Genomic DNA, 55,262 nt, shown 5'->3' on the forward strand with positions numbered 1-55,262 from the left:
AGACCGGGCACCGACGTCTCACCCATCGCGTTCGTGTGGATGCCCGACGCGCTGTGACCGCTGCAGAAGCCGATTTCCGAAATGTGCATCTCCACCATCTGCTTGCGGTAATCGTTGCCGCGATTCTCGTGGAAGCGACCGCGGCTGGGCCGCTCGTTGGTATGCAGGATGGTTTCGATCTCCTGGATCGTTTCTTCCGCCAGGTGGTCGAGCTTAAGGAAGACCGGGCCGTTGCCGCCTTCGAGTTCGTTGTAGAACTCCATCATCATCTGGCCGCTCCAGTAGTCGCATTCGATGAAGCGCTCGCCCTTGGAGTTGGCGGTGAAGCCGCCGAAGGGGCCGGTCACGTAGGCGCAGGCCGGTCCGTTGTAGTCCTTGATCAGGGGATTGATCTGGAAGCACTCGAGATTGGCCAGATCGGCGCCGGCGTGGTAAGCCATCGCATGGCCGTCACCGCAGTTGGTCGGGTTTTCGTAGGTGCCCATCAGATAACCCGATGCCGGCAGGCCGATGCGCCCGGCCGCACCGGTACACAGCACCGCCGCCTTCGTGCGGATGACATAGGTGTCGGCGGTACGACAGTCGAAGCCCATGACGGCCACCACTTCCCCGTCCGCGCCGGTCAGCACGCGCGTCACGACCACCCGGTTGGTCACCTCGACACGCGCCTTCTTCAACTGGCGGTAGAGGATCTTCTTCATGTGATGCCCCTCGGGCATCGGCAGCACGTAACTGCCGAGGTGATGCACCTTGCGCACCGCGTAGTCGCCGGTTTCGTCCTTCTCGAACTTGACGCCCCACTGATCGAGCTGGTTGATCATGTCGAAGCTGTTCGCGGCGTAGGCCATCACCGCTTCCTGATCGACGATGCCGTCATTGGCGATGGTGATTTCCTTGACGTACTGCTCGGGCGTCGCGTGGCCCGGAATGACCGCGTTGTTCAGGCCGTCCATGCCCATCGAGATCGCGCCGCTGCGCTTCACGTTGGCCTTGTCGACCAGCAGCACGCGCAGCTTCGGGTTCTTCTCCTTCGCCTTCACCGCGGCCATCGGGCCGCCTGTCCCGCCGCCGATGACGACGAGATCGAATTCCAGGTCAATGCGCTTCATGTTCTCTCCTTGATTGGGGCTGCACTGTCACGCTTCGGCGCGCAGCTGCGAACGAAGAATTCCTGCGTTGCTTTCCAGTGGTGGATCAACTTCGGTCGATGCGCAGGCGGTACTGGAAGGCGTCGCCGCGGTAATAGAGAAATTCGAAATCGATGGGCCGGTCGTCGGCCCAGGTCAGTCGCTCTATGCGCAGCAACGGCGAGGCCTCGGCGATGTCGAGATGGCGGGCAAGCGACTCGTCGGACGAGATCGCCTCGATCTGCACGTCGGCGTGCGTGAGGTTGCGGCCGAGGTCGTTTTCGAGAATGACGAAGATGTCGCGGGTGGCCAGGTCTTCCTGGGTGAGCCGCTCGCCGATGTCCGGCGGGAAGTAGCTCACGTCGACCGAGATCGGTTCGCGGTTCAGGTAGCGCAGACGCTGGATTTCGAACACCGGCGCCTCCGCCTTGAGCTGCAGCCGCTGTGCCACGAGGGCGCTCGCGGGGACCTGTCTGGCGCTGAGCAGCAGGGAGTAGGTTTCGTAGCCGGAAGTGGACATCGCCTCGCCGAATCCCTGCAGCCGCGACAGACTCTGGAAGGCCTTGGGCTTGGCGACGAAGCTGCCCTTGCCCATCACCTTGAAGATGAGCCCTTCCTTCTGCAGGTCGCCCAATGCCTGCCGGATCGTGATGCGGCTGACGGCGAATGCCGAAATCATCTGGCTCTCGGACGGCATCTGCGAATGCGGCGGATAGCTGCCGTCGAGAATGCGCCGGCGCAGGATTTCGCGGATCTGCGTGTACAGCGGCATCTGCGATACCGGTGACAACGCATCCGCGACCTTGGCGGCGCCCGGGGGCGCGATCTGCTTGCGGTGGGGTGCCATGTTCGATCTCCTGTTCGGGAACCTGTTATGACGGGTCATGTCATGCAAGGTCAGTGCCAATCTTTCCGCCTCGCACCACATATCTATAAACCTTTGATTTGAATCAACTTTTCAGACTTGAAAGCACATCTCCCGCAGTGATGCACGCACCGGTTTGCTGCACCGCGACAGGCGCTTGCACCAAAGCGGTCGCGTGCGACGGCCAGGCCGCGACCGCACCGGTGGCCATCAGCAGGCACAGCACGACGCGACGGAAATGTCGCGGGTCCAGACCTCGATAAAGGCGCTCGCCGAGCAGGCCGCCGCCATGAAAAAGGGGCGCCAGCAGCAGCCCCTGCAGCAGCAGCGACAGGCCGAACAAGCCCGACAGCACGATGGCAATCAGTGCCAGCGGATACAGGCATCCGAAGTAGACGAGGAAGCTGGCTCGCGCGCGATGACTGTCGGTTTCCACGCCCAGCAGGTAGAGGATGGCCGGCGGTCCGCCGACACCGCCGAAGCCGGTGAGCAACCCGCTGAACAGTCCCGCTCCGATGGAACCGGCATGACTGGGGCCGCGCACCAGGCGTACGCCGGTCAGCAAGACCGCTGCGCTGGCAATGACCGCAAAGCCGATCACCTGCCCGAACAGTCGCGCCGGCAGCACGCTCACCAGCCACAGACCGAGCGGAATGCCGAAGCACGCGGCGCCGAGCATGGGCAGCAGCACGCGGTGATCGACCATCCGGCGTACCGACGGCGCCAGTGCGTGAGTCAGCGGCAGCGCGTTCAGCAAGGTGACGATGCACAGCGTGTCGCGCGCCGACGCCACCGTGGACAGCAGGGGCGCCATCAGCAGCGCCGCGCCGAAGCCGGTCATGCCACGCAGCACGCCGCCTGCGACCACTGCGCCGGCAATCACCGCCCAGCTCGCGATGTCGCGGTCCGGCCACAGCGTGTTCAGCAGCGAAGCATCCAATCGGTTCTCCCGGGCGGGACAGGCGGCGCGCATTCCGCGTCGGTGCGACGCCAAACCTGTCATGACAGGTCATGTCAAGCAAAAGCCGGGCCGGTGATCCGGCGAACCACCCCTCCACCGCAAGGCCTTGCCAGCCGTGCCTTCGCCTTATCTGCCCGGACTTGCCCTGCGACGCCGGCATGGACCGCAGCGGTGCGTCGGCACGATCTGCGCTCTGCTTTCGTGCATTCATGACAGCGCCCCGAGGCTGACCAGGCCGAAGCCGGCAAGCAACAGCCATATCCAGAGCAGCGCAGCGAGCGCCCACACCCGCCAGCCCGCTAGCGCCATGTCGGCCAACCGGGTGTTGGCACCGAGCGCCGCCAGACCGACCGCCAGCAGCGCCTGCGCCGCTTCGGCACCCAGGGCGTGCAGCCACGCCGGCAGCAGACCGGACGCATTGAGCGCCATTGTTGCGATGAAGCCGTACAGGAAAAGCGGAACGCCCGGGCTGCACGAGCCCGTCGTGCCGCCATTGCGCCATCGGGCAGCGATCAGCATGACGACCGGCGCCAGCAACATCACGCGCATCATTTTCTCGACCAGCGCACTGGCCGCAGCCTCCGGCCCGGCCGCCGCAGCGCCGGCCACGACATGGCCGAGTTCGTGCACCGTCAGCCCCACCCACAGGCCGAAGGACAGATCGCTCAAGCCCGTCAGGGGATGGAGAATGGGCAGCAGATACATGCCCAGCGTGCCGAACACCACCACCGCCAGCACCGCCGCGGACACATGGCGCGCCCGGGCACCGATCACGCTGTCGGCGGCCGCAACCGCCGCGGCACCGCAGATCGCGCTGCCGCAGCCGACCAGCACGGCCACTTCGGGGTCGAGTCCGAGACGACGCCCAAGTGCCAGCGCCAGCCCGAGGGTGCTGAGCACAACGACCACCGCCATCAGCAGACCGCTCCAGCCCACCCGGCCCAGTTCGTCGATGCCGATGCGCAGTCCGTACAAGGCGATGCCGGCGCGCATCAGGGTGCCGCGCGCCAGACGGAATCCTTCGGCGCCGCGCGACGGCAGCGAAGGCCACAGATTGCCAATCACGATGCCCAGGGAGACCGCCAGGGGCAGCCAGCCGAAACCGTATGCCGACACACCGGGCAGGCCGGAAAGGGCCGCCGCTGCACCGGCAACCGCGACCGACGCAGCAAGACCGGTCGGCAGGCTGGGCGGTGTGAGGGCAGTCGTCGTATTCATGGGCGGGTCGCGGGCTGCAGAAAGTGAATGCAGCGTACGCGGCGAGCCATTCATTCTTCTATATCATGCAAATCACTGTTCGATTACCTTGGGTAATGCATGAACCTGCATCTTCTGCGCATCTACGTGAAGGTCGTCGAAGTTCAGAGCTTCTCCCGCGCGGCCGAAGGGCTGAACATCACGCAGCCTGCGGTATCGAAGGCGGTGCGTGAGCTCGAATCGCAGCTCGAAACCGTGCTGCTCGACCGCCGTGGCAAAACATTCAAGCCAAGCGAGTCGGGCCGCGCGCTGTACGAATACGGGCGCAGCATCCTGGCGCTCGAACGGGAGGCGACCGAAACCATCCGCGCCTACAGTTCGCTCGAACGCGGGCGGCTGACCATAGGCGCCAGCACCACCATCGCCACCTACTGGCTGCCGCCCTTCCTGGTCGATTTCCACGCCCGCCATCCGCAGGTCGAACTGCAGGTGATCAGCGGCAACACGCGGCAGATCGCCGATCTGTTGCTGGAGTGCCGGATCGACGTGGCACTGGTCGAAGGCGATGTGGACGATGCGCGACTGAACCGCCGCGTCTGGCGCCGCGACGAAATGGTGATCATCGCGCCGCGCGATGCCGAGTTGCCGACCGGCGGCGCCCTGCGGCCGGCCGATCTGGCCGATCACAGCTGGATCGTGCGTGAACGCGGCTCCGGCAGTCGCGCCGCCACCGACCGTGTGCTCGATGAAATGGGGCTGACGCCGGCACGCACGATAGAGGTGGGCAGCAATGAGGCGATCGTGCAGACCGTGGCGGCGGGACGCGGTCTGGGCATGGTGCCGCGCATCTGTGCGCGCGACCAGCTGGCACTGGGCCGCATACGCCGTCTGCACCCGGGCGGGGCCGCGATACAGCGCACGCTCTACCGCATCCGCCTGCCCGAACGCCCGATCAGCCCGGCCGCCCTCGCCTTCGAAGCCTTGTTGGCGAACGCGCAAGCGACGGCCGACGATGCGTCCAGGTAGGAGCCTGCCCTGCAGGCGATCAGCCGTGCATCAGGTGCCTGCGAAGGTCATCAGCTCCCGCCACCACCACCCTGCTCCGCCGATATCCACCGGAACGAAAAAGCCGGCTCACGGCCGGCTCCTTCATGGTTCCGGGCGCGGCGCTCAGCCCACCCACACCCGCGCATTCCTGAACATGCGCATCCAGGGGCTGTCTTCGCCCCAGTGCTCCGGGTGCCAGCTCATCTGAACGGTGCGGAACACGCGTTCCGGGTGCGGCATCAGGATGGTGGCTCGGCCGTCATCCGTGGTGACCGACGTGATGCCGTCGGGCGAGCCGTTCGGGTTGCGCGGATAGCGCGTCGCGACCTTGCCGTCGTGATCGATGTAGCGCATCGCGACCCGGGCCAGCGACTGCGCTTGCAGGTCGTCGAACACTGCGCGCCCTTCGCCGTGCGACACCACGATGGGCAGCTTCGAGCCGGACATGCCGCGGAAGAAAATGGAAGGCGACTCGACCAGTTCGACCATCGTGAAGCGCGCCTCGAACTGCTCCGAGCGGTTGCGCTCGAAGCGCGGCCAGTGTGCCGCGCCCGGAATGATGTCGCGCAACTGGCTCATCATCTGGCAGCCGTTGCACACGCCCAGTGCAAACGTGTCTTCGCGGTTGAAATACTCGGCGAAGGCGTCGCGCAGCTGTGCATTGAACAGGATGGACTTGGCCCAGCCGGCGCCGGCGCCCAGCACGTCGCCGTATGAAAAACCACCGCAGGCGGCCAGACCCTTGAAGTCGGCCAGTTTCACGCGTCCCGCCATCAGGTCGGACATGTGCACGTCGTGCGCTTCGAAGCCGGCGCGGTCGAAGGCGGCCGCCATTTCGACCTGGCCGTTCACGCCCTGCTCGCGCAGGATGGCAATCCTCGGCCGCTTTCCGCTGCTCACAAAGGGCGCTGCAATATCTTCCTGCGGATCGAAGGTCAGCGCAGCGAACAGGCCGGTGTCATCCTTGTCGTCGAGCAGCGCGAACGCCTCTTCGGCGCAACTCGCGTCGTCGCGCAGTGCGGCGATGCGGTGGCTGACTTCGCTCCACGCCTTCAGCAGATCGCTGCGCGCTTCGCTGAAGATGACCTTGGCGTTGTGCCACAGACGGATTTCGTCGCGGTCATTCGGGCTGCCGATGCCGTGCGTGACGCCGGACAGTCCGGCTTCGCGCAGCACATCCATCACTTTCGAACGCTCCGCGACGCGGATCTGGATCACCGCGCCCAGTTCTTCCGCGAACAGCGCCGAGAAGGTGCGGTCATTGAAGCGGCCGCGCACGGCGTCCGGTTTCTTGGCCAGCGAATCGACGTCGACCAGCAGCGGGTCGTAGGCCAGCGTGTCGAGGTTGATCGACAGGCCGACCCGCGATGCAAACGCCATTTCGCACAGGGTGGCGAACAGGCCGCCGTCCGAGCGGTCGTGATACGCCAGCAGATAGCCTTCGTCGCGCAGGCGGTTGATCGCCGGCAGGAAGCGGCCCAGCAGCACCGCGTCGGCGTCCGGGGCGTGTTCGCCCACCACGCCATAGGCCTGGGCAAACGCCGAGCCGCCGAGGCGGTTCTTCATCTGGCCGAGATCGAGCAACAGCAGTTCGGTGTCGACTTCGGGGTCGATCAGCAGCTGCGGTGTGACTGTCTTGCGCACGTCACCGACCGGCGCAAACGCGGTGATGACCAGCGACAGCGGTGACACCACCTCCTTCTGCTTCGCCTCATCCCCCTCACCTGCGGTCCAGCGCGTCTTCATCGACAGGCTGTCCTTGCCGACCGGAATCGACAGGCCGAGTCCGGGGCAGAAATCCATCGCCACGGCCTTCACCGTGTCGAACAGCGCGGCGTCTTCGCCCTTGTGACCGGCCGCGGCCATCCAGTTGGCCGACAGCTTGATGCGGTCGAAGCTGCGCACGTCGGCGGCGACAAGATTGGTGATCGCCTCGCCGATCGCCATGCGGCCGGAAGCCGGGCCGCTCAGCAGCGCCACCGGCGTGCGTTCGCCCATCGCGAACGCTTCGCCCTGGTAGCCGCTGAACCCTGCGCTGGTCACGGCCACATCGGCCACCGGCATCTGCCAGGGGCCGACGAACTGGTCGCGCGCCGTCAGGCCGCCGACCGATCGGTCGCCGATGGTGATCAGGAAGGACTTGCTGGCGACCGACGGCATGCTCAGCACGCGGTAGGCGGTGTCCTTCAGGTCATAGCCGGCGACGTCCATCGGCGGCGCGAAGGCCGGGCGGCGCTGCACGGTACGGTGCATCTTCGGCGGCTTGCCGAGCAGCACGTCCATCGACATGTCGACCGGCTTCGTACCGAAGTGCGGATCTTCGACCGTGAGCTGACCGTCCGGCGTCGCCTCGCCGAGCACGGCATACGGGCAGCGCTCGCGCTCGCACAGCGCACGGAAGTCATCAACGCGTTCGGGCGCGATCGCCAGCACGTAACGCTCCTGCGATTCGTTGCACCACAGCTCGGCCGGACTCATGCCCGATTCTTCGCTCAGGATGGCGCGCAGATCGAACCACGCGCCGTGACCGGCACCGTGGGCCAGTTCGGGCAGTGCGTTCGACAGACCGCCGGCGCCGACATCGTGCACCGCAAGAATGGGGTTGTCGTCCTGCATCTGCCAGCAGCGGTCGATCACTTCCTGCGCGCGGCGCTCGATTTCCGGGTTGCCCCGCTGCACCGACGCAAAGTCGAGGTCGGCGGTGTTGGTGCCGGTGGTCATGCTCGACGCCGCGCCGCCACCCAGTCCGATCAGCATGGCCGGGCCGCCCAGCACGATCAGTTTTGTACCGGCCGGAAACACGATCTTCAGCGCGTCGCGCGCGCTGATGTTGCCGATGCCGCCGGCGATCATGATCGGCTTGTGATAACCCCGCATCTCGCCCATGAAGGACAGTTCGAAGGTGCGGAAGTAGCCGGCGAGATTGGGCCGGCCGAATTCGTTGTTGAATGCAGCCGCACCCAGCGGACCGTCGATCATGATCTGCAGCGCGGAGGCGATGCGCTCGGGCTTGCCGTAAAGCTCGCCGTCGACCCGCTCCCACGGCTGCTCGAAGCCCGGAATGTTGAGGTTGGAAACGGAAAATCCGGCCAGCCCCGCCTTGGGCTTTGCACCCCGGCCGGTCGCGCCCTCGTCGCGGATTTCGCCGCCGGCGCCGGTCGCAGCGCCGGCAAATGGTGAAATCGCGGTCGGATGGTTGTGCGTCTCGACCTTGGCCAGGAAGTGCATCGACTCGGCATGCCAGCCCCAGCGGCCGTCGCGGTCCGGGTAGAAGCGGTCGACCGGCGCAGTCGTTGCGCCTTCAATCACCGCCGCATTGTCCGAATACGCCACCACGGTATGCTGCGGGGTCGCGCGGTGGGTTTCGCGGATCATGCCGAACAGGCTCAGTTCCTGCGTCGCGTAGTCGATGTTCCAGCTCGCGTTGAATATCTTGTGCCGGCAGTGCTCCGAATTGGCCTGCGCGAACATCATCAGTTCGACGTCGGTAGGGTCGCGGCCGAGCTTCGAATACGCCGCGAAAAGATAGTCGATCTCGTCGTCGGACAGCGCCAGACCGAGTGCGCTGTTGGCGTGCACCAGCGAGGCGCGGCCCTGCTCCTTGTCACCGTCTCCGAGCGCCACGCTGACCAGAGGACGCGGCGGCACATGGCTGAACAGCGCATCGGCGTCGTCAAGACTGCCCAGCACCGATTCGGTCATGCGGTCGTGCAGCTTCGCCGACAGCGCCGCGCGCTCGGTCGCGTCGAGCGACGCCGCGCCCAGCAGGCCGCGTGACAGCTCGATTTCGTACAGCACACCGCGCTCGATGCGCAGCACGCTGGTCAGGCCGCAATTGCGCGCGATGTCGGTTGCCTTCGACGACCAGGGCGAAATGGTGCCCAGCCGTGGCGTCACCAGCAGCGCAACCGCAGCCGGCGTGACCGCCGGTTCGGCGGCCAGCAGCGCGTGCAGCTGCGCCAACTCGCCAGCGCCCGGTGCTGCGCTGCATTCGACGAAGAAGTGCTGCGTCGCGCGCATTTCGCGCACCTTGCCGACCGTCGCGCGACAGTCGTCGGCCAGGCGTGCCAGACGCGCCTCGGAAAAGGCAGGGGTACCGCGGAGCTTCAGAATGAGGGTCATGAGGGGAAACTGGAGGAAAGGACGCCGGACACCGCCACGCGGATCCGAATTCGCAATTATATATAGGGGGCACCGATCACCGCAGTCGGATCGTTGCGCCGGCGTTTTGTTCGCAGTTCGCGCGAGGCGCAGTCAGCGTGCCCTTGCGGACGGCCCGCGGGCCGTTACCGCCCAGGGCGCAGGGTTGCCGCGGAGCCTGTGGGGCTGTTCCTGTGGGAACGACGTCCTCGCACGCCCCCGGCGCAACATCGGCCCCCCGCCCGGGCTTGATGTTTGTATGCTCCATGGCATCTGAAGCTGCGGGCTGCAGACTGCAGTCCGGATCGACGATTTTCACAAGGAATGAACATGCATCCCGACGCCCCCGACGCGACAGGTGGCGACGTCATCGAAGTCACCCTGACCAATTTCCAGCGCGATGTGATCGACATGTCACAGCGCATGCCGGTGCTGGTCGATTTCTGGGCGCCCTGGTGTCAGCCCTGTCAGGCGCTGACGCCGCGGCTCGAAGCGCTGGCCGCCAGCTACGCCGGCCGGGTGCGCCTGGCCAGGATCAACTCGGACGACAACCCCGAACTGGCGCGCCGCTTCGGCGTACGTGGCATTCCGAATGTGAAAGCCTTCGTCGGCGGCGTGATGGTGGATGAATTCACCGGCGTGCTGCCGGATCGCGAACTGCGCGAATTCGTCGACGCCCTGCTGCCGTCGCCGGCAGAACCGACCTGCGATGAAGCGCGCGCCGCGCTGCTGCGCGGTGATGCTGATGCCGCGCTGGCGCTGAACGAGGCCGCGCTCGGCCTCGATCCGCTGTTCGAACCGGCCATGCTCGGCCGGGTCGAGGCGCTGATTGCGCAGGCCCGGCTCGACGAAGCCCAGGCTGCACTCGACGCGCTGCCGGAAGACATGACGGACCGCGCCCGCATCGGCACGCTGTACGCGCGCATCGCGGTCGCGCGACGCCAGCCCGGAGATGCCGACCACGACTACGCGGCGCGCATCGCGCGCAATCCGGACGATCTGGCTGCACGCCTCGAATGGTCGGCACTGCACGCAGCGGAAGAAGACTGGGAGGGCGCGATGAAGCAGGCGCTCGAAGTGGTCAGACGCGACCGCGATTTCGGCGACGATGCCGGCCGGCGCACGCTGATCGATCTGTTCGACCTGCTCGGCAGCGACCACCCGCTGGTGCGCCACTATCGCCGCGAACTGGCGGCCGTGCTGAACAAGTGATGCCGGACGGCGCTTGCATCCGCTGCTTCGCCCCGGTGGCCGATCCGGCCACCGCGCGCGTCCTCATCCTGGGCTCGATGCCCGGAGCGGCATCGCTGGACGCCAACCAGTACTACGCGCATCCGCGCAACCAGTTCTGGTCCATCATGGGCACGCTCGTCGGTGCTCACCCCGCACTGCCCTACGCCGAACGGCTGGCCGTGCTGACCCGCGCCGGCCTCGCGCTGTGGGACGTGTTGTCGAGCTGCGAGCGGCGCGGCAGCCTCGATTCGGCGATCGATCTGCGCTCGGCCCAGGCGAACGACTTCGTTACGTTTCTCGCGTGCCACGCCGGCATCCGTCGCGTGCTGTTCAATGGCGCGCTGGCCGAAACCTGCTTCCGGCGCGACGTGATGCCGCACATTCGCCCGGTCGAAATGCTCAGACTGCCATCAACCAGCCCGGCCCACGCCGGCCTGTCGGCAACCGACAAGCTGCTTGTCTGGCGGACCGCCCTGCAACCCTCGGCCATGGACGTGGTCTGAGCGGCCTTGAATTCTATGGATACGACTACATGACTTTCCTGCTGTTCGGCCTCGGCCTTGTCGCGTTGATCGCAGGCGCCGAGCTGCTGGTGCGCGGCGCCTCGAAACTGGCGCTGTCCTTCGGCCTTTCGCCGCTGGTGGTCGGGCTCACCATCGTCGCCTTCGGCACCAGTTCGCCGGAACTGGCGGTGTCGGTGCAGTCGGCCTGGAACGGCAAGACCGACATGGCGGTCGCCAATGTTGTCGGCAGCAACATCTTCAACGTGCTGTTCATCCTCGGTCTGTCGGCGATGATCACGCCGCTGCTGGTCGACAAGCAGCTCATCCGCCAGGAAGTGCCGATCATGATCGGCGTATCACTGCTGTTCGCCGCACTGACGCTGGATGGCGGCGTATCGTTTTTTGACGGCGCGATTTTCGTCGCGCTGATGATTGGCTACACCACCTTCCTGATCGTGCAGAGCCGCCGCCAGACCAAGGCGCAGCATGACGCACTCGACGACGAATACGCGGAAAGCATGGGTGAGAGCGCAACCGGCTGGGACTCGAAGCTGCCGGTGCAGATCGTACTCATTCTGGCCGGCCTGGGCCTGCTGGTACTCGGCTCAAACCTGCTGGTCGAAGCGGCCATCGTGTTCGCGCGTTACCTGGGCCTGAGCGAAGCGGTGATCGGCCTGACCATTGTCGCTGCCGGCACCTCGCTGCCCGAGGTCGCCGCGTCGGTCACGGCGGCGCTGCGCGGCCAGCGCGACATCGCGGTGGGCAATGTTGTCGGCAGCAATACCTTCAACATCCTGGGCGCGCTCGGCGTGTCGGCGATGGTGGCACCGAGTGCGCTTACGCTGCCGCCTTCGATGCTGGCTTTCGACATCCCGGTGATGACCGCTGTCGCCATCGCCTGCCTGCCCATCTTCATGACCGGCAACCTGATCGCGCGCTGGGAAGGGGGGGTGTTCTTCGCCTACTACATCGCCTATACGCTATACGTCATCATGGCCGCCAAGGACCACGACGCGCTCGGCGACTACGCCTTCGTGATGCAGACCATCGCCCTGCCACTGACCGCCATCACGCTGGCCATCATCGTCGTGCGGCACGCCCGGAGGCGCAGACCGGCGACATAGCGAGACGTCAGGACGTCGTACCGTGAACGAAAAAAAGGGAAGCAAGCTTCCCTTTTTTTGTCATGCTGGAGCGGGAAACGAGACTCGAACTCGCGACCTCAACCTTGGCAAGGTTGCGCTCTACCAACTGAGCTATTCCCGCGCTGCGGGTGACCCGGGCGGGTCGTCCGACTGATGTACTGGAGGCGAGGGTCGGAATCGAACCGGCGTCCACGGCTTTGCAGGCCGCTGCATGACCACTCTGCCACCTCGCCGGTGGTGCAGCCCGTCCGAAGGGCTGCAAACAGAAAGGGGAAGACAAACTTCCCCTTTTTCAAATCTTGGAGCGGGAAACGAGACTCGAACTCGCGACCTCAACCTTGGCAAGGTTGCGCTCTACCAACTGAGCTATTCCCGCAAGACAGGCGCGCATTATAGGTCTGGCAGGAAACCTGTCAAGACATGGGGCGAACAATTTCGCCGGCTCGGCAAGACTCCCCCTATAGCGCCTTGCGCGCGCGCAGTTCGGGCCAGGCGCGGCGCATGTAATAGACCATCGAATAGACGGTGAGCACCGCCGCAATCCAGATCAGCCAGCGGCCGATGAACGCGATGTCGATGCCGAGCAGCGGTTCGTAATAAAGCAGCATCGGTATGGCCGTCATCTGCGCGGTCGTCTTGATCTTGCCGATCATCGACACTGCGACACTGCGTGATGCGCCGACCTTGGCCATCCATTCGCGCAGCGCCGAGATGGTGATTTCGCGACCGATGATGACGAAGGCGATGACCGTGCTGGTACGGTCGAGCTCGACCAGCATGATCAATGCCGCAGCCACCATGAGCTTGTCGGCCACCGGATCGAGGAAGGCACCGAAGGCGGTGGTCTGGTTCAGCGTGCGCGCGAGGTAGCCGTCGAGCCAGTCGGTCACCGCGGCGATGACGAACACCAGCGTTGCGGTGAGGTTCTTGTCGGCCATCACCAGCGTACGCTCGGGCAGGAAGAAGACACCGACGAACAGGGGAATCAGCAGGATGCGCGCCCAGGTGAGCGCGGTCGGTACGGTGAACATGGAGTCAGTTTAACTGCCGCTGTATCTGTTCGGCCAGTTTGCGACTGATGCCTTCGACTCGGCACAGGTCTTCGACCGTGGCATTGCGCACGCCGCTCAGTCCGCCGAAGGTTGTCAGCAGTCGTTTGCGGCGCGCAGGACCGATGCCCGGTATGTCTTCCAGCGTCGAGGTGAGCCGCTTCTTTTCGCGCCGCGCACGGTGGCCGGCGATGGCAAAACGGTGTGCTTCGTCACGGATTTCTGCGATCAGGTGCAGCGCCGGATGTTCCGGCCCGAGCACCAGCCCCGCCTCGACGCCCGGACGGATCAGCTCTTCCGCACCCATCTTGCGCTCCACGCCCTTGGCCACGCCGACCAGCGGCAGATCGAGCCCGAGTTCGATCATCACCTCGACCGCGATGCCCAACTGCCCCTTGCCGCCATCGATCAGCACCAGATCGGGCCGCACGCCTTCGCCGGTGACCACCTTCTCGTAGCGGCGCGTCAGCACCTGGCGCATCGCGGCGTAGTCATCGCCGGGGGTCACGCCTTCGATGTTGTAGCGGCGGTATTCGCTGTTGCGCATCGCGCCGTTTGCCCACACGACGCAGGACGCCACCGTGGCTTCGCCCATCGTGTGGCTGATGTCGAAGCATTCGATGCGCTCGGGGGCCACATCCAGCTCCAGCGCCTCGACCAGCGCCCGGACACGGTGCGTGGCGCGCGCGCCGGCGTCGAGCTTCACGCGCAGCGCGATCTCGGCGTTCTTCAGCGCCATGTCGGCCCAGGCGCGCTCGCGCTCGTTGCGCGCCAGTGCGAGCGCCGTGCCGGGGATGGGCGCTTCGGCATCGTCGTCCGGCAGCACATTCACGATGACACGACCCGGCGGCGGCTGGGTGGCGAAATGCTGGGCAAGGAAGGCACACAGCATGTCGGCTTCGCTGCCCTGCCCGGCAGCCGGGAAATGCGCATGATCGCCCAGGTGGCGACCGCCGCGCACCATGGCGTGATTGACGCAGGCGGTGCCGTCACGCTCGACCGCGACCACGATGTCGATATCCTCGTCGCGCGCGCTGTCGGCGTACTGCTTGTGCAGCACACGGCTCAGCGCCTTGATCTGGTCGCGCACCTGGGCCGCCTTCTCGAACGCAAGCGCCTCGGCGGCAGCGTTCATCTGGTCGGACAGCCGGTCGATCACTTCGCTGTGCCGCCCGCTCAGGAACAGGCTGGTCAGCCGCACATCCTCGTCGTAATCGGCCTTCGACACCTTGCCGACACAGGGCGCGGAACAGCGGTGGATCTGGTGCAGCAGGCAGGGCCGCGAGCGGTTGGCGAACACGCTGTTTTCGCAGGTGCGCAGCAGGAAGGCGCGCTGCACCAGCTGTATCGTTTCGCGCACCGCCCACACGCTGGGCAGCGGCCCGAAATAGCGCGCATCGCGTCCCACCGTGCCGCGGAAGAAGGCGATGCGCGGAAACGCATCCTGCGTGAGCTTGATGTAGGGGTAGGACTTGTCGTCCCTGAACAGGATGTTGTACTTCGGCCGCAGGCTCTTGATGAGGTTGTTTTCGAGGATGAGCGCTTCAGCTTCCGAACGCACGACCGTGGTGTCGACCCGCTGCACCTGCGACACCATCATGCCGATGCGCGGGCTCGACGCGGTGCGCTGGAAATACGACGACACGCGCCGCTTCAGGTTTTTCGCCTTGCCGACGTAGAGCACTTCTTCGTCGGCACCGATCATGCGATAGACGCCGGGCGCCTCGCTCAGCGTCTGCAGATAGGTCCTGGCGTCGAACACGCTCATCGGGCCGGCATGCGGGACTTCACGGCCGGCCGGTCAGGCGGTGAGCCGCTGCACCTGATCGAGCGCATCGCGATAACGTGTGTCCTGCGCGAGCTGCGTACGGTCGCCGAACGGCTGCTTCGGCAGCAGCGACGCGACGCGCGCGCTGCGCTCGGCGTCGGGCGCCGGATGCCAGCCGTCTATGAGCCGGATCGCCTGATCTCGTGCATTGCACACCAGCACCATGTCGCAGCCGGCGTCCCACGCCGCTTCCGCGCGCGCGACGACGTCACCGACGACCGATGCACCCTCCATCGACAGGTCATCACTGAACACCACGCCGTCGAATTCGAGCCGGCCGCGCAGGATGTCCTGCACCCACTTGCGTGAGAAACCCGCCGGCAGCGCATCGACTGCCGGGTAGATGACGTGCGCCGGCATCACGGCATCGATCTGCCGGCCCAGCTGCAGATAGGGCTGGATGTCGGTGCGCCAGATCGTGTCGAAATCGCGTTCGTCGACCGGGATGGCGACATGCGAATCGGCGGCGACGAAGCCGTGACCGGGGAAGTGCTTGCCGACCGACTTCATGCCGGCCGCGCGCAGCCCCTCTGCCAGTGCACCGGCCAGTGCGGCGACGATGGCCGGATCGCCGTGAAAGGCACGGTCGCCGATGACGGCGCTGGCACCGAAATCGAGATCGAGCACCGGCGTGAATGACAGATCGACGCCCAGCGCACGCAGTTCGGCGGCCAGCACGAATCCGGCGGCGCGCGCTTCGCCCAGCGCTGCGGTGGCATCGGCTTCGTAGCGTGTGCCCAGCGTGCGCATCGCCGGCAGATGGGTGAAGCCATCGCTGCGAAAACGCTGTACGCGACCGCCCTCGTGGTCGACCGCGATCAGCAGCGGCGGTGTGCGCACGGCGTGAATGGCTTCCGTCAGCGCGGCGAGCTGGCGTGCGTCGCTGAAGTTGCGGGCAAACAGGATGAGCCCGCCGACCGAAGGATGGGCGAGCAGTTCGCGGTCTTCGGCGTCCAGTTCGAAGCCGGCCACGTCGAGCATGACCGGGCCGGGAGGGGCGTGTCTCATGCTGCGGTCTCCGTGCGCTCGACCACGACGAAAGCCAGCGCGTACGCGACTTCGTCCGACAGCGACAGATGCGGATGCAGACCACGCTGCTCCAGCCACTGCATCAGCAGCTCGTCGAACAGGAACACCGGCTTGCCGAGGTCGTCGTGCGTTACGGCGATCGAGCGCAGCAGCACCGGCGCGCGCACCCCCGTGCCAAGTGCCTTGCCGAGCGCTTCCTTGGCGGCGAAGCGCTTGGCGAGAAAGCGTGCCGGTTCGCGCGCGCGCTCGAATTCAACCATTTCGGACACGGCCAGAATGCGCCGTGCCAGCGCTTCGCCATTGCGCGTGACCAGCCGTTCCAGCCGCGCGATGCTGCACAGGTCAGTGCCCACACCGAAAATCATGCCACCCTCCCCGCCGCCTCTCGCATCAGTTGCTTCATTTCGCGCACCGCCTCACGCAGGCCGACGAACACCGAACGGCTGACGATGGCATGACCGATGTGCAGTTCGCGCACGCCCGGCAGCTCCGCCACCGGCTGAACATTGGCGTAGTTCAACGCGTGACCGGCGTTGAAGCGCATGCCCAGATCGCGGATCGCCTTGCCGGCAGCGCGCACCTTGTCCAGTTCGACCGCCACCGGCTGCGATTCGCGATCGCGGCCGAAACCGTGGAAGGCATGCGCGTACGGGCCGGTGTGCACCTCGCACACCTGGGCACCGATACGCGCCGCTGCTTCGATCTGCGGCAGTTCGGCGTCGATGAACACGCTGGTGACGATGCCGGCGTCGCGCAGGCGCCCGACCACGCCGTGCAGACGCTCTTCCTGCGACACGATGTCCAGCCCGCCCTCGGTGGTCACCTCGTGCCGCCCTTCCGGCACCAGCATGGCCATCTCGGGCTTGAGGTTGCAGGCGATGCCCACCATTTCATCGATGGCCGCCATTTCGAGATTGAGCTTGATGTGCACCAGATCGCGCAGCCGGCGCACGTCGTCGTCCTGGATGTGACGACGGTCTTCGCGCAGATGCACGGTGATGCCGTCGGCACCGCCCAGATGCGCCTCCACGGCGGCCCACACCGGATCCGGCTCGTAGGTGCGGCGCGCCTGGCGCAATGTGGCAACGTGGTCGATATTGACGCCAAGTTCGATCATGAGTCAGAGATCCTGTAATTCGATGAATACACGCCGGGTTCGCAGTTCCTGCCCCTGCAGATAGTGGGCGATCAGCGTGCGCATCAGTGTTCGTGCCAGACGCGCGACCTGCGGATCGCCGTAATCGTCACCGCTGATCGCCAGCGCCTGCGCGCCAGTCAGGCTGACAACGTCAGGCGCGCCCGCGTCGCCCGCCACCAGGCCCTGATCGGGCACGTAATGGTACGAAGCATCTACAGCCAGCGCGTCGCCGTGCGCGTCGACGTCCAGCGTCAGCCCGTAACCCAGTTCCTGCAGCAGCGATTTCTCGAAGCTGCGCAACAGCACCTGATGGCTGGCCGTTTCGCCCGGTGCCAGCGCCAGCTTCTGCAACGTGTCGGCATAGCGGTCGAACAGCGCCGGGTGCGCATCCTCGCGTGCCAGCAGGCGCTGCAGCAATTCGTTCAGATAGTAGCCCAGCAGCAGCCGCGGGCCGGACAGCATGGGCCATGCGCGCTGCCATTCGGCGCGCGCCAGCGTACGCAACTCCCCCTGGCCGAACCAGCCCAGTTCGAGCGGCTGGAATTCCACCAGCACGCCACGCAGCGCCGCACGCGGTCGCTTGGCACCGCGCGCCACCAGGCCGATACGGCCGAAATCGCGGCTGAATACATCGACCACCAGGCTGGTTTCGCGGTAGGGGTGGGCCTGCAGCAGGAAGGCGGGCTGGCCGTCCACCCGCTGCTTGCCAGAATTCACCTGACCGCCTTCCGGCGACCTTGGCTGCGCCGCCTCGCGGCAGACAGCACCACTGCGCTCACGGCTCGAAACCCAGGCTCTTCAGCGCGCGTTCGTCGTCGGCCCAGCCGCTGCGCACCTTCACGTGCAGCTCCAGGAATACCTTCGAGTCGAACACCTTTTCCATGTCGTGGCGCGCCGCGCTGCCGACGGTTTTCAGCACTTCGCCATTGCGGCCGATCACGATGCCCTTGTGCGCCTCGCGGCCGACGATGACCGCCGCCGCGATACGGCGCAGATTGCCTTCCGCCTCGAAGCGCTCGATCTCGACCGCCAGCCCGTACGGCAGCTCGTCGCCCAGTTGCCGGAACAGTTTTTCGCGGATGTACTCGGCGGCAAGAAACCGTTCGCTGCGGTCGGTGAAGTCGTCGGCGTCGAACATGGCCTGACCTTCGGGCAGCAGGTCGCCCGCCACCTTCATCAGTGCATCCAGCCCGTCGCCGCGCTGCGCACTGACCGGCAGGATGGCGTGGAAATCGTGCAGCTTCGCAATGCGCTCGACGAAGGGCAGCAACTTTGCGCGATCACCCGCCTTGTCGGTCTTGTTCAGCAGCAACAGCACCGGCCGGTCTTTCGGCAGCAGCGCAATCACTTCCTGATCGGCTTCGGTCAGCTTGCCCGCTTCGATGACGAACACGATCACGTCGACGTCGGCCAGCGCCTGCGTGACCGAGCGGTTCATCACGCGGTTCAGCGCATTGCGGTGCTTGGTCTGGAAGCCGGGCGTGTCGACGAACACGAACTGACGGGCGTCGCGGGTCAGCACCCCGTGTATGCGGTGCCGCGTGGTCTGCGCCTTGGCCGAGGTGATGCTCACCTTCTGGCCGATCAGACGGTTCATCAACGTCGATTTGCCGACATTGGGCCGACCGACGATGGCGATGAAGCCGCAGTGGGTGATCGGCGGCGTGGTCGGTGATGTATCGGGCGGCGTGTCCGGCAATTCGCCGTCCGCAATGGAATCGGTCATGTCTGTCCCTGCAGTTGTTCGAGCGCGCGCGATGCGGCGGCCTGTTCGGCGGTGCGCCGGTTGCTGCCCTCGCCTTCGGTCGCGAGGCCCAGTGCCTCGACGCGGCAGCGCGCACGGAAAGCCTGGGCATGTGCCGCGCCGGTCACGGCGCTGATTTCATAGACCGGGAGCGGCTTGTGTCGTGCCTGCAGCCACTCCTGCAATGCGGTTTTCGGGTCGCGCGAATCGAGCTCAGGGTTCAGACCGGTCAGGCGCGCGCCGAACAGCTGCGCGACCGTCTGCCGCGCCGCGCCGTAGCCGGCTTCGGTGAAGACAGCGCCGATCAAGGCTTCGAGTGCATCGGCGAGGATGGACGGTCGGGAACGGCCACCGGTCTTCACTTCGCCATCGCCCAGACGGAGCGCGCTGCCGAGATCGAGTTCGCCCGCCATGTCGGCCAGCGTGTCCTGCTTGACCAGGTTGGCGCGCAAGCGGGACAGCACGCCTTCCGGGAGATCGGGGAAGCGCTCGCACAGCAGGTCCGAGGCGATGCAGTCGAGCACGGCATCGCCGAGAAATTCGAGCCGTTCGTTGTGCGTGGCGGAAAAACTGCGATGGGTCAGCGCCTGGGCAAGCAGGTGCTTCGACAGGAAGACGTGGCCGAGCCCCTGCTCGATCTGCCCGGCGGAGGTCACGACGTCAGTTCGGCCCGATGGCCGCCCCTTCGAATTCGAACAGGATGCTCACCGGCCCGAACATATGCACCTTGCGGTCGTAGGCGAACGAGACCTCGACGCCGTTCGAGTCCTTGATGATGTCGAGATCCGCCGGCGTGACGCTGGACATTTCATCCATGATGGATCGCTTGGCGAAGGCGTTGCGGTAGTCAGCTACCGTGCCGCCCTTGATTTCGCCGTTCTTCACGATGGCATTCACGTTCTTCAGGATGGTGTAGTACTCGATGACCGCCGGAATCGTCTTCATTGCGAGTACCAGAACGATGCCGGCGATGCCCGCAACGAACAGGAAACCCACCAGACTCAGACCGGATTGCTTGCGCAGCATCTGTTGACTCCTCATGGTGCGATCAAACTACCTGAAGCTGCCGATACGTCCGAAATCGATGCCCTTCGGCGGCAGGATGGTGTCCGCGTGGAACCAGATGAAAAAAGCCTTGCCCACGATGTTCTTGTCCGGCACGAAACCCCAGATGCGGCTGTCGGCACTCTGATCACGGTTATCACCCAGCACCAGGTAGTGGCCCACCGGCACTTCGCAGCGCACCCCTTCGCGATTGTAGACGCAGTTTTCGCGCCCCGGAAAATCGAGTGCGGTCGGAATGTCGGCACGTGCGTCACGGTCGTTCAGGATGTGATGCTGCACGTCGCCCAGCGTTTCGCTGTAGCGATTGGAGTAGTAGGCGCGCTCGCTGTGGAAGTAGTCTTCCGCCGGTTCAAGCGGGACTTCGACACCGTTGATGGTCAGCCGCTTGTTCTGGTAGGCCACCGTGTCGCCCGGCAGGCCGACCACGCGCTTGATGTAATCGACCGACGGATCGGCCGGGTAACGGAACACCATGACATCTCCGCGCTGCGGATCATTCATCGGAATGATCTTGTCGTGCAGCACCGGCAGACGCACGCCGTAGGTGAACTTGTTCACCAGGATGAAATCTCCGATCAGCAGCGTCGGGATCATCGACCCGGACGGGATGCGGAACGGCTCGACGACAAAACTGCGCAGCCCGAACACGACGATGATGACGGGGAAGAAGCTTGCGCCGTATTCAACCCACCAGGGGTCCGGCGCGCCGGCCGGCCGCTTGCGCGCGAATACCATGCGGTCCAGGCCCCACAGGATGCCGGTGACCACGCACAGCACGAAAAGGATGAGTGCAAAATTCAAGATTCGGGTCCAGTCTTTTTATTTGTCGTCGACACGCAGTACCGCGAGGAACGCCTCCTGCGGTATTTCGACGTTGCCTACCTGCTTCATGCGTTTCTTGCCGGCCTTCTGCTTTTCGAGCAGCTTCTTCTTGCGTGAAATGTCGCCGCCGTAGCACTTGGCCAGCACGTTCTTGCGCAGCGCCTTGATGGTTTCGCGCGCAATGATGTGCACCCCGATCGCCGCCTGCACGGGCACGTCGAACATCTGGCGCGGAATCAGCTCGCGCATCTTGGCCGCCACTTCGCGGCCGCGGTACTGCGCGTTGGCCCGGTGCACGATGACCGACAGGGCGTCGACCTTTTCGCCCGCCACCATGATGTCGAGCTTCACCACGTCCGCTGCGCGGTATTCCTTGAATTCGTAGTCGAGCGAAGCGTAGCCGCGCGACACCGATTTGAGCTTGTCGAAGAAATCGAACACCACCTCGGCCATCGGCAGGTCGTAGGTGAGCTGCACCTGACGGCCGTGATACAGCATGTTCACCTGCTGCCCGCGCTTCTGCTCGCACAGCGTGATCACCGCACCCAGATATTCCTGCGGCAGGAAGATGACCGCCTTGATGATGGGCTCGCGGATCTCCGACATCTTCGATACTTCGGGCAGCTTGGCCGGGTTCTCGACCATGACGATGCTGCCGTCGTTCATCAGCACCTCGTACACCACTGTCGGTGCCGTGGTGATGAGGTCCATGTCGAATTCCCGTTCCAGCCGCTCCTGCACGATTTCCATGTGCAGCATGCCGAGGAAGCCGCAGCGGAAACCGAAACCCAGTGCCTGCGATACTTCCGGCTCGTACTGCAGCGAGGCGTCGTTGAGCTTGAGTTTCTCCAGCGACTCGCGCAGCTGGTCGTACTCGCTGGCTTCCACCGGATACAGCCCGGCAAACACCTGCGGCTTGATTTCCTTGAAGCCGGGCAGCGGCTCGGGCGCACGGTGATCCGCCAGCGTGATGGTGTCGCCGACCTTGGCTGCCTTCAGTTCCTTCAGGCCGCAGATGACGAAACCGACCTCGCCCGCCGACAGGCTTTCGCGCGGCAGGGACTTGGGCGTGAACACGCCGACCTGATCGACCTGGTACTGCGCACCGGTCGACATGAACAACATCCGGTCCTTCGGTTTCAATGCGCCATCGACCACGCGCACCAGCATGACGACGCCGACGTAGTTGTCGAACCAGGAATCGATGATCAGTGCCTTCAGCGGCCCCGCCGGATCACCCTTGGGCGGCGGAATGCGCACTACGATCATTTCGAGGATGTCGTCGATACCCAGTCCGGTCTTGGCGGAACACTGGATCGCATCGGTCGCGTCGATGCCGATGACGTCCTCGATTTCCTGCCGCGCATTCTCCGGATCCGCCTGCGGCAGATCGATCTTGTTCAGCACCGGCACCACTTCCACGCCCAGATCAAGCGCGGTGTAGCAGTTGGCCACCGTCTGCGCCTCGACGCCCTGCGACGCGTCGACCACCAGCAGCGCACCTTCGCAGGCGGACAGCGAGCGGCTCACCTCATAGGAGAAATCGACGTGACCCGGGGTGTCGATCAGGTTGAACTGATAGATCTGACCGTCGTTGGCCTTGTAACGCAGGGCCGCGGTCTGTGCCTTGATCGTGATGCCGCGCTCGCGCTCCAGATCCATCGAATCAAGGACCTGCGCCTCCATTTCGCGATCGGACAGACCGCCGCAGCGCTGGATCAGACGGTCGGCCAGCGTAGACTTGCCGTGGTCGATGTGGGCAATGATGGAAAAGTTTCGGATGTGCTGCATCGTCAGAGTGGAAACAGGAATGAAAAAGGGTGCCCATGGCGGCACCCTTGTCTGGTCAGCCGGACCGACGAGATCAAGCGCGCGATTCTAGCAGATAGGCCTGCACCGCCTGCGGATCAAGCCGGTGACGGCACAGTTCGCGCTCGCCCGCGCACAGCACCGGGATGTGTTCGCCATAGGCGGCTTCGAATTCCGGGTGCTCGTCGATGTCGATTTCACGCACTTCGACGCCAAGCGGCGCGATCATCGGCGTCAGCTGCTCGAGCAGATCGTCGCACAGATGGCACCAGCGACGCAGATAGAGCGTCAGCGCCGGCGCATTCGGCGGCAGATTCACTTCTCCGCGTCCTGACCATTCGGCACGCGCAATGTCAGGAAGGTCTGGTTGGTGCCCCGCCGGACCAGAACGGTCAGGCCGATCTTCGGTTCCATGCTGGACAGGATGCTGTTGAACTGATCCAGCGTGGACACCGGTGTCTGCTTGCCACGCGCAATGACGGCCAGGATGACGTCGCCGATGCGCAGGTCGGACCGGACGCCGCCGGTGATGTTTTCCACCCGCAGGCCACCTTCGATCTGCATGCCGCGCCGCTGCTGTGGCGTCACTTCGGACAGCACCAGACCCAGGCGGTTGGACTGCGGTGCTGCTTCCGGCGCACCGCCGCCACGACGGCCGCGTCGCGGATCGGCCAGATCGTCGTTCAGCTCGGCCACGGTGACCGCAATGTCGCGCGTGGCGCCATTGCGCCACACCTGGGCGATCGACGATGCGCCCGGCTTGGTACCGCCGACCAGTCGCGGCAGGTCGCCCGATCCTTCCACCGGTTTGCCGTCGAAACGCAGGATGACATCCCCCGGCACGATGCCCGCGACTTCGGCCGGGCCGCGCGGTTCGACCGAACTGACCAGGGCGCCTTCCGGCCGCTTCATGCCGAAGGAATCGGCCAGTTCCTTCGTCACCTCCTGGATCACGACGCCGATGCGCCCGCGCTGCACGCGCCCGTTGGCGCGCAGTTGCGACTGGATGTCCATCGCGACGTCGATCGGGATCGCAAACGACAGTCCCATGAAGCCACCGTTGCGGCTGTAGATCTGGGAGTTGATGCCCACCACTTCGCCGCGCAGGTTGAACAGCGGTCCGCCGGAATTGCCCGGATTGATCGCCACGTCGGTCTGGATGAAGGGCACGAAGTTTTCCTGCGGCAGCGAGCGCCCCTTGGCCGACACGATGCCGGCCGTGACCGAACTTTCGAAGCCGAACGGCGAACCGATGGCCACCACCCACTCGCCGACGCGCAGCTTGGTCGCATCTCCGAATTTCACCATCGGCAAGCCGCTGGCGTCGATCTTCAGCACCGCAATGTCGGTGCGCTTGTCGGCGCCGATGACGCGCGCCTTGAACTCACGCTTGTCGCTGAGCTTGACGGTGATTTCCTCCGCCTCGTCAACGACGTGCGCGTTGGTCAGCAGATAGCCGTCGGCCGACACGATGAAGCCGGATCCCAGCGAGCGCGCATCCGGCGACCCCGGGCCGCCGGGCTGCTGGGGCACAAAGCGACGGAAGAAGTCGTACATCGGGTCATTTTCGTCCATGCCGGGTGGCATCTGAGGCATGGCGCGCGTGCTGACCTTCTGCGTCGTGCTGATGTTCACGACCGCCTGCCCCTGCCGCTCGACCAGCTCGGAAAAATCCGGCAACTGGCGTGGTGCGGGCGGCTGCGCCGGCGCCGCCGCCATGGCAAACGTCGTGACAAAACTCAGGAACAGCGCGGCAATGAATGCTTTCATGATTCCGGACGGGTTCGGGTTTGCGGAACGGAACGGATCGCCGGCAGCAGCTCGGCACGCGGCTGCACGCGTCGAAGCCACAGCACGGATGCGGCGAGGCCGGTAACGGCCCCGGCTGCAACCGCCAGATCCGAGTCGCCGACGACGACGCGCGCAAGCAGCGCACCGGCGAACATGGCGGCGAGACCGACGCCATAGGTCATCAGCGCGGCAACCAGCGGGGCATTTTGCGGAACCGAAACCTCGACACGATCGCCTTCTGCGACCGCGTGCGATATCGGAATCACGTAGGTGGTCGGGCGGGCTGAACATGCCTGACCGCAGCCACCGACATCGTCACAGCGGCCGCAGCCGCTGCTGCGCACGACGTCCACCCAGGCAAGGCGACCGGCGACGCGTCGCACCTGACCCTGCCGGATGTCCATCAGCGCTTCTGCTCCACGCCCTCGACCATGCGCAGCAGACTGTGCGGTGGCACTTCGCCGAGCGCGGTGACGATGAAGTTGCCGACGCGGCGCTTGAACACATTGACCGCGCCATGCTTCATCGGCCCGATGAAATTGCCGTCTTCCTTGCGGAAGGGCTCGATGAACACCGATATCGCCGCCAGCCCGTCCGAGAACACCATGTGCACCATGTCCGGACGGTCGGGTCCGAGCGAGCGACGCATGCCGGCAATCTGCCTGAACCCCGGCACTGGCGCGCTCGCAACCCAGCCGACATCCACGTTCTGACCTGTGGTCGTGCTGGCGGAATGCACCGCCCAGCCTTCGGACATCGCCGCCATGCGCGAACGTACATCCTCGCGACTGAGCGGAAGACCTATTTCGAGTTGTGCAAACGCAAATTGCTCGATCGCCTCGCCGCGTTCATTGACCATGCGCGCCTTCAGCAGCAATCCGGTCTGCGCCTCGATCCAGAACACGTAGCCGAAACGGAAACCATCTTTCGGTTCAAGCAACACCGAGTGCGTCTCGAAACCCGCGACGCGACCGGACGCTCCGCGCTTGATTGCGTAGAACTCGCCGAGCGAGTTGATCGATTCCGGAAGCAGCGAAGGGAAGGTTTTGCGCGAACCCCGCCGGTCTTCGATGACGATCTTCTCTTTCGGCAGGTAACAGCGAACCTCGTCATTGATGCGCACTACCTCACGCGGACTGCCGTCGAGCACTTCCAGGCGTTCGATGGAATTTCCATCGGAATCGACGTAGTGGGCGATGCGCGACGTTTCTACATTCGCGCCGCTTTGATAAACGAAAGTACCGGCGTAGGACAGGTTTTGCGAGGCAGTGACCGCCCGGCTCAACATGGAAAGTGCTTCAGCCTGGCTCTGCGCCCAAGCGACCGGGCCGCCGATCAGGGCGGCCAGCAAGCAGACCGCGCGGAAGATCATCGACGGTCGTCGGCCGAAGCATCCGAAACACCACGTGCGTAGAGCGCCACGCCCTGCATGCTCCCGGTGGGCGAATAGCCGTGGTGCGCAACGAGGTAGGCACGCAAGGGCGCGTCGTTGTTCGCGCCGGTTGCACGTACCTGCGGCGTGTAACTCACTGACGGCGTGCTGGCCGCCAACTGGACGGGTGTGCCGGCAGGCATCAGATCAAGTCCGAGCCAGGACACGAGCGCCACGCCGGAGACAGCGGCCGCTGCCGACATCCACATACGCTTCGGGGCGGCCGCCGACCGACGCGTGACCGGCGCCAGAACCGTGGGCTCATCGTCAAGCCGGCTCATCACCGACGCGGTAAAGGCTGCGCCAAGTCCGATGTCGCCGCGCAAGGCATCACCGACCGCAACCTGCAGCGCAAACTCGTCGCGCAGGTCACCGTCGGCGTGCAGGCGATCGAGCACCTGCTGGGCCTGGCGGTCTTCGAGTTCGTTATCGATCAACGCGCTCAGATTCTCTTTCATGGGTCTTACCACCTCTTGTCAGGAGCCGTGTCGAGCAACGGCCGCAGTTTTTCCGATATCGCCTCGCGGGCGCGGAAAATACGCGAACGCACGGTCCCGATAGGGCAGTCCATCACGGTCGCAATTTCTTCGTATGCCATGCCTTCGAGCTCGCGCAACATGATTGCGGTACGCAATTCTTCCGGCAAGGCATCCATCGCGGCATTCACCGTTTCGCCGATCTGCTTGGTGAGCAGCAGGCGTTCCGGTGTGTTGATGTCGCGCAGATTGTCACTGTCGTCAAAGTTTTCAGCTTCTTCCGAATCGAATTCAGTGCTTGTCGGCGCGCGTCGCCCCTGCGATACCAGATAGTTCTTCGCGGTATTCACGCCGATCCGGTACAGCCAGGTATAGAACGCGCTTTCACCGCGAAAGGACGGCAACGCGCGGTAAGCCTTGATGAAGGCTTCCTGTGCGACGTCCTCCACTTCGGCCGGGTCACGTATGAGTCTTGAAAGCAGTCGGCCGAGCTTCCGCTGGTACTTGGTGACGAGAAGGCCAAAGGCCTGCTTGTCGCCGCGCTGCGCCCGCTCGACCAGCAACTGGTCAACTTCTCGCTCGCTCATTTGTGCGGTTGCTTTGCCCGGATCTTTCACCGGTACGGCATTTGAACTGGCGCGCAGTATATCCGAGCGCTCAGGCCTGAGTACTGCTTGAAGGGGAGTAAGGGTCGCGTCCATGCTGCAACAGACCGGGGCATCTCCGCAAAGTTCATCCGGTCAATGACCGGCACTGCAAAAGCGTACGGTCGCGCACAGAAAATATTGCCGGACGGCGCGCTGCGATATAGTGCGCGCTTTATCAGACGGCTCTTTCCCGTGTTGAATTTCGACGCGCTGGTACTTGGAAGCGGACTCGCCGGACAGGCGCTGGCGCTCCGCCTCGCCGAGGCAGGGCAGCGCGTGGCGCTGATCACGAAGAAACAGGTCGAGGATTCGGCTTCGAGCTGGGCCCAGGGCGGCATCGCGGCCGTGCTCGACAGCGCCGACTCGGTCGATCATCACCTGCGCGATACGCTGGTCGCCGGCGCCGGCCTGTGTGACGAGGAAGCCACCCGCTTCGTCGTCGAACACGGCCGCGACGCGATCGAATGGCTGATCGCGCGCGGTGTGCCATTCACACGTGATGCGCAGGGCGAACTGGGTTACCACCTGACGCGCGAGGGCGGCCACAGTCACCGGCGCATCGTGCACGTCGATGATGCAACGGGCTCGGCGATCCAGACGACGCTGACCGGCCAGGTACGCAGTCACCCGAACATCCACATCTTTGAGCGCCATCTTGCCGTCGATCTGATCGTCGGATGGAAGATCGGTCGCCCTGATCTCGGTTGCGCCGGTGCCTACATCCTCGACATCGAAGCCGGCGATGTCATCACCTTCGCGGCGCCGGTCGTCGTGCTCGCCACGGGCGGCGCAGGCAAGGTCTATCTGTACACGACCAATCCGGACACCGCGACCGGCGACGGCATTGCGATGGCGTGGCGCGCGGGTTGCCGCGTCGGCAACATGGAATTCATCCAGTTCCACCCGACCTGTCTGTACCACCCGCACGCCAAATCCTTCCTGATTACCGAAGCGATGCGCGGCGAAGGCGGTCTGCTGCGCCTGCCCGATGGCGAGCGCTTCATGCCGGCGCACGACGAACGCGCCGAACTGGCGCCGCGCGACGTGGTGGCACGGGCCATCGACTACGAAATGAAGAAGCGCGGCCTTGACTGCGTGTATCTCGACGTGTCGCACAAGCCGGCCGATTTCCTGGTCAGTCACTTTCCGAACATTCATGCCCGCTGCCTCGAACTGGGCATCGACATCACACGGCAGCCGATTCCGGTCGTGCCGGCGGCGCACTACACCTGCGGTGGGGTGAAGATAGACCAGCGCGCGCGTACCGACGTCGATGGCCTGTATGCAATCGGCGAAACCTCATACTCGGGACTGCACGGCGCCAACCGGCTGGCCAGCAATTCACTGCTCGAATGTCTGGTGTATGCCACCGCGGCCGCGCGGGACATCCTTTCGCGCAAGCCGGTCGCGCCGGTGACACCGCCGCCCTGGGACGAAAGTCGCGTGACCGACGCCGACGAGCAGGTGGTGATCGCGCACAACTGGGACGAACTGCGTCGCTTCATGTGGGACTACGTGGGCATCGTGCGCACCAACAAGCGCCTGGAACGTGCGCTGCACCGCATCCGCCTGCTCGAGCGCGAGATCGACGAGTACTACGCCCATTTCCGGATCAGCAACGACCTGATCGAACTGCGCAACCTTGTGCTCACCGCGCATCTGATCGTGCGCAGCGCAATCCAGCGGCACGAAAGTCGCGGCCTGCACTTCAGTCTGGATTATCCGGAAACCAGCGCGATCGCCAGCCCGACCATCCTGCGTCCGCGTCGTGTGCGTAATCAGGAAGTGCTGCACGCAGCCATCGCCTGAAACGCCGGAAGTCGTCAGCAGCGGTGAATTGGTCGGCGAACAGCATCAGCGTGCAGCCCGTACCCTGATCGGGGCGCAGGCTCAGCGATATCCAACCGCGCCCGGCTCGTACCGTCACGGGTCGCCCCATTGCGACCGATCCGTCAGCCCGGCAAACCGACATCTGTCCCGATTCGCTCAACTGAATGCGGGTCCAGGCAGCCCGCCGACATGCGAATACGGTCAGCGCAAGTCCCGCTGCAGCGAACGGCGCCACTACGGGCCGGAGCAAAACCGAAACGATCAGCGCGGCAACGCAAACAAAAAGGGCCGCGCTGCAGCAACGCGACCCTTCAAGTTCGATACGGACAAAAGCGGCTGGACCGTCATTGCCCACAACGACGGCCCTACAGCTGGTTGAACACCAGCGTGGCGTTGGTCCCGCCGAAGCCGAACGCGTTCGACATCGCCGCGCGGATGCGCAAGTCGCGCGGCACCAGCGGCACATAATCGAGGTCGCACAGCGGATCCTGATCCCGCAGGTTCGCGGTGGGCGGCGCAATCTGGTGATGCAGGGCCAGCACCGTCACCACCGCCTCAATGCCGGCCGCTGCGCCGAGCGCATGACCGGTCATCGACTTGGTCGAGCTGACGCACAGCTTCTTCGCGTGCTCGCCAAAGCAGCGTTTCACGGCGACCGTCTCGGCAATATCGCCGAGCGGCGTCGAGGTGCCATGAGCGTTGATGTAATCGATGCCGTCGACTGCGATGCCGGCGTTGCGCAGCGAATTGTTCATGCTGCGCGATGCACCTTCACCGTCCTCGCGCGGTGCGGTGATGTGGTGGGCGTCCGCGCTCATGCCGTAACCGGCGAGTTCGCAATAGATACGCGCACCGCGCGCCTTTGCATGCTCGTACTCCTCAAGCACGAGCACCCCGGCACCTTCGCCGAGCACAAAACCGTCGCGTCCGGTGTCCCACGGCCGGCTGGCGGCTTCGGGATCGTCGTTGCGACCCGACAAGGCCTTTGCCGCTGCGAAACCTGCGACGCCGAGCGGGCAGATGGTCGATTCGGCACCACCGGCAATCATCACGTCCGCATCGCCGTACTCGATGATGCGCATCGCTTCACCGATGGAATGATTGGCGGTCGCACACGCGCTGACGGTTGCAAAGTTCGGGCCCTTGAAACCGTAGTTGATCGAGATGATGCCGGAGATCATGTTGATGATCGAACCCGGCACAAAAAACGGCGACACCTTGCGCGCGCCGCCTGCCAGCATGACGTTGTGCGTTTCTTCGATCATCGGCAAACCGCCGATGCCCGAACCCACGCATACGCCGATACGTTCGGCGTTGTCGGGTGATGCGGTCAGCCCGGCGTCGCGGATCGCATCCATCGAGGCAGCGATGCCGTAATGGATGAAGGTGTCGAAGCGACGGGCTTCCTTCGGGGACAGATAGTTGGCGACGTCGAAATCGCGAACTTCACCTGCGATCTGTACCGGCAGTTCGGACGGGTCGAAGCGCGTGATGCGCCGGATACCCGATTTCGCCGCCAGGATGTTCTCCCAGGCTTGCCCTACGGTGTTGCCGACCGGGGAAATGATTCCCAGACCGGTCACGACAATTCTTTTACGTGCCAAAACGTACTCCGTCCGATGAACGATCAGGCCTTGCCGGCGAGATGGCCATTCACGTAGTCGATGGCCTGCTGCACCGAAGTGATCTTTTCCGCTTCTTCGTCCGGGATTTCGCACTCGAATTCTTCTTCGAGGGCCATCACCAGTTCGACCGTATCGAGCGAATCGGCGCCCAGATCATCGACGAATGACGACTCGTTCTTGATTTCGGCTTCGTTCACGCCCAGTTGTTCGGCGACGATCTTCTTGACGCGTTGTTCGATGTTTTCCATTGCGAAACTCCTTCCCTGTGTAAGCCCTGACGAGTCCGTCAGGGCACTAAAAAAAGTGGCGCGAGTGTAACAGAAAGCCTGCCCCGCTTCGCCGGCAACGACCGGTCGGCAACACCGCCGACCCCGCTGGCGTCAATGCATGAACATGCCACCATTCACGTGCAGCGTGCTGCCGGTCACGTAAGCGGCCTGCGGCGATGCGAGAAACACGACGGCGCCCGCGACTTCATCGGTCGTACCAAGGCGTCCGAGCGGGATCTGGCCCAGCAGCGCGGCGCGCGCCGTGTCCGCCAGCGCATCGGTCATGTCGGTCGCGATGAAGCCCGGCGCCACGCAATTGACCGTGATGTTGCGCGAACCCAGCTCACGCGCCAGCGCCATGCTCATGCCAGCCACGCCCGCCTTGGCGGCGGCGTAGTTGGCCTGGCCGGGGTTGCCGGTTTCACCCACCACCGACGTGATATTGATGATGCGGCCGTTGCGCGCCTTCATCATGCCGCGCATCACGGCGCGCGACATCGTGAATACCGCCTTCAGATTGGTGTCGATGACGGCCTGCCATTCGTCGTCCTTCATCCGCATGGCCAGATTGTCGCGTGTGATGCCGGCGTTGTTGACCAGCACCGTAACCGCACCGAACGCCTGTTCGATACCGGAGATCGCGGTAGTGATGTCTTCGCTGCGCGTGACGTCGAGCACGATGCCACGCCCCTTGATGCCTGCACCATCGAGCGCCTGCTGGATTCCCGCCGCACCGGCTTCCGTCGTCGCAGTGCCCACCACGGTTGCACCTGCGGCGCCGAGGGCCAGCGCGATCGCGCGACCGATGCCGCGGCTGGCACCGGTGACCAGCGCTATTTGTCCGTCAAGCACGCTCATCATCGGGCTCCGATCTGTTGTGCCAGCTGTTCCAGCGACGCCGCATCCGCCAGCGCCACACCCGTTAGGTTGCGGTCGATGCGCTTGGTCAGGCCGGCCAGCACCTTGCCCGGACCGCATTCCGCCACCGTGGCAGCGCCGAGCTCAGCCATGCGCTGGATGACTTCGACCCAGCGCACCGGCGCAGCAGCCTGACGCACCAGCGCGTCGCGGATGGCATCCGGCTCATCGGGCGAGGCAACGTCGACGTTGTTGATCAGCGTGATCGCCGGGCGGGCAAACGCCACCTTCGGCAGCGCTTCGGCCAGGCGCGCTGCGGCCGGCTGCATCAGGGCGCAATGAAATGGCGCGCTGACGGGAAGCGCCACGGTGCGCTTGGCCCCGCGCTCCGACAGCAGCGCCATGGCGCGCGTCACTGCCTCGGCATGGCCTGCAATCACCGTCTGTTCCGGCGAATTGAAATTGACCGCGCTGACGATCTGCCCCTGCGCGGCATCGTCGCAGCAGGCCTGTACAGCTGCTGCGTCCAGTCCGAGCACAGCCGCCATGGCGCCGGTCCCTGCCGGCACCGCGTCCTGCATGGCCTGCGCACGCAGGCGGACCAGCGGCACCGCGTCAGCCAGCGTCAGCACCCCGGCCGCGACCAGCGCGGCGTATTCGCCCAGGCTGTGGCCCGCGACCATGTCGGGACGACGACCGGTACGCGTCATCCAGCTGCGATACACGGCCACGCCGGCGGTCAGCATCAAGGGCTGGGTGTTGGTGGTGAGGGCAAGGCGTTCGGCCGGACCTTCGCACACCATCGCCCACAGGTCTTCGCCCAGCGCGGCAGACGCTTCATCGAAAGTGTTGCGGAGCACGGAGTCGTCGCCGTACGCGGCCATCATGCCGACCGACTGCGAACCCTGCCCGGGAAATACAAATGCGAGTTTCTGCATGTTCGAAAGACCTTCAGAAGCGAAGCAGCGCGCCGCCCCACGTGAAACCGCCGCCGACGCCTTCCAGCATGACGATCTGACCACGCCGGATGCGACCGTCGCGCACTGCCAGATCGAGCGCGAGCGGAACCGACGCGGCCGAGGTGTTGCCGTGGTCGGCCACGGTGACCACCACCTTGTCCATCGGCAGATCGAGCCGGCGGGCGGTGGATTGAAGAATGCGCACGTTCGCCTGATGCGGTACCAGCCAGTCGAGGGCAGACATCGGCAGCTTCGCTGCGTCCATCAATTCGATTGCGGTGTCGCCGAGCACACGTACCGCGAACTTGAATACCGCCTGGCCGTCCATCTGCAGCAGCGGCGTGCCGGACACCTTGCCGCCGCACACCGTACCGGGCACCGACAGGATGTCGTGGTAGTGGCCATCGGCGTGCAGCACCGACGACAGGATGCCCGGCTCGTCCGACGCCTCGAGCACGACCGCACCGGCGCCGTCGCCGAACAGCACACAGGTGCCGCGGTCGTCCCAGTTCAGGATGCGTGAAAACACTTCCGCACCGACCACCAGGGCGCACTTGTGCGAGCCGGAGCGGATGAATTTTTCGGCAATGGTCAGGGCGTAGATGAATCCTGCGCAAACGGCCTGGACATCGAACGCTACTGCAGTACGGTTCCCCAGCATGTTCTGCAGCAGACAGGCTGTACTCGGGAAGACCTGATCCGGCGTCGACGTCGCGACGATGATCAAATCAATGTCCTGCGCCGGGCGCCCCGCCGCCTCGAGCGCCCTGCGACAGGCATGCAGAGCAAGATCGCTGGATTTTTCGGAGTCGGCAGCAAAGTGTCGACGCCGGATGCCGGTTCGTTCGGCAATCCATTCGTCCGACGTCTCGATGCCACGCGCAACGAGATCGTCGTTGGACACCGGTGATCCTGGCAAATACGAGCCGGTGCCGGTGATACGGCAGAAGGTCATGCAGCCACCTCGGTACGTGTCATGCAAAGGGTAATGCGGGCGATCAGGTCGTTGCGCACGGCATCCGCCGCACGCGCCACCGCCTCTTCGAATCCGTAGGCATCGCTCGAGCCATGGCTCTTGACGACGACGCCACGCAGACCGAGCAGCGTGGCGCCATTGTAGCGACGATGATCAACCCGGTTGCGGAAGGCCTGGATCACCGGCCGCGCAGCCAGGTACATGAGCTTGCGCAACGGTCCGCGACTGAATTCCTCGCGCAGGAAGGTCGCAATCATCTGCGCCAGACCTTCCGACGTTTTCAGCGCCACGTTGCCGACAAAGCCATCGCACACGACGACATCGGTCGTGCCCTTGTAGATGTCGTTGCCTTCCACATTGCCGTAGAAGTTCAGATCGCTGGCGCGCAACAGTTCGGCCGCGCCCTTGACCGCATCGTTGCCCTTGATCGCCTCTTCGCCGATGTTGAGCAGGCCGACGCTGGGACGCTCGCGTGACTCGAGTGCCGACACCAGCATGGCGCCCATCAGCCCGAACTGGAACAGATGCTCGGAGGTGCAATCCACGTTGGCGCCAAGATCGAGCACGTAAGTGTGCCCCTTCATCGTCGGCAGGATGGACGCTATGGCCGGACGGTCGATCCCGGGCAGCGTTTTCAGAACGAACTTTGCAATCGCCATCAGCGCACCGGTGTTGCCGGCGGAGACCGCCGCCTGCACGCGCCCGGACTTGACCAGGTCTATCGCGACCCGCATCGACGAATCCTTCTTGCCGCGCATCGCCTGCGCTGGCGGCTCGTCCATGCCGATCACTTCAGTGGCGTGCACGACAGAGAGCCTGGGTTCGTTTTCGGCACCCAGGCGCTTCAACTCAGCGTTCAGAACGTCCTGCAACCCGACCAGCAGCACGCTGCACGCGGGATCACGCCGGATATAGGAAACGGCCGCCGGCACGGTGACCGACGGGCCGTGGTCCCCGCCCATGCAATCAATGGCGAGGGTGTAGCTCATGCGATGCATCCAGTCCAGTCACGATGGCCGAAACTTGCCGACATCGGGCTGTGCGCCGGAAAGTCAGAACAGGGGATCACTCGCCCTTGGTCTTGAGCACCTTCTTGCCGCGGTAGAAACCGCTCGGGGAAATGTGGTGGCGCAGATGCACCTCGCCAGTCGTCGATTCGACTGCCGTCGCCGGTGCTGTCAGGAAATCGTGAGCACGATGCATGCCGCGCTTCGACGGGGACTTCTTGTTTTGCTGGACTGCCATGGAACCACTCCTACCGGAAAACCGGATGAATAAAACGTGATGGGTCGCCGCTGCTTTCCCGACCGGTCGGCGGCTGCCGAACGGTCGAAGTGCGCCTACGCGCCGACCCTGCTTGTTGCACACCACCGGCGCCATCAAGCGCCGGCACCTACGACTTTCACTACTTTCCCTGCTTCAACCTGCCCAACTCAGCGAACGGCGACGGCTTGGCCACATCCGCGTCGGCGCCCGCGCCAGGCGGACTGCACTGTTCATGCAACGCGATGGCGGGCAGCGACAGCAACACCTCGTCTTCGATCAGCGTTCGCACATCCAGCAGACCTTCCAGCTCAAGCGCCTCATAGCTGTCGTCATCGAGGTCCTGATCGCCCCATTCTTCACCTGCCGGAACAAGGCGGAAGCGCGAATGGCTGCGCACACCCACTGCGACGTCCTCGAGGCAGCGCTGGCACTGCAACATCAATGATCCAGCAAGCGCCAACTCAAGCCAGCACGCGCCTTCGTCATCTACCTGCCCGGCGATCGACCAGTCTATCCGTGCCGGAACCGCCGAGCACTCCTGCGCGACACGTTCAAGCAACGCGACATCCGTACTGCCATCAAGTACACCGGATGTACGTGCAAACTGTATTGCGTCGAGATGCCAGGGCATTCCGTCACCCTTGCCGGATGCCTGCTGTCGGTCGCTGTCATCCATGCCTGTCACGGGAACCTCTATCGCACCCTGCTCGAACCAGACCGCCTGTCGGCGGGCCTGCAGGGCGCATCGGGCCGAAGAATCAAACCCAAAATGATACTATCCGGCACGTAATACTGTCAAAGCGTTCCGCAACGACACGCCGTCTCGCCCGCCTATGTCTGATACCCCGCCCCCGCTCGTTCTTGGTTCCTCGTCGCGCTATCGACGCGAATTGCTGGCGCGCCTGCGCCTGCCCTTCACGACTGCATCGCCGGACATTGACGAATCCTGCGTCGGTGACGAAACGCCCCGTGCGCAGGCCATCCGGCTCGCCCGCAACAAGGCACAGGCGATCGCCCTCCGTCATCCGGACAGCTGCATCATCGGCTCCGACCAGGTCGCCTGGTGCGGCGCCCGTCGCTACGGCAAACCCGGTACGCGCGATGCCGCAATCACCCAGTTGCTCGAACTGAGCGGCTCGAAAGTGACCTTCGACACCGCGCTCTGTGTCCTCGATGCGCGAAGCGGCGCGCTGCATGAAGCAGTCGTTCCGACCGAAGTCGTGTTCCGGACGCTGTCGAAAACGGAAATCGAACGCTATGTCGAACTTGACGATCCGATCGACTGTGCCGGCGCCGCGAAATCCGAGTCCCTCGGCATTGCGCTGCTGGAACGACTCAGCGGAGACGACCCGACCGCACTGGTCGGCCTGCCGCTGATCGAGCTGAGCCGCACGCTGCGCCGAATCGGTTATCCGCTGCCATGAGCGCACCACCGCACGGTGTGCTCTACATGTTGCCCAGCGCACTCGACAGCCGCGCCTTGTGGCAGGCCGATACACCTTCGGCGGTGCGGGAGTGTGCGCACCGGCTCGACTACTTTCTGGTCGAAAGCGCCAAATCGGCGCGGGCGACATTGAAGCGACTGGAGCATCCGACGCCGCTGCGCGAGCTGGAAATCGTCGAATTGCCACCCGAGCGCGGCGGCTCTCCGCTGCGTGCGCTGCTTGAACCGGTGCGCGCGGGGCGCAGCGCCGGCGTCATCTCGGATGCCGGCTGTCCGGGCGTCGCCGACCCCGGCGCACTGGCGGCACGCGCTGCACACGCCATGGGTATCGAAGTGGTGCCGCTGGTCGGCCCGTCGTCCATCCTTCTCGGCCTGATGGCTTCAGGGCTGAATGGCCAGTCGTTTGCGTTTCATGGCTACCTGCCGGTGGACGACGCAGAGCGGGCGCGTGCGTTGGCTACCCTTGAAAAGACGTCGGCGCAGCTGCGCCAGACGCAGCTGTTCATCGAAACGCCCTACCGAAATCTGAAAATGTTCGAAACCCTGCGCGCGCATTGCCGCGGCGACACCTTGCTGTGCATCGCCAGCGCGCTGACGGCACCTGATCAATACGTACGCACGCTCACGGTGGCGCAGTGGAAAACGGCCGATGTAGCGCGCATCGACCGGCGCCCCACCCTGTTCCTGATGCTGGCCGGCGCCTGAACGCTGACCGGTCGCCGCAAACTTCAGCGCAGACCGATGCGCGAAAAGGCGCCCGCAACACTTTCCCCGACATCGGCACCAAACTGCTTGGCGAAACGTTCCGCCAGATTCTGCCGCTGGGTGAAATCGACGATGTCTGCCGCCTTGACGACCTCGCGCGCGACAAATTCGACGCTGCCGAGATCATCGGCGAGCCCGAGTTCTATGCTGCGGGTACCGCTCCACATCAGGCCGGAGAACATGTCCGGCGATTCCTTCAACCGATCGCCGCGCCCCTTGCGCACGACGTCGATGAACTGCTGATGCACGTCGCCAAGCAGTTCCCGGGCGTGCACGCGATGGCCTTCGTCCTGCGGCGAAAACGGGTCGAGGAAGCCCTTGTTTTCGCCTGCGGTGAGCAGGCGACGCTCGACGCCGATCTTGTCCATCAGACCGGTAAAACCGAAACCTTCCATCAACACGCCGATCGAGCCGACGATGCTCGCCTTGTCCACATAGATACGGTCTGCGGCGACCGCAACGTAGTAGCCACCGGAGGCACAGATGTCCTCGACCACCGCGTACAGCGGCACATTCGGGTACATGGCCCGCAGGCGATTCATTTCGTCGTTGATGATGCCGCTCTGCACCGGGCTGCCGCCCGGGCTGTTGATGCGCAGGATGACGCCCTGCGTGTTCTTGTCCTCGAATGCCGACTGTAGCGATGCCATCACGCTCTCGGCGCTGGCTTCGGCCCCGGGCGCAATGACCCCGCTCAGTTCGACCAGCGCGGTGTGTTTGCGGTGTTCCGCCTGGCTGAAAAGGGTACTCCAGTCGACCACGGCGAAAAGCAGCACACCCAGGTAGGCGAAGCCGACCAGCTTGAAGAAAATTCCCCAGCGACGCTTGCGCCGCTGCTCGACCACCGATTCAAGCGCCAGGCGCTCGATCAGTTTTCGTTCCCAGACGGGTTCTGCACTGGGGTCGCGCTGCTTTTCCGGTTCGGACATTTTTAACCAATAAAACAAACATTTACGCGGGTCGCCATACCATTCCGCCGGATTCTTCCAGCGCTACCGGTTCAAGACGGCTGCCGCGGCAGGGTCCGCCGACGCAGTGCCCGGATTCAGGAGCATAGATCGCGCCATGAGTGGAACACATCAAGTATAACTTTGTGTCGTCAAAGAACTCGCCGTGATTCCAGTCAAGCTCTATCGGCACGTGGGCGCAGCGATTGATGTAGCCACGCACCTGCCCGCGAAATCTGACCGCGAATGCGGCCACTGCCTTGCCGCGCTGTTCGACCTCGAAGCGGACGCCGGGCCCGCCATCGACCAGTTCGGCCGATTCGCACACCGCTATGCGTGACATGCCAGCCACGCCGTCAGTTCATCGACACTCGCGCAATGTGCCTTCGGACGGGCCGCCAGCAGTTCGTGCAGGGGATGTGCGCCGTACGTCACCGCGACCGACTCACATCCGGCGTGCCGCGCCATCAGCAAGTCGTGCGTCGTGTCGCCGATGACCAGTGTGCGCGCCGGATCGAACGACAGTTCGTCCATCAGTTCAAGCACCATGTCCGGTGCCGGCTTCGATACCGACTCGTCGGCGCAGCGCGTTGCGGCAAACCGGCTGCCCAGTCCGGTATGGCTGAGCGCGCGGTCCAGCCCCGCCCGGCTCTTGCCGGTGGCGACGGCCAGGGTGTGTCCGCGCGCACTCAGGCCGTCCAGCAATGCGGGCACGCCATCGAACAGCGCCAGTTCGTGGTCGCGTGCCAGATAGTGGTAGCGATAGCGGCCCGCAAGTTCCTGATGGCGTGACGACGGTAACCCGGGCACCACGCGGGCGAGTGCGTCGACCAGGCCAAGGCCGATCACCGAACGAGCGATGCGGTCGTCCGGCGTGCCCAGCCCGAGATCTTCGCAGGCGCGCTGTATGGCATGGACGATGGCAGCGGCCGAATCGAGCAGCGTACCGTCCCAATCGAAAACAATGAGGTCAAACTGTGCGGGCATGAGGATGTCAGTCGGGGTTTTCGTTCTGGAGAGGCAGGTCGGCGTCTTTCCGTTCGAATTCGCGCTTCTGCTGCTGATCGATGCGGCGCACGAAGCCAGTCAGGTCGGCCGGCAGCGGCGCCGCCAGTTCAACCGGCTCTCCGGTCAGCGGATGTTTCAGGGCCAGACTGTGGGCGTGCAGGAACATGCGCGGCAGGCCTTCCTTGCGCAAGACCTTGTTGAGCGCGAAATCTCCATATTTTTCGTCGCCGACGATGGGAAAACCACTGGCCGACAGATGCACACGTATCTGGTGCGTCCGGCCGGTCTTGATCCGGACGTCGAGCAGGCTGTAGCCCGGCCAGCGTACTTCGAGCCGGACAATGGAGTGCGCCGCCTTGCCTTCACTGTCCACCGACACCCGGCGCTCGCCGGACTCGGTCAGGTATTTGGTCAGCGCCAGCTTGATGTGCTGCTGGGGATTCATCCAGCGTCCGCTGACCAGCGCGAAATAGTGCTTTTCCATGCCGCCATCGCGGAAGGCATCGTGCAGCGAAGTGAGCGCCGACCGCTTCTTGGCAATCAGCAGGATGCCGGAAGTTTCGCGGTCCAGCCGGTGCGCCAGTTCGAGCAGCCGCGCGTCGGGGCGGGCACGTCGCAGGCTTTCGATGACGCCGAAGCTGACGCCGCTGCCACCATGCACCGCCATGCCTGCCGGCTTGTTCAGCGCGAGAAAGGCCTCGTCTTCATAAAGGATGTCGAAATCGCGCGATGGCACCGGCGCGGGCGCACCCGGCTCGGCCAGCCGCATCGGCGGAATGCGCACTTCGTCGCTTTCCGCCAGCCGGTAGGTCTGATCGACCCGCTTGCTGTTGACCCGCACTTCACCCGAACGCAGCACCCGATAGACGTGGCTTTTCGGCACGCCCTTGCAGATACGGATCAGGAAATTGTCGATGCGCTGGCCGGCTTCCTCGATGTCCACGACATGCCGCACTACTTTCGGAGCTTTACCCAACTCCTTCATTTCAAATATACTGCGCTGCGTTTTCGGTCTGTTTGCGAGATAGGGGCAGTCCGGAGCACATCCAGCCCGAAGTGGTGGACGCCGGTATCAAAGTGTTCGGTGAAGTGCTTCATGCGGTCTTTCTTGGACGGACGAAAACCGGATCACGGGTTAATCCCGCTCACCCCAAGTAGCGAGTGTACTGAGTAGCGCGAGTACCGTACAGGCAGAATCCCCCAGGCAGCTGCGAGACCGCGGCTGCATTGAGAGTTGGCAAACCCCTCCACGTCCCCGTCCCGTCCTCATCGAGATAGAACCCGATTGCCGCCGAAACGATAGACGTTATTCATTTGACGAGCGGTTTGTCCTGCCCGTGTGCGGTGCGCGCGGGAGAAGTTGATGAAACGAATGCTCTTCAACGCAACGCAGGCAGAAGAACTGCGCGTTGCGATTGTTGATGGACAGAAACTTGTAGACCTCGACATCGAGTCATCCAGCAAGGAACAGCGAAAAAGCAATATATACAAGGCGGTCATCACCCGGATCGAACCCAGTCTCGAAGCCTGCTTCGTCGACTACGGTGCCGACCGCCACGGCTTCCTGCCGTTCAAGGAAGTCTCCAAGGTCTTTTTCAAGGCTGATCTGGAGCCCGGCCGTGCCCGCATCCAGGACGCGCTGCACGTCGGCCAGGAACTGATCGTCCAGATCGACAAGGATGAACGCGGCAGCAAGGGCGCCGCGCTGACCACCTTCATTTCGCTGGCCGGCCGCTACCTGGTGCTGATGCCGAACAATCCGCGTGGCGGCGGCGTGTCGCGCCGGGTCGAGGGCGACGATCGCGCCGAGCTGCGTGAAACGATGGACCAGCTCGAAGTGCCCGCCGGCATGAGCCTGATTGCACGCACTGCCGGCATCGGCCGCAACGCCGAAGAGCTGCAGTGGGACCTGAATTACCTGCTGCAGTTGTGGACCGCGATCGAAGGTGCGGCGCAGTCGCAGACCGGCGCTTTCCTTATCTACCAGGAAGGCAGTCTGGTGATCCGAGCGATCCGCGACTACTTTCAGCCCGACATCGGCGAAATCCTGATCGACACCGACGAGGTGTATGACCAAGCCTACACCTTCATGGAACACGTGATGCCCGGCAACGTGGCGCGCGTGAAGCGCTACCGCGACGACGTGCCGCTGTTCTCGCGCTTCCAGATCGAGCACCAGATTGAATCCGCCTACTCGCGCCAGGTCACCCTGCCGTCGGGCGGTGCCATCGTGATCGACCACACCGAAGCACTGGTGGCGGTGGACGTGAACTCCGGTCGATCGACCAAGGGCAGCGACATCGAAGAGACCGCGCTGCGCACCAACTGCGAAGCGGCCGACGAAATCGCCCGCCAGCTGCGCCTGCGCGATCTGGGCGGCCTGATCGTCATCGACTTCATCGACATGGAAAACCCGCGCGCCCAGCGCGAGGTGGAAACCCGTCTGCGTGACGCGCTGCATCACGACCGCGCCCGCGTGCAGATGGGCAAGATCAGCCGCTTCGGTCTGCTCGAACTGTCGCGTCAGCGGCTGCGTCCGGCGCTGGCCGAGACCAGCTACATCCCGTGCCCGCGCTGCAGCGGCACCGGCCACATCCGGTCCACCGAATCGGCCGCCCTGCACATCCTGCGCATCCTCGAAGAAGAGGCGATGAAGGAAAACACCGGCGCCGTGCATACCCAGGTTCCGGTCGATGTCGCCACCTTCCTGCTGAACGAGAAGCGCGCCGACATCAACGCCATCGAGCTGCGGCACAAGGTCAACATCGTGTTGATCCCGAACAAGCACCTCGAAACGCCGGCGCACGAAATCATCCGCCTGCGCCACGACCAGCTGAATCTCGAAGGCATCGTCGCGCCGTCCTACCAGATGGCCGTGAATCCTCTGGCCGAAAGCTACCAGCCGCCGTCGACCATTCCGGCCGATGAACGTCCGAAGCGCATGGAAGCCGCGATCAAGCACCTCACGCCGGACCAGCCCGCGCCGATGATGGCTGATCCCGCGCCGGCCGCACCCGTCGCCGTCGCGCCCGTTGCGGCACCGGCCCCGGGACCACGCGGTCTGTTCGGCATGATCGCGTCCTGGTTCCGCGGTTCCGATCCGGCGCCTGCGCCGGTTGCACCGCCGGTCGCCGAGCCGAAACCGGCCGGTAATCGTGAACGCAGTCCGCGCTCCGGTGATTCCGGTGGTCGCAGCCGCGGCCGTCGCGAGGGCCGCGAAGGTCGCGAAGGTCGCGAAGGCCGCGAGCCGCGCGAAGGTCGCGAGCAGTCGAATCGCACGGACGGGCGTAGTGAGGGACGCAGTGAAGGGCGCAGTGAGAGCCGTCCGGAAGGCAGCCGTGCTGAAGGTCAGCGCAAACCGCGCGAGCCGCGCACGCAGGATCAGGACAGCAACGTCGTCCAGGCCGAACGTGCCCCGCGCGAGCCGAAGCCGCCGCGCGAACCGCGTGAGCCGCGCGCGCCCCGCGAACGGGCTGCCAACGATGCGCGCGAGCAGCAGCAGGTCGATCTGCCGCTGGGTGCGGATTCGACGCAGCCGGAAAATGGTGTCCCCACCGAGGGCGCAGACGGTGCAGCACCGCGCAGCCGCCGCCGCCGTGGTGGTCGTCGCGAACGTGGCGAACGCCGTCCCGAAGGTGCCGAAGGCGGTGCCATCGGTGATGTCGCAGCGGTCGAGGGGGATATCGAAGGGGTGACGGCTGCTGCCAACGAAGCACCGGTCGACCTGACGGATGCCCAGGCGCCGCTGGCGCTGGCGGCCGCCGAGCCGCTCAAGGAAGCACCGGTGTTTGTGCCGGCTGCCGAACAGGTCACGCCGGTCGACATCGTTGCCCGCGCCGAACCGGTGGCTGCGGTGGTTGAAGAAACGCCAGCGCATGTCGAAGCACCGGAGCATATCCAAGCACCGGAGCATGTCGAAGCACCGGAACAGGTCGAAGTCCCGGCCCCGGCCGTGATGTCTGTTGCCGAAGCGGATGCAGTGGAGCAGATCAGCCCCGAGCCCGTTCAGGCTGCACCGGTCATCGACATCCCGGTCGTTGTCGACGTGCCGGTTGTGCGTTCCGCACCGCCGGTGACCGATAGCGCCGAATCGACGCTGGTGCGTGCCATGGAAAGCATCGGTTCGCCACCGATCCAGGCTGCGCCGGCTGACCTGCAGAGTTCGCTTGATGCAAGCGGCCTCGTCATGGTCGAAACACAGCCTGGCAGCAATGCAGGTCAGGCGGCGATCGAGCCCGAACCGGTTCTGCTGGGGCGTCGCCGTCGTCAGGCTCCGGTGATCGCCAGCGAGCCGATGCAACAGGTGGAAACGCGCGGCGAGTAAGCGCTCGCACCAAGTCGTCCGCGATGAACGGGGCCCGGTGGAAACCGGGCCCTTTTCATGGCGCTGGCGCAGTTTTCGCGGGTATTTTCCCCGGGTCAGGCACCCCTGTTTTCACCGACACTCATCACCTTGACAACATTCACAGAGGAGAGATTTACATGCGTTTCTTTGCTGCACTGACAGCCCTGCTCGCCAGCGCGCTGGTGTTCGCCCACGGTCCGTCGCGACTCAAGGCCAACGAAACCATCACGCTGAAGGCCAGCCCGGACGTGGTTTGGGCCAAGGTGAAGGACTTCAACCAGGTGCAGGCCTGGCATCCTGCAATCGAAAGCAGCACTGCCACCGCCGGTAGCGACGTGGGGTCTGTACGCACGCTGAAGGTGAAGGGCGGCGGCGAAGTGATCGAAAAGCTGGAAAAGCTATCCGATGAAGAGCGCAGCATGATCTACACCGCCCAGGACGGCGGTGCGCTGCCGGTCACCAAGTACAAGGCCTGGCTGACGGTGAAGCCGGCTGCCGATGGCGGCAGTGAAGTGGAATGGCGTTCGGTGTTTTTCCGCGTCGATCAGGGCGACTACCCGGCGGCTGGCAAGGACGATGAAACGGCGACCAGCACGATCAAGAAGGTCTACACCGACGGTCTGACGAACCTGAAGGCGCTGCTGGACAAGTAAAACTTCAAGCACAGCGATACGGGCGGCTTCGGCCGCCCGTTTTCATTTCAGCTGCTGTGCCAGATCACGGATCAATCCGTCGGCAGCGTCCTCGATCAGGTCGAGCACGCGTTCGAAGCCGGCCGGACCGCCGTAGTAAGGGTCCGGCACTTCGTCCTCGTCGAAGGATTCGGCATGCTGCAGGAATAGTGCGAGCTTGTGCCGCAAGTCGTCCGGGCAGCTACGCTGCAGATTGCGCAGATTGTCGCGGTCCATCGCGTAGATGCGGTCGTAGCGGACGAAATCCTCGTCGGTGATACGCCGGGCACGGATGCGCGAGAGGTCGATCCCGCGCGCTGCAGCGGCCGCCTGCGCACGCGGGTCGGTGCGACTGCCGATATGGTGTGCATGCGTGCCGGCCGAGGCAAGTTGCACCCGTTCTGCAAGCCCGGCGATGTCGAGCCTCGCCCGCACGACACCCTCTGCGGTCGGCGAGCGACAGATATTGCCCATGCAGCAGAACAGGATGCGCAGTTCGGCGTCGTCCGTATCCTGCCGGCTGCGACGCAGCCAGCGCTCAAGCACAGCTGCCGCTCGCCGCGATATCCAGCCGGACCGGAATGCCGCCCACCGCTTCGTCGTCCACCCAGCTGCGCGCAGGCAGTTCGACCGGATCGAAGGCCGTGTCGCCCTCGCCCACGTGGCTGCCCGGCTGCAGGCCGGCAAAATCGAACAATTTCGAATCGGCCAGATGCGACGGCACGACATTGCGCATCGCGGTCGCCATCGATTCGATGCGTCCGGGGTAGAGGCGCGCCCACTCCTGCAGCATGGCCTTCACCTGCCTGCGCTGCGCGTTTTCCTGCGAGCCGCACAGATTGCACGGAATGATCGGGTAGGCCATGGCGCGGGCGAAGCGCTCGATGTCGCGCTCGGTACAGTAGGCCAGCGGCCGGATCACGATGTGGCGGCCGTCGTCGCTGACCAGCTTGGGCGGCATAGCCTTGATCTTGCCGCCGAAGAACATGTTCAGGAACAACGTCTCCAGCAGGTCGTCGCGGTGGTGGCCGAGCGCGATCTTCGTCGCGCCCATCTCGCCTGCCACGCGGTAGATGATGCCGCGGCGCAGTCGTGAGCACAGGCCGCAGGTGGTCTTGCCCTCCGGAATCTTGTCCTTGACGATGCTGTAGGTGTCTTCGTTTTCGATCCGGTACTCGACGCCGATCGATTCGAAATAGGCCGGCAGGATGTGGTCCGGAAAGCCCGGCTGCTTCTGGTCAAGATTGAACGCGATCAGGCGGAAGCGCACTGGCGCGCGCTGCTGCAGGCCGCGCAGCAGTTCCAGCATCGTGTACGAATCCTTGCCGCCGGACATGCACACCATGATCACGTCGCCGTCCTCGATCATCGAATAATCAGCGATCGCCTGTCCGGTCGCGCGTTCGAGCCGCTTGCGGAACTTCAGGAAGGTGCTGGACGGCGGCGCCGCGTCTGGCGACGCCGGCACAGCGGAAAGGACTTGCGACATGGACACCCCGACTGCCGGTCTGGCACGCCGCAGCGCGCCGTCCGGCAACCCGATGTCGCCGGAACTGGCGTGGATTATATCGCGCGAGCCCGGGTGGCCGCGTTCAAGACCGGCCGCAGGGCGCCGTAGACGCACGGTATCGCAAACTCATCCTGCCCGAGCCGGAGACTTCCCCATGAGCACTCAGAAATTCCGCCTCGTCACCCGCAGCGACTTCGACGGACTGGTCTGCGCGGTGCTGCTGAACGAGCTGGACCTGATCGACGAAATCAAGTTCGTGCACCCGAAGGACATGCAGGACGGCAAGATCGACATCACCAATCGCGACATCACGACCAACCTGCCCTATGTCGCCGGCGCCTACCTCGTGTTCGATCATCACTTCGAAATCGGCTGTTGAGCAAGCATTCATGCGGCCCTCCAGTTGCCCGCTCTGGGCCGTGGCCCCGTTCATCCCCCCTCACTTGAACAGCAGCTGTTGACCCAGGAAGTTGCCTCTCCGTTGCAAAGAGTTGCGCAGGCGCCCAGCCAGATCGGGGCTCAGTTGAAGAACAGCTGCTCTAAGGCCTGCGCTGACGGCGCGGATTGCTGAATCGCCAGTCGGAGTGCTTCTCGGCTTGCATGGTCCATGGCCCGCACTGCGCGATAGACCCGCGCGCGCCAGAAGTTGAAGGGACTCACCCTGAAAGCGGCAGCCTTGGCCAGCGCCCGCTGTTCGAGACCGGTCATGAAACCTGCTTCGCTGTCTGCGATCACGTCTTCGCCGACCTTCTCGCGAAGTGCAAGGAATTCGCCTTCGACCCGTTCCTTGATCTTGTAGACCTCGTTCCAGGTGTCCAGCTTCTCCTGCCGATCCGCAGTGCCGCCTTGAAGTTCGACTACAACCCGCGGGAAAACGTCGGTGTCGTCGATCGTGACCTGAATCTCCGCCGGCAAGGCGGACTCAGTCCATGGCGAGAAGCTGAGTCGGCGCAGGCCGTTCTTGTGCAGCAAGTCCTTCGCCAACTTGGACTTGGAGTTGCACGTATGGCAGATCGGCAGCAGGTTGCCCGGATGGACACCAAAAAGCGGGTAGTCGTCTTTCGCCAGCAAATGGTCGTACGGACCGCGCCATTGCTCGTTGTCGTCGACGCCCGACCGGATTTGCGCCAGGTAAACCCACACTTCCTGCGTGCTGCCCGTCGCGGCCTCGCTCACCTTCTGGAAGAACAGCACATTGGTCTTCACCCCCTGGGCGTAGAAGATGCCGGTGGGCAGGCGCAGCAGGGTGTGCAACCGACACTTGTTCATCAGGGCGCGGCGGATGTCGGCGCCGACGCCGGCTTCGAACAGCACGTTGTCGGGCAGCACCACGGCGGCCCGCCCACCGTCGCGCAGGTGGCGCACGATGTGCTGCAGGAAGGCCAACTGCTTGTTGCCGGTGGCAAAGGTGAGGTCGTCGCGCGTGGGGCCCCCGCCACCCTTGGCGGTGCCGAAAGGCGGGTTGCTCAGGATGATGTGGCTCTTGGGCAGCGCGCTGCCGGCACTGCCCAGCGTGTTGCCCACGTGCACCACGCCTTCATCGTCCCCTTCCATGCCGTGCAACAGGCAGTTCATCAGCGCCAAGCGTCGCGTCCCGGGCACCAGCTCCATGCCCAGGAAGGCCTGGTTGCGCTGGAACTTGATCTGCCGCTCGGGAAGGTCGTACAGATCGTTTGTGTGGTCCTTGATGTAGCGGTCGGCTGCGATCAGGAAGCCGGCAGTTCCTGCGGCAGGGTCTTGCACGGTTTCACCGGGCTGGGGCCGGATCACCTTGACGATGGCGTCGATCAGCGGGCGTGGCGTGAAGTATTGGCCGGCGCCGCTCTTGGTTTCGCTGGCGTTCTTCTCCAGCAAGCCTTCGTACAGGTCGCCCAGGCCGTCCTGCCGTGCGCTGAACCAGTCGATGCCGTCCAGGCTCTTGACCAGTTGCTCAAGGTGTCGCGGCTCTTTCAGGCTGGTCTGTGCGTCGGCGTAGATGGCGGCAATCAGCTTGTCTTCGCTGGTGGAAAGCTTCAGCAACGTTTCACGGTAGTGGCGCAGCAGATTCAGGCCGCTCTTGTCTCGCAGCTCAGGCCAGCGTGCATAAGACGGCAGCTTGTGGTTCTGCAGCAAGCCGCTTTCGGTGTTCTCGTGCTCCATCTTGATGAAGAGCAGCAGCACCAGTTCGGTGACGTAGTCGCTGTAGTTGATGCCGTCGTCGCGAAGCACGTCGCACAGGTTCCAGAGTTTCTGGACGATGTCTTGGGTAGTCATGGGTTGGTGTTCTTGTGTCGTGCCCGATGGTGGAGTTTGGGGCTGATGGTCAGGCGGCGGCTTGGGGCCACAGGCCGTCGGCCAGGGTGTTCATCACTTGTTCGAGCTGGCCACCCAGCAGCTTGTCCAACTGCTTGGCACCGCCGTCGTTGGCAAACGCGGTGTTGACGAAGCCATGGTCGATGACGATTTCGTGGGTGAGTTGTCTGGCCAGGCGATCCAGCCACTTGCGCTGCAGCGGTGTCCAGGCCTGGTGGGCGAATAGCTTCTGCGTGGCGCGGGCCACGCGCTGATCGAATGGCAGCAGCGCCTCGCCCAATGCGGCTTGGCGGATGTAGGCGATGACGCCAGCGGCAATGTCCTGGTTGCTCTGCTTGCGCCAGGCGGCCTTGAGATTGGCCTCGGAGTAGCCAGCACCATCGAGCAACAGGCGAACTTCTTTGAGCTGCTCGCGCGTGAGGTCGCGCGGGCGGTTCACCACGGTGGCGATGGCGGCTGACTGGTTGAGCTGTGCGCGCACAAAGTGGCTGAAACTGTCCAGGTAGTCCTGGGGCTTGGTGTATTGGCCCCAGCTCTGTGTGCGTTCACGCAATTCGTCGGCGTGTTGCGAGATGACGGGCATGTACGCCGTGCCGAGCAACTGCTGTACTTCGGCCAACTGCAGCAGAAGCCGGGTGTTGTGGCGCAGATAGTCAGCGGCGGCCTGTGGGCCGCCTTCTCGGCCCAGATCGTGCAGGTAGCGGTGCAGATTCTGGGGCGCCACGCCCCATTGCTGTTCCAGCTCGTCAAGGCGCTGCCGCAAGGCCGGGCGCTTCTCGGCCTTGTGGGCGGCGTCGCGCAGCACCCGCATGAGCTTCTGGTTCAGCTGGTCCAGCACGTCGTGCGCGTGGCTGCGGTCGGGCGTGCTGCCGGGCGCCTCAAGCGCGGCCGGGTTGTTCAGCTCGTCGAGCAGTTGCTCCAGCGTGACCTTGGGGTCCTTCACCAGCGGCTGCATGGTGTTGACGGCCTGCAGCGTGGCGTAAAGGTCCACCGGGTCGTAGATCTTGAAGACGGTTTTGCCGATCTCATCGCAGCGGCGCGTGGCGCGGCCGATCATCTGCTCGTACAGGATGCGCGACTTCACGCGGCGCATGAATACTAGGTGGCAGATGGGCGGCACGTCGATGCCAGTGGTGAGCAGGTCCACCGTGATGGCGATGCTGGGGTAGCGCTCATTCTTGTAGCGGCGGATGAGCTGGTCCACCTTGTCGGAAGCGCCGGTGATCTTCTCCACCGCAGACTGGTTGTAGTGTTCGCCGTGCACGGCCTTGAAGGCATCGCCCAGCAGGCGTTTCACCATGTCGGCATGGGCGTCGGTGGCGCAGAAGATCATCGTCTTCTCTTCGCCCATCGGGTCCAGCTCTTGAGCCAACTGTTCGCAGATGACGCGGTTGAAGTCTTCGCTAATGACGCGCTTGTTGAAGCTCTCCAGTTCGAAGTGCAACTCGTCTTCGAGTTCGGCCGATTCGATCTCGCCGGTGCTCAAGTTGATGGCTTCCACCTGCTGGCCGCTGTCGAAATGAATGCCGTGGCGGCTGAGCAGGGTCTGGTAGCGGATGGGCGGTTCATGGTCGATGAGCCAGTCGTCAGCCACGGCCTCGCGGTACGAATAGGTGTAGACAGGGCGGCCGAAGATTTCTGTGGTGTGTCGCGCTGGCGTGGCCGTCAGGCCTACCTTGACGGCATCGAAGTAGTCCAGCACGCGGCGGTAGGTGGACAGGTATTGGGCCTGGTCGCGCAGGGCGAGCTCGCCCTCGGTCATGTCCTGGTCCAGCGTGTAGCCACGGTGTGCTTCGTCCACGATCACGCAGTCGAAGGCATCGACAGCGGGCGGGCCATCGCTGGCGAAGATGCGTTTGACCATGGCCTGCACTGTTGCCACCTGAACGCGGGTTTCGGCCTCGGCTGCCATGTCGCCGAGTTCGGCAATGTTGTAGATCTTGGACAGCGGTTGGCTTTGCTCTAGCGGTGCTTCATTGAAGACGTCCAGAGCCTGGTCGCCCAGGGCTGTGCGGTCCACCAAGAACAGGATGCGGCGGAATCGCTCGGCCTTGAGCAATCGGTAGATCAGCCCGATGATGGTGCGGGTCTTGCCCGTGCCGGTGGCCATTGCCAGCAGGCAACTCGTCTGCCCGGCTGCCAGTGCCGATTCGACGGCTGCAATGGCCTTCTGCTGGTAGTCGCGCAGCCCGAGATAGGCAAATCCCTCCTGCTGCAACCGCGCCTCGGCATCGGCCCTGCTGCGACGCAAGTGGTCCAGCAAGCCGTCAGGCGAGTGGAAACCCTGCAGCGGCTTGGCCAGATTGGAGGCTTGGCGCACATCGCGGAACCACGTGCCACTGGCCTCAGGGCTTTGCTTGATCAGCGGCCGGCCGTTGCACGAATAAGCAAACGGCAGCTTGAAACTGCCGCCCTAGCCGTCGGACCAAGGCATTCCTCGGCCTTCGGCCAGCCAGGCCGGCTCATGCTCAGCGTTGAGGCCAAAGCTGCGGGCGTAACGCTCTGCCTGGCCGATCTTGCCGGCGACGTTGATGTTCAGGCGCTTTGCTTCCACAGCGGCCAGTGGCGACAGGCCGGCAAAGAGCACGTAGTCGGCACTCTGCTTACCTTGCGTTGGCCACTCGGCAATGGCCAGGTTGCGCTGGCGATCCGGCCGCGCGCCCTTAGCGTGGGTGAGGGCGTGGGTGTCGGCCTCCCACCCTGCGTCTCGGAGCATCTGGTCGATCAGCAGGCGGGTGGCTGCTTCGTCCATCGTGACCTGCTGCGCCGCCCGGAAGGCGCGCTGCGAGAAGCGCTGAATGTCTTGTGCAGTTGCTGCTGCGGGCTGGGCTGCAGCGGCCTGCAGCTTCGCGTCGAACTCCGCTTTCAGTGCGGCGTACCGGGTGCTGGCCTCATCAGCCAAACTTTCGTAGATGCTGCGCTCTTCGCTCGCGCGTGTCGCCAGGTCTCGCTCTTGCTCGGCCTGTGCTGCGAGCAGCGTGACCAGTTGTTCCTTGGCGGCCTGCTCCGTTTGGGCTTGTTGGAGATCTTTCGCCAGGGCGGCCACTTGCTGCTGCAGCTCGACCAGTTTCTGGCTGGGATCGTCGGGCAGGATGAACGGGCCCGACTTGAAGTCCGGCTCCGATCCGAAACTGCGGTGGAACCACAGGGCGACTTCACGGGCGACCTTTAGCGCTTCGATTCCTTCGCGGTACCCGATGCCGTGGCCGCCTGATGCGCTGCTTCATTGCCGCGAACTCGCAGCAGATGGAACATCTGGCGCACCTGGGCGTCCAGGCCCAAGCGCTGGTCTACGGCGCGCAGCAGTTCGGCCTGGGTTGGCTGTTGGAGGCGCAGACCGATTCGGGAAGCGACTTCTTGCGTCAGCGACTCCGCCAGTAGGCGCAGCTTGAGCACGCAGCTGGCTGGGTCGAAGGGAAACAGCCTCTCGGCTGTTGCTCCGAGATCGGCCAGAAGCGGCGCGTGTTCGGCGAGGAAGCCGAAATTGCCGGTTCGTTCAGTGGGTGCGGGCGCCATGTGCGTATCACCCGCCGAGCAATTGGACGACCGTGCCCATGGGCACGAACAACCGGCTGGGTTGGACCTGCAAGGTGAGAAAGCCGTAGTGCCGATAGAATGCTGCTGCAGCTTCGTCCTTGGCATCGACCACCACTGCCATTGCTGCGATTTGATCGGCATGGGCCAGGCTGCGGTGCAAGGCATCGAGGAGCAGGTGTTCCCCAAGCCCCTGGCCCTTGGTGGACTGATCGACGGCCAGCCGGCCCAGCAAGGTAACGGGAAGCTGCGGATAGCGCGGCAGCTTGCGGGCCAAGTCGTCAGGCAGGTCGGCGAGGGTCAGCACCGAGGCCGACAGCGTGTAGTAGCCGAGGACACGTGCGTTCGGCGGACTCACTGCGACGAACGGCGCGGCTACGCGTTTGTCCGCGTCTTGCCGAGCCTGTTGCTTGAGATAGCGGTCGAGCGCTTCCGCGCCGCAATGAAAGACCGTTCGGTCGTGCCGTCGGCCCAGAGGCTCGACCGTGATGTTGGTCAATGCCACCGGCTATGCGCCGGTGCGTTGGCGATAAGCCTTGGCTGCGCGCTTGAGGCGCGCGTTCGGCTCCGGCGGGTTGAGCAGAGCTTGCACGAAGGCCAGTTGCTCTTCGCGCGACAGGCGGATCGACTCGTGCTCGGCAAGCACCCGGCGCGCTGCATCCTGTGCGCTGGCGACGACAAACTCGCTCAGCGTGCGGCCGGAGAGTGCCGCCGCCTGCTGGAGCAGATTCTTCTGAGCCGCGGACACGCGGGCTTCGAGCCGGGCGTCGCGGGTGGTGTCGAGGGTGTTTTGATTGGCCATGGTCGTCTCCTTGATCGAAATGTACGGCAAGTGTCCGTACGTGGCAAGCGCCGGGGAATCCATCGCGTATGCGAAATCAGGCGATTGGCGCAGCCCCTTGCATACGCAGCGGCCATGTGCCGTCGAGCAATCGCGCGGCGGGCCGGGTCAAGGGCGGGCGCAGCCCGGCGCCTGTTGACGACCATCCAGCACGCCTCGATCTCCCTGCCTAAAACTTCAGCAGGGTAGTCAATCAAGGGTGGGTCAGATTTCGATGCAATTTAAGGAACCGCTGATCAAAGGCACCCGTCCGGTATTTTCTGTCCCGAAAGTCGTGTTCCGGAAATTCGCGTCTTCATGACACCGAATTTCGCCTGTTTTTCACCCCTGAATCACTGATCCGAGTCTTTTCGAAGGTCATTGCCTCCGTTTTCGCGTCCTCAGGACGCAACTGTCCTGTACGGTGCGCACAGCGTTCGCTGCGACAGCACCAGATTCGCCATCGCGAACAGCACCTGCAACTGCGCCGTGTTCTTCGCCAGCCCCTTGTAGCGGCACTTGCGGTGACGGAACAGGTTCTTCACCACATGGAACACGTGCTCGACCTTCGAGCGGATGCTCGCCTTGGCGTGCTCCGCTTGCTCGATCAGCTTGCGCACCGGGTCAGCTTCATCGAGCTTCTTGTAGGTCGAGCGCCTGCGCGCAACGACAAATTCGGCTTTGCAGTCCTTGAGCGCCTCGCGCTTGTTCGCGCCCTGGTAACCGGCATCCGCATGCACATGCTTCTCCTCACCGTGCAGTAGCTGGTGCGTCTGGCTCACGTCCGATTCATTCGCCGCCGTGGTGACCATCGAATGCACCAAGCCGGTCTGCGCATCCACACCGATGTGCGCTTTCATGCCGAAGTACCACTGGTTGCCCTTCTTCGTCTGGTGCATGTCCGCGTCGCGCTCGCGTTCCTTGTTCTTCGTCGACGGCGGGGCGGCGATCAGCGTGGCATCGACAATGGTGCCTTCGCGCAGGATCAACCCCTGCTGGCCCAGTTGCTCGCGGATCAGCGCAAAGATGCGCGCCGGCATGTCGTGACATTCCAGCAGCCGACGAAATTTCAGCAGCGTCGTCGCGTCCGGCGGCTGGCGCTCGATCAGATCCACCCCCACAAACCGGCGTACCGCAATGCTGTCAACGATGGCGTCTTCGATGCCCTCATCCGACAGCCCCAAGCAGTTCTGGCACAGGTACATGCGCAGCATCGTTTCCAGCCCGACCGGCGGACGACCACGCTCGCCACGGTAGTAGTGCGGCTCGATCAGCCCAATCAGTGCCGACCACGGCACCAGTCGGTCCAGGTCGGTCAGAAACTTCTCCTTGCGCGTCGGCTTGCGACGCGCCGAGTACTCAAGATCGGCGAAGCTGGTCTGTCGTTTCATCGGGATGGTTGCAAGACTCGGGATGACTTGGGCATTCTACGGGGGCAGGATTAAATCAGTGTTTCCTTAACCCCGCAAGTGGGTCAATTCTGGATGGTCGTCATCAAGTTTTCGCGCAACGAGATTCTCGACCCGAAAGGCTGGGTGCGGCTGAACGACCTGATGGACGCCCGCGCCGGGCTGGGCCGCTTCCGTGATATCCGCATCAGCAACTACGCGCCGATGATGGATCTGATCCAGTACTGCCGCAATCACACGATCACCGACATCCTGCAACTGCCCGACGTGCAGGAACGCGTCGAGCTGTAGTTCGACCAGGCCGAAAAGGCGAAGGCGCATCATGGGCTGTCGAGTCGTGCCCGGCGGCAGCAGCGCAATCTGACCGCACGTCTGCGCGTTCCCACATTTTTTTCGCATAGAATCGGTGCCCCGGTCCTCGCTGTTGGCATGTCGCGATATCGCGTTTTTCAATTCGCCCCGTTCTGACCCTTTTTTTTTCGCTTGCCGTGTTGCTGCTTTGCCTGGGCGCCCGCCCGGCATGGTCGCAAGCGGCCACGGCGCCTGAATTCGGCCGTCTGCCGGACAGTGCGCGCATCGTGCTCATGCCACTCGACGTCGAGCTTTTTTCGGTCGGCGCCGGAGGCGTTGCCGAGCCTCAGGCGCAATGGACCGATCAGGCAACCAGGCTTCTGCGCGATTCGGTGAGACGGCGCGAAGCCTCACTTGGCGTCACCTTGCACGAAACCGACCTGAAGGACGACGACGCAGTCGCACTGAATCACCTGCACGGCACGGTCGCCACGGCGATTGCGCTGCACCACTACGTCGCTCCCTATGCCTTGCCGACCAAGGAAAAGCGCCTCGAATGGCATATCGGTGCTGACACCGCGCGGCTGCGCGACGCCAGCGGCGCCGACTACGCCCTCTTCCTGTACATCCGCGACAGTTACGCCACCGCCGAGCGCAAGGCGGCCATCGTGCTGGCCGCCATGATCGGCCTGGCCATGCCGGGCGGCATCCAGACCGGCTACGCCTCACTGGTCGATTTGCGCAGCGGTGACATCGTGTGGTTCAACCGTCTGCTGCGTGGCACCGGCGACCTGCGCGAAGCCGAACCGGCGGAAGAGTCGATCAGCGCCCTGCTCGAGAAGTTTCCGCGCTGACATGCGACGTCGTGATCTGCTCTGCGGCTGCTGCGGCGGCGGACTGCTGACGCTCTGGCCCGGCCGCATGGCAGCGGGCGTGGCCGACACACCACGCTTTGCGCGGCCGGATCTGGCCAGCGACGAAGGTGGCCTGTGGGCGATGATGGACCGCGAGGAAGAGCGCCTGCGCCGTTCGCGCTTCCTGCTCGGCGACGACGCGCTGCAGCGCTATGTATCCGACATCGCCTGCCGGCTGGCTGGCGATCACTGCCCCGACATGCGGGTCTATCTGGTGCGCACGCCCTACTTCAACGCCAGCATGGCGCCCAACGGCATGATGCAGGTGTGGAGCGGCCTGCTGCTGCGTGCCGCCAATGAAGCGCAGCTGGCTGCCGTGCTGGCGCACGAGGTCGGTCACTATCTGAAGCGGCACAGCCTGGAGCGTCTGCGCGACGCGCGCGCCAAGGCCGGTTTCGCACAGTTCCTGGGGCTTGCGCTGGGGGCGGCGGGTGCCGGCAGCATCGGTCAGGTGGCGCAGCTGGGCGTACTGGCCAGCGTC

56 protein-coding genes and 3 tRNA genes (2 of these 59 running past the window's edge) are annotated in these 55,262 nt (G+C 64.4%); 13 read left to right on the plus strand and 46 right to left on the minus strand.

The features are described from left to right. The 4 genes from Q8Q80_RS11055 to Q8Q80_RS11070 form a co-directional block, all read right to left on the minus strand. Positions 1 to 1,109 carry the 5' portion of a fumarate reductase/succinate dehydrogenase flavoprotein subunit gene (locus Q8Q80_RS11055; RefSeq protein WP_257096972.1) on the minus strand. The gene continues 622 nt to the left of window position 1, outside the view, so only the first 1,109 of its 1,731 coding nucleotides appear in the window; its start codon is at positions 1,107 to 1,109; the stop codon falls past the left edge of the window. A gap of 85 nt (positions 1,110 to 1,194) precedes the next feature. Continuing rightward, on the minus strand, positions 1,195 to 1,974 hold the full coding sequence (locus Q8Q80_RS11060; protein WP_305632960.1) for a GntR family transcriptional regulator: 780 nt from the start codon (positions 1,972 to 1,974) through the stop codon (positions 1,195 to 1,197). Between the two features lie 103 nt (positions 1,975 to 2,077). Next, complete coding sequence (locus Q8Q80_RS11065) at positions 2,078 to 2,932, minus strand: sulfite exporter TauE/SafE family protein (RefSeq protein ID WP_305632961.1); 855 nt, start codon at positions 2,930 to 2,932, stop codon at positions 2,078 to 2,080. A gap of 228 nt (positions 2,933 to 3,160) precedes the next feature. Next, positions 3,161 to 4,171 (minus strand): YeiH family protein, encoded by a 1,011-nt coding sequence (locus Q8Q80_RS11070; protein ID WP_305632962.1) that lies wholly within the window; start codon positions 4,169 to 4,171, stop codon positions 3,161 to 3,163. Positions 4,172 to 4,270: 99 nt separating this feature from the next. Between Q8Q80_RS11070 and Q8Q80_RS11075 the strand changes: the two genes are divergently transcribed. Continuing rightward, a complete protein-coding gene (locus Q8Q80_RS11075) occupies positions 4,271 to 5,176 on the plus strand; it encodes a LysR family transcriptional regulator (RefSeq protein WP_305632963.1) in 906 nt (301 codons plus the stop codon). A gap of 144 nt (positions 5,177 to 5,320) precedes the next feature. On the opposite strand, the gene purL is transcribed toward Q8Q80_RS11075, so the two are convergent. Beyond that, complete coding sequence (gene purL / locus Q8Q80_RS11080) at positions 5,321 to 9,319, minus strand: phosphoribosylformylglycinamidine synthase (protein ID WP_305632964.1); 3,999 nt, start codon at positions 9,317 to 9,319, stop codon at positions 5,321 to 5,323. Between the two features lie 348 nt (positions 9,320 to 9,667). Here purL and Q8Q80_RS11085 point away from each other — a divergent pair, with 348 nt between their 5' ends. From Q8Q80_RS11085 to Q8Q80_RS11095, 3 genes are read left to right on the plus strand one after another with little or no spacing between them, the layout of a single operon-like run. Further along, positions 9,668 to 10,549 carry a tetratricopeptide repeat protein gene (locus Q8Q80_RS11085; protein ID WP_305632965.1) on the plus strand — a complete coding sequence of 294 codons (882 nt, stop codon included), beginning with the start codon at positions 9,668 to 9,670 and terminating at the stop codon, positions 10,547 to 10,549. Continuing rightward, complete coding sequence (locus tag Q8Q80_RS11090) at positions 10,549 to 11,073, plus strand: DNA-deoxyinosine glycosylase (RefSeq protein ID WP_305632966.1); 525 nt, start codon at positions 10,549 to 10,551, stop codon at positions 11,071 to 11,073. The genes Q8Q80_RS11085 and Q8Q80_RS11090 overlap by 1 nt, the downstream gene beginning before the upstream one ends. 29 nt (positions 11,074 to 11,102) lie before the next feature. Further along, positions 11,103 to 12,197: a calcium/sodium antiporter gene (locus tag Q8Q80_RS11095; RefSeq protein WP_305632967.1), complete on the plus strand. Its 1,095-nt coding sequence runs from the start codon at positions 11,103 to 11,105 to the stop codon at positions 12,195 to 12,197. 66 nt (positions 12,198 to 12,263) lie between these two features. On the opposite strand, the gene Q8Q80_RS11100 is transcribed toward Q8Q80_RS11095, so the two are convergent. From Q8Q80_RS11100 to rpoE, 20 genes are all read right to left on the minus strand, one after another. Continuing rightward, positions 12,264 to 12,339, minus strand: a tRNA-Gly gene (locus tag Q8Q80_RS11100). A 38-nt stretch (positions 12,340 to 12,377) separates the two neighbouring features. Continuing rightward, positions 12,378 to 12,451, minus strand: a tRNA-Cys gene (locus tag Q8Q80_RS11105). Between the two features lie 67 nt (positions 12,452 to 12,518). Continuing rightward, positions 12,519 to 12,594: transfer RNA gene (locus Q8Q80_RS11110), tRNA-Gly, on the minus strand. Between the two features lie 82 nt (positions 12,595 to 12,676). Then, positions 12,677 to 13,249 carry a CDP-diacylglycerol--glycerol-3-phosphate 3-phosphatidyltransferase gene (gene pgsA, locus Q8Q80_RS11115; RefSeq protein WP_305632968.1) on the minus strand — a complete coding sequence of 191 codons (573 nt, stop codon included), beginning with the start codon at positions 13,247 to 13,249 and terminating at the stop codon, positions 12,677 to 12,679. A 4-nt stretch (positions 13,250 to 13,253) separates the two neighbouring features. Further along, positions 13,254 to 15,035 carry an excinuclease ABC subunit UvrC gene (gene uvrC / locus Q8Q80_RS11120; protein WP_305632969.1) on the minus strand — a complete coding sequence of 594 codons (1,782 nt, stop codon included), beginning with the start codon at positions 15,033 to 15,035 and terminating at the stop codon, positions 13,254 to 13,256. A 33-nt stretch (positions 15,036 to 15,068) separates the two neighbouring features. Then, entirely contained in the window at positions 15,069 to 16,103 is a 1,035-nt protein-coding gene (gene nagZ, locus Q8Q80_RS11125; protein WP_305632970.1) for a beta-N-acetylhexosaminidase, read from the minus strand. After that, entirely contained in the window at positions 16,100 to 16,489 is a 390-nt protein-coding gene (acpS, locus tag Q8Q80_RS11130) for a holo-ACP synthase (protein ID WP_305632971.1), read from the minus strand. Before acpS ends, nagZ begins: the two co-directional genes overlap by 4 nt. Continuing rightward, positions 16,486 to 17,241, minus strand: coding sequence for a pyridoxine 5'-phosphate synthase (locus Q8Q80_RS11135; RefSeq protein ID WP_305632972.1), 756 nt, complete (start codon positions 17,239 to 17,241; stop codon positions 16,486 to 16,488). Before Q8Q80_RS11135 ends, acpS begins: the two co-directional genes overlap by 4 nt. Before the next feature lie 3 nt (positions 17,242 to 17,244). Then, positions 17,245 to 17,979, minus strand: coding sequence for a DNA repair protein RecO (gene recO / locus Q8Q80_RS11140; protein ID WP_305632973.1), 735 nt, complete (start codon positions 17,977 to 17,979; stop codon positions 17,245 to 17,247). 58 nt (positions 17,980 to 18,037) lie between these two features. Next, a complete protein-coding gene (gene era / locus Q8Q80_RS11145; RefSeq protein WP_305632974.1) occupies positions 18,038 to 18,988 on the minus strand; it encodes a GTPase Era in 951 nt (316 codons plus the stop codon). Next, a complete protein-coding gene (rnc, locus tag Q8Q80_RS11150; protein ID WP_305632975.1) occupies positions 18,985 to 19,662 on the minus strand; it encodes a ribonuclease III in 678 nt (225 codons plus the stop codon). Before rnc ends, era begins: the two co-directional genes overlap by 4 nt. Positions 19,663 to 19,666: 4 nt before the next feature. Further along, positions 19,667 to 20,032: a DUF4845 domain-containing protein gene (locus Q8Q80_RS11155; RefSeq protein ID WP_305632976.1), complete on the minus strand. Its 366-nt coding sequence runs from the start codon at positions 20,030 to 20,032 to the stop codon at positions 19,667 to 19,669. Positions 20,033 to 20,059: 27 nt separating this feature from the next. Next, positions 20,060 to 20,872 (minus strand): signal peptidase I, encoded by an 813-nt coding sequence (gene lepB, locus Q8Q80_RS11160; protein WP_305632977.1) that lies wholly within the window; start codon positions 20,870 to 20,872, stop codon positions 20,060 to 20,062. A gap of 18 nt (positions 20,873 to 20,890) precedes the next feature. Further along, a complete protein-coding gene (lepA, locus tag Q8Q80_RS11165; RefSeq protein ID WP_305632978.1) occupies positions 20,891 to 22,684 on the minus strand; it encodes a translation elongation factor 4 in 1,794 nt (597 codons plus the stop codon). Positions 22,685 to 22,757: 73 nt separating this feature from the next. Beyond that, complete coding sequence (locus Q8Q80_RS11170) at positions 22,758 to 23,021, minus strand: glutaredoxin family protein (RefSeq protein ID WP_305632979.1); 264 nt, start codon at positions 23,019 to 23,021, stop codon at positions 22,758 to 22,760. Next, positions 23,018 to 24,472, minus strand: coding sequence for a DegQ family serine endoprotease (locus Q8Q80_RS11175; protein ID WP_371132746.1), 1,455 nt, complete (start codon positions 24,470 to 24,472; stop codon positions 23,018 to 23,020). Before Q8Q80_RS11175 ends, Q8Q80_RS11170 begins: the two co-directional genes overlap by 4 nt. Continuing rightward, entirely contained in the window at positions 24,469 to 24,897 is a 429-nt protein-coding gene (locus Q8Q80_RS11180) for a SoxR reducing system RseC family protein (RefSeq protein ID WP_305632980.1), read from the minus strand. The genes Q8Q80_RS11175 and Q8Q80_RS11180 overlap by 4 nt, the downstream gene beginning before the upstream one ends. Further along, positions 24,897 to 25,865, minus strand: a complete 969-nt coding sequence (locus tag Q8Q80_RS11185; protein WP_305632981.1) for a MucB/RseB C-terminal domain-containing protein — start codon at positions 25,863 to 25,865, stop codon at positions 24,897 to 24,899. Before Q8Q80_RS11185 ends, Q8Q80_RS11180 begins: the two co-directional genes overlap by 1 nt. Then, a complete protein-coding gene (locus tag Q8Q80_RS11190; protein WP_305632982.1) occupies positions 25,862 to 26,383 on the minus strand; it encodes a sigma-E factor negative regulatory protein in 522 nt (173 codons plus the stop codon). The genes Q8Q80_RS11185 and Q8Q80_RS11190 overlap by 4 nt, the downstream gene beginning before the upstream one ends. Positions 26,384 to 26,388: 5 nt before the next feature. Beyond that, a complete protein-coding gene (gene rpoE, locus Q8Q80_RS11195; protein WP_069040772.1) occupies positions 26,389 to 26,988 on the minus strand; it encodes an RNA polymerase sigma factor RpoE in 600 nt (199 codons plus the stop codon). A 252-nt stretch (positions 26,989 to 27,240) separates the two neighbouring features. Between rpoE and nadB the strand changes: the two genes are divergently transcribed. After that, a complete protein-coding gene (gene nadB, locus Q8Q80_RS11200) occupies positions 27,241 to 28,857 on the plus strand; it encodes an L-aspartate oxidase (protein ID WP_305632983.1) in 1,617 nt (538 codons plus the stop codon). Positions 28,858 to 29,243: 386 nt separating this feature from the next. Here the strand turns inward: nadB and fabF are convergent, their stop codons facing one another. The 8 genes from fabF to Q8Q80_RS11240 form a co-directional block, all read right to left on the minus strand. Continuing rightward, complete coding sequence (gene fabF, locus Q8Q80_RS11205; RefSeq protein ID WP_305632984.1) at positions 29,244 to 30,482, minus strand: beta-ketoacyl-ACP synthase II; 1,239 nt, start codon at positions 30,480 to 30,482, stop codon at positions 29,244 to 29,246. Positions 30,483 to 30,505: 23 nt separating this feature from the next. Then, complete coding sequence (gene acpP / locus Q8Q80_RS11210) at positions 30,506 to 30,751, minus strand: acyl carrier protein (RefSeq protein WP_069040177.1); 246 nt, start codon at positions 30,749 to 30,751, stop codon at positions 30,506 to 30,508. A gap of 132 nt (positions 30,752 to 30,883) precedes the next feature. Beyond that, on the minus strand, positions 30,884 to 31,633 hold the full coding sequence (fabG, locus tag Q8Q80_RS11215; RefSeq protein ID WP_371132747.1) for a 3-oxoacyl-ACP reductase FabG: 750 nt from the start codon (positions 31,631 to 31,633) through the stop codon (positions 30,884 to 30,886). Continuing rightward, complete coding sequence (fabD, locus tag Q8Q80_RS11220; RefSeq protein ID WP_305632986.1) at positions 31,630 to 32,568, minus strand: ACP S-malonyltransferase; 939 nt, start codon at positions 32,566 to 32,568, stop codon at positions 31,630 to 31,632. Before fabD ends, fabG begins: the two co-directional genes overlap by 4 nt. A 13-nt stretch (positions 32,569 to 32,581) precedes the next feature. After that, on the minus strand, positions 32,582 to 33,544 hold the full coding sequence (locus Q8Q80_RS11225; RefSeq protein WP_305632987.1) for a beta-ketoacyl-ACP synthase III: 963 nt from the start codon (positions 33,542 to 33,544) through the stop codon (positions 32,582 to 32,584). Continuing rightward, complete coding sequence (plsX, locus tag Q8Q80_RS11230; protein ID WP_069040174.1) at positions 33,541 to 34,554, minus strand: phosphate acyltransferase PlsX; 1,014 nt, start codon at positions 34,552 to 34,554, stop codon at positions 33,541 to 33,543. Before plsX ends, Q8Q80_RS11225 begins: the two co-directional genes overlap by 4 nt. 76 nt (positions 34,555 to 34,630) lie before the next feature. Beyond that, positions 34,631 to 34,810 (minus strand): 50S ribosomal protein L32, encoded by a 180-nt coding sequence (gene rpmF, locus Q8Q80_RS11235; RefSeq protein WP_019917801.1) that lies wholly within the window; start codon positions 34,808 to 34,810, stop codon positions 34,631 to 34,633. 160 nt (positions 34,811 to 34,970) lie between these two features. After that, the gene (locus tag Q8Q80_RS11240; RefSeq protein WP_305632988.1) at positions 34,971 to 35,507 is read right to left on the minus strand and encodes a DUF177 domain-containing protein; all 537 of its coding nucleotides are present in this window, start codon (positions 35,505 to 35,507) and stop codon (positions 34,971 to 34,973) included. 157 nt (positions 35,508 to 35,664) lie between these two features. Here Q8Q80_RS11240 and Q8Q80_RS11245 point away from each other — a divergent pair, with 157 nt between their 5' ends. Beyond that, positions 35,665 to 36,255: a nucleoside triphosphate pyrophosphatase gene (locus tag Q8Q80_RS11245; protein WP_305632989.1), complete on the plus strand. Its 591-nt coding sequence runs from the start codon at positions 35,665 to 35,667 to the stop codon at positions 36,253 to 36,255. Further along, a complete protein-coding gene (locus Q8Q80_RS11250) occupies positions 36,252 to 36,980 on the plus strand; it encodes an SAM-dependent methyltransferase (RefSeq protein ID WP_305632990.1) in 729 nt (242 codons plus the stop codon). The genes Q8Q80_RS11245 and Q8Q80_RS11250 overlap by 4 nt, the downstream gene beginning before the upstream one ends. Before the next feature lie 23 nt (positions 36,981 to 37,003). Here the strand turns inward: Q8Q80_RS11250 and Q8Q80_RS11255 are convergent, their stop codons facing one another. Genes Q8Q80_RS11255 through Q8Q80_RS11270 form a run of 4 tightly spaced genes read right to left on the minus strand, consistent with a single transcriptional unit; the run spans position 37,004 to position 39,980 of the window. Then, positions 37,004 to 37,969, minus strand: coding sequence for a S49 family peptidase (locus Q8Q80_RS11255; protein ID WP_305632991.1), 966 nt, complete (start codon positions 37,967 to 37,969; stop codon positions 37,004 to 37,006). A 22-nt stretch (positions 37,970 to 37,991) separates the two neighbouring features. Then, positions 37,992 to 38,330, minus strand: a complete 339-nt coding sequence (locus Q8Q80_RS11260) for a Rieske 2Fe-2S domain-containing protein (protein WP_305632992.1) — start codon at positions 38,328 to 38,330, stop codon at positions 37,992 to 37,994. Beyond that, entirely contained in the window at positions 38,318 to 38,974 is a 657-nt protein-coding gene (locus Q8Q80_RS11265; RefSeq protein WP_305632993.1) for an HAD family hydrolase, read from the minus strand. The genes Q8Q80_RS11260 and Q8Q80_RS11265 overlap by 13 nt, the downstream gene beginning before the upstream one ends. Positions 38,975 to 38,981: 7 nt before the next feature. Then, positions 38,982 to 39,980, minus strand: coding sequence for an RluA family pseudouridine synthase (locus tag Q8Q80_RS11270; protein WP_305632994.1), 999 nt, complete (start codon positions 39,978 to 39,980; stop codon positions 38,982 to 38,984). Positions 39,981 to 40,358: 378 nt separating this feature from the next. Between Q8Q80_RS11270 and Q8Q80_RS11275 the strand changes: the two genes are divergently transcribed. Both Q8Q80_RS11275 and Q8Q80_RS11280 read left to right on the plus strand, forming a co-directional pair. Beyond that, on the plus strand, positions 40,359 to 43,319 hold the full coding sequence (locus tag Q8Q80_RS11275; RefSeq protein ID WP_305632995.1) for an Rne/Rng family ribonuclease: 2,961 nt from the start codon (positions 40,359 to 40,361) through the stop codon (positions 43,317 to 43,319). 158 nt (positions 43,320 to 43,477) lie between these two features. After that, the gene (locus Q8Q80_RS11280) at positions 43,478 to 43,993 is read left to right on the plus strand and encodes an SRPBCC family protein (protein ID WP_305632996.1); all 516 of its coding nucleotides are present in this window, start codon (positions 43,478 to 43,480) and stop codon (positions 43,991 to 43,993) included. Positions 43,994 to 44,035: 42 nt separating this feature from the next. Here Q8Q80_RS11280 and Q8Q80_RS11285 read toward each other — a convergent pair whose 3' ends face one another. Both Q8Q80_RS11285 and ttcA read right to left on the minus strand, forming a co-directional pair. After that, entirely contained in the window at positions 44,036 to 44,557 is a 522-nt protein-coding gene (locus Q8Q80_RS11285; protein WP_305632997.1) for a low molecular weight protein-tyrosine-phosphatase, read from the minus strand. Beyond that, a complete protein-coding gene (gene ttcA, locus Q8Q80_RS11290) occupies positions 44,550 to 45,500 on the minus strand; it encodes a tRNA 2-thiocytidine(32) synthetase TtcA (RefSeq protein WP_305632998.1) in 951 nt (316 codons plus the stop codon). The genes Q8Q80_RS11285 and ttcA overlap by 8 nt, the downstream gene beginning before the upstream one ends. 175 nt (positions 45,501 to 45,675) lie before the next feature. Between ttcA and Q8Q80_RS11295 the strand changes: the two genes are divergently transcribed. Continuing rightward, complete coding sequence (locus tag Q8Q80_RS11295; protein ID WP_305632999.1) at positions 45,676 to 45,900, plus strand: hypothetical protein; 225 nt, start codon at positions 45,676 to 45,678, stop codon at positions 45,898 to 45,900. A gap of 140 nt (positions 45,901 to 46,040) precedes the next feature. Here the strand turns inward: Q8Q80_RS11295 and Q8Q80_RS11300 are convergent, their stop codons facing one another. The 7 genes from Q8Q80_RS11300 to Q8Q80_RS11330 form a co-directional block, all read right to left on the minus strand. After that, a complete protein-coding gene (locus Q8Q80_RS11300) occupies positions 46,041 to 47,774 on the minus strand; it encodes an N-6 DNA methylase (RefSeq protein WP_305633000.1) in 1,734 nt (577 codons plus the stop codon). A gap of 49 nt (positions 47,775 to 47,823) precedes the next feature. Next, positions 47,824 to 50,211 (minus strand): type I restriction-modification system endonuclease, encoded by a 2,388-nt coding sequence (gene hsdR, locus Q8Q80_RS11305; protein ID WP_305633050.1) that lies wholly within the window; start codon positions 50,209 to 50,211, stop codon positions 47,824 to 47,826. A 15-nt stretch (positions 50,212 to 50,226) separates the two neighbouring features. Further along, on the minus strand, positions 50,227 to 50,859 hold the full coding sequence (locus Q8Q80_RS11310) for a hypothetical protein (RefSeq protein WP_305633001.1): 633 nt from the start codon (positions 50,857 to 50,859) through the stop codon (positions 50,227 to 50,229). Positions 50,860 to 50,981: 122 nt separating this feature from the next. Beyond that, positions 50,982 to 51,329, minus strand: a complete 348-nt coding sequence (locus tag Q8Q80_RS11315; protein ID WP_305633002.1) for a DUF4145 domain-containing protein — start codon at positions 51,327 to 51,329, stop codon at positions 50,982 to 50,984. Positions 51,330 to 51,336: 7 nt separating this feature from the next. Next, entirely contained in the window at positions 51,337 to 51,852 is a 516-nt protein-coding gene (locus Q8Q80_RS11320; protein WP_305633003.1) for a GNAT family N-acetyltransferase, read from the minus strand. Between the two features lie 3 nt (positions 51,853 to 51,855). After that, positions 51,856 to 52,149 carry a DUF1778 domain-containing protein gene (locus Q8Q80_RS11325; RefSeq protein ID WP_305633004.1) on the minus strand — a complete coding sequence of 98 codons (294 nt, stop codon included), beginning with the start codon at positions 52,147 to 52,149 and terminating at the stop codon, positions 51,856 to 51,858. A gap of 419 nt (positions 52,150 to 52,568) precedes the next feature. After that, positions 52,569 to 53,558 (minus strand): IS5 family transposase, encoded by a 990-nt coding sequence (locus Q8Q80_RS11330; protein WP_305633005.1) that lies wholly within the window; start codon positions 53,556 to 53,558, stop codon positions 52,569 to 52,571. Between the two features lie 93 nt (positions 53,559 to 53,651). Here Q8Q80_RS11330 and Q8Q80_RS11335 point away from each other — a divergent pair, with 93 nt between their 5' ends. From Q8Q80_RS11335 to Q8Q80_RS11345, 3 genes are all read left to right on the plus strand, one after another. Next, positions 53,652 to 53,867 carry a hypothetical protein gene (locus tag Q8Q80_RS11335; protein ID WP_305633006.1) on the plus strand — a complete coding sequence of 72 codons (216 nt, stop codon included), beginning with the start codon at positions 53,652 to 53,654 and terminating at the stop codon, positions 53,865 to 53,867. 197 nt (positions 53,868 to 54,064) lie between these two features. Beyond that, positions 54,065 to 54,721 carry a hypothetical protein gene (locus Q8Q80_RS11340; protein WP_305633007.1) on the plus strand — a complete coding sequence of 219 codons (657 nt, stop codon included), beginning with the start codon at positions 54,065 to 54,067 and terminating at the stop codon, positions 54,719 to 54,721. 1 nt (position 54,722) lies between these two features. Further along, a protein-coding gene (locus Q8Q80_RS11345; RefSeq protein ID WP_305633008.1) for a M48 family metallopeptidase crosses the window boundary here: on the plus strand, positions 54,723 to 55,262 show its 5' end (the start). It continues 630 nt past the right edge of the window; 540 of the gene's 1,170 nt are visible here — the first part of the coding sequence; it begins with the start codon at positions 54,723 to 54,725; its stop codon lies off the right edge, out of view.

The organism is Methyloversatilis sp., assembly GCF_030698125.1.
Lineage (GTDB): Bacteria > Pseudomonadota > Gammaproteobacteria > Burkholderiales > Rhodocyclaceae > Methyloversatilis.

Excerpts from the sequence above, each read along its gene's own strand:
- Q8Q80_RS11060 (WP_305632960.1), bottom strand. The coding sequence starts at position 1,974 with ATGGCACCCCACCGCAAGCAGATCGCGCCCCCGGGCGCCGCCAAGGTC.
- Q8Q80_RS11070 (WP_305632962.1), bottom strand. The coding sequence starts at position 4,171 with ATGAATACGACGACTGCCCTCACACCGCCCAGCCTGCCGACCGGTCTT.
- Q8Q80_RS11075 (WP_305632963.1), top strand. The coding sequence starts at position 4,271 with ATGAACCTGCATCTTCTGCGCATCTACGTGAAGGTCGTCGAAGTTCAG.
- purL (WP_305632964.1), bottom strand. The coding sequence starts at position 9,319 with ATGACCCTCATTCTGAAGCTCCGCGGTACCCCTGCCTTTTCCGAGGCG.
- Q8Q80_RS11085 (WP_305632965.1), top strand. The coding sequence starts at position 9,668 with ATGCATCCCGACGCCCCCGACGCGACAGGTGGCGACGTCATCGAAGTC.
- Q8Q80_RS11090 (WP_305632966.1), top strand. The coding sequence starts at position 10,549 with ATGCCGGACGGCGCTTGCATCCGCTGCTTCGCCCCGGTGGCCGATCCG.
- Q8Q80_RS11095 (WP_305632967.1), top strand. The coding sequence starts at position 11,103 with ATGACTTTCCTGCTGTTCGGCCTCGGCCTTGTCGCGTTGATCGCAGGC.
- pgsA (WP_305632968.1), bottom strand. The coding sequence starts at position 13,249 with ATGTTCACCGTACCGACCGCGCTCACCTGGGCGCGCATCCTGCTGATT.
- uvrC (WP_305632969.1), bottom strand. The coding sequence starts at position 15,035 with ATGAGCGTGTTCGACGCCAGGACCTATCTGCAGACGCTGAGCGAGGCG.
- nagZ (WP_305632970.1), bottom strand. The coding sequence starts at position 16,103 with ATGAGACACGCCCCTCCCGGCCCGGTCATGCTCGACGTGGCCGGCTTC.
- acpS (WP_305632971.1), bottom strand. The coding sequence starts at position 16,489 with ATGATTTTCGGTGTGGGCACTGACCTGTGCAGCATCGCGCGGCTGGAA.
- Q8Q80_RS11135 (WP_305632972.1), bottom strand. The coding sequence starts at position 17,241 with ATGATCGAACTTGGCGTCAATATCGACCACGTTGCCACATTGCGCCAG.
- era (WP_305632974.1), bottom strand. The coding sequence starts at position 18,988 with ATGACCGATTCCATTGCGGACGGCGAATTGCCGGACACGCCGCCCGAT.
- Q8Q80_RS11155 (WP_305632976.1), bottom strand. The coding sequence starts at position 20,032 with ATGCTGCGCAAGCAATCCGGTCTGAGTCTGGTGGGTTTCCTGTTCGTT.
- lepA (WP_305632978.1), bottom strand. The coding sequence starts at position 22,684 with ATGCAGCACATCCGAAACTTTTCCATCATTGCCCACATCGACCACGGC.
- Q8Q80_RS11175 (WP_371132746.1), bottom strand. The coding sequence starts at position 24,472 with ATGAAAGCATTCATTGCCGCGCTGTTCCTGAGTTTTGTCACGACGTTT.
- Q8Q80_RS11180 (WP_305632980.1), bottom strand. The coding sequence starts at position 24,897 with ATGGACATCCGGCAGGGTCAGGTGCGACGCGTCGCCGGTCGCCTTGCC.
- Q8Q80_RS11185 (WP_305632981.1), bottom strand. The coding sequence starts at position 25,865 with ATGATCTTCCGCGCGGTCTGCTTGCTGGCCGCCCTGATCGGCGGCCCG.
- Q8Q80_RS11190 (WP_305632982.1), bottom strand. The coding sequence starts at position 26,383 with ATGAAAGAGAATCTGAGCGCGTTGATCGATAACGAACTCGAAGACCGC.
- rpoE (WP_069040772.1), bottom strand. The coding sequence starts at position 26,988 with ATGAGCGAGCGAGAAGTTGACCAGTTGCTGGTCGAGCGGGCGCAGCGC.
- acpP (WP_069040177.1), bottom strand. The coding sequence starts at position 30,751 with ATGGAAAACATCGAACAACGCGTCAAGAAGATCGTCGCCGAACAACTG.
- fabG (WP_371132747.1), bottom strand. The coding sequence starts at position 31,633 with ATGATGAGCGTGCTTGACGGACAAATAGCGCTGGTCACCGGTGCCAGC.
- fabD (WP_305632986.1), bottom strand. The coding sequence starts at position 32,568 with ATGCAGAAACTCGCATTTGTATTTCCCGGGCAGGGTTCGCAGTCGGTC.
- Q8Q80_RS11225 (WP_305632987.1), bottom strand. The coding sequence starts at position 33,544 with ATGACCTTCTGCCGTATCACCGGCACCGGCTCGTATTTGCCAGGATCA.
- plsX (WP_069040174.1), bottom strand. The coding sequence starts at position 34,554 with ATGAGCTACACCCTCGCCATTGATTGCATGGGCGGGGACCACGGCCCG.
- rpmF (WP_019917801.1), bottom strand. The coding sequence starts at position 34,810 with ATGGCAGTCCAGCAAAACAAGAAGTCCCCGTCGAAGCGCGGCATGCAT.
- Q8Q80_RS11240 (WP_305632988.1), bottom strand. The coding sequence starts at position 35,507 with ATGGATGACAGCGACCGACAGCAGGCATCCGGCAAGGGTGACGGAATG.
- Q8Q80_RS11245 (WP_305632989.1), top strand. The coding sequence starts at position 35,665 with ATGTCTGATACCCCGCCCCCGCTCGTTCTTGGTTCCTCGTCGCGCTAT.
- Q8Q80_RS11250 (WP_305632990.1), top strand. The coding sequence starts at position 36,252 with ATGAGCGCACCACCGCACGGTGTGCTCTACATGTTGCCCAGCGCACTC.
- Q8Q80_RS11255 (WP_305632991.1), bottom strand. The coding sequence starts at position 37,969 with ATGTCCGAACCGGAAAAGCAGCGCGACCCCAGTGCAGAACCCGTCTGG.
- Q8Q80_RS11260 (WP_305632992.1), bottom strand. The coding sequence starts at position 38,330 with ATGTCACGCATAGCGGTGTGCGAATCGGCCGAACTGGTCGATGGCGGG.
- Q8Q80_RS11265 (WP_305632993.1), bottom strand. The coding sequence starts at position 38,974 with ATGCCCGCACAGTTTGACCTCATTGTTTTCGATTGGGACGGTACGCTG.
- Q8Q80_RS11270 (WP_305632994.1), bottom strand. The coding sequence starts at position 39,980 with ATGAAGGAGTTGGGTAAAGCTCCGAAAGTAGTGCGGCATGTCGTGGAC.
- Q8Q80_RS11275 (WP_305632995.1), top strand. The coding sequence starts at position 40,359 with ATGAAACGAATGCTCTTCAACGCAACGCAGGCAGAAGAACTGCGCGTT.
- Q8Q80_RS11280 (WP_305632996.1), top strand. The coding sequence starts at position 43,478 with ATGCGTTTCTTTGCTGCACTGACAGCCCTGCTCGCCAGCGCGCTGGTG.
- ttcA (WP_305632998.1), bottom strand. The coding sequence starts at position 45,500 with ATGTCGCAAGTCCTTTCCGCTGTGCCGGCGTCGCCAGACGCGGCGCCG.
- Q8Q80_RS11295 (WP_305632999.1), top strand. The coding sequence starts at position 45,676 with ATGAGCACTCAGAAATTCCGCCTCGTCACCCGCAGCGACTTCGACGGA.
- Q8Q80_RS11300 (WP_305633000.1), bottom strand. The coding sequence starts at position 47,774 with ATGACTACCCAAGACATCGTCCAGAAACTCTGGAACCTGTGCGACGTG.
- Q8Q80_RS11315 (WP_305633002.1), bottom strand. The coding sequence starts at position 51,329 with ATGGCGCCCGCACCCACTGAACGAACCGGCAATTTCGGCTTCCTCGCC.
- Q8Q80_RS11325 (WP_305633004.1), bottom strand. The coding sequence starts at position 52,149 with ATGGCCAATCAAAACACCCTCGACACCACCCGCGACGCCCGGCTCGAA.
- Q8Q80_RS11330 (WP_305633005.1), bottom strand. The coding sequence starts at position 53,558 with ATGAAACGACAGACCAGCTTCGCCGATCTTGAGTACTCGGCGCGTCGC.
- Q8Q80_RS11335 (WP_305633006.1), top strand. The coding sequence starts at position 53,652 with ATGGTCGTCATCAAGTTTTCGCGCAACGAGATTCTCGACCCGAAAGGC.